The sequence below is a fragment of the Curtobacterium sp. MCPF17_002 genome (genome assembly GCF_003234115.2).
Taxonomy (GTDB): Bacteria; Actinomycetota; Actinomycetes; order Actinomycetales; family Microbacteriaceae; genus Curtobacterium.
This window is the reverse complement of the sequence record NZ_CP126251.1, coordinates 2,333,352-2,391,022: the sequence shown is the minus strand read 5'-3', so window position 1 is coordinate 2,391,022 and position 57,671 is coordinate 2,333,352. Positions and strand designations below refer to the sequence as shown.

Genomic DNA, 57,671 nt, shown 5'->3' with positions numbered 1-57,671 from the left:
TGCCGGACTCCCTCCGGACCGTCGCCGCACCGTGGACGCTCGGCCCCCTGCACCTGCCCAACCGGGTGGTGATGGGGTCGATGCACACCGGCCTCGAGGTGCAGGACGACGGCGGGGCGGGGATGGCCGCGTTCTACCGCGAGCGGGCCGCCGGGGGCGCAGCCTGCATCATCACCGGCGGCATCGCGGTGAGCGACGAGGCACGCGGCGGGCCGGACTTCGCCGTCTTCGGGACCGGGGGAGCGGACGAGCGCTTCCGCGCCGCGGTCGAGGCCGTGCACGACGAGGGATCGACGATCCTCGCGCAGCTGTTCCACGCCGGCCGGTACGCCCTGGCCTCGGGCATGACGGACCGCCACGGCGAACCCCAGCGGGTGGTGGCACCGTCCGCCCTGCCGTGGGCGGCCGCGCGCGGCGTCGTGCCGTCCGCGCTGACCGCGGCCGAGGTCGAGCGCACGATCGAGGACTTCGCGGAAGCGGCACGCACCGCGCGGGACATCGGCTTCGACGGCGTCGAGATCATGGCGTCCGAGGGCTACCTCATCAACCAGTTCCAGTCGCCGCTCACGAACCTCCGCGACGACGAGTGGGGCGGGTCGCCCGAGCGCCGCCGACGGTTCGCGATCGAGGTGGTCCGTGCCGTGCGGGCCGCCGTGCCGGAGCTCGCCGTGACGATCCGGCTGTCCGGGGCCGACCTCATGCCCGGCTCCTCGACCCCCGACGACGTCGACGCCCTCGTCACCGACCTGCTGCCGCTCGGACTCGACGGCATCTCGGTCGGGATCGGCTGGCACGAGTCCCGGACCCCGACCGTGCAGGCCTCCGTGCCGCACGGCGCCTGGGTGCACTACGTCACCCGGATCGCCGACCTCGTCCGCGCGTCGGAGCACCCGGACGTCCGGGTCATCGCGTCGAACCGGATGACGGACCTCCGCGACGCCGAGGCCGTGCTCGCGGACGGACGCATCGACGCGGTGGCCCTCGCCCGCCCGTTCCTCGCCGACCCCGAGCTGGTCAGCCGCTCCCTCGCCGGCCGGTTCACGCTCGTGAACACGTGCATCGGCTGCAACCAGGCGTGCCTCGACCGCTCGATCATCGGGCAGCCGGTGTCGTGCCTCGTCAACCCGCGTGCCGCCCGCGAGGTCGCGTTCCCGGCCCGCCCCACGACCGACCCCAAGCGTGTCGACGTCGTCGGCGGTGGCCCGGCCGGACTCGCGGCGGCCGTCGACGCCGCACGCCGCGGGCACACCGTGACCCTCTGGGAGGCCGCGGACCGGCTCGGCGGCCAGTTCGAGCTCGCCGCGCTCGTGCCGGGGAAAGAGGACTACGCCGCCACCGTCCGGGCCGCGCGCGCCGAGCTCGACGAGCGCGGGGCGACGATCCACCTCGGCCGTGCCGCGACCGCCGCCGACCTGGCCGACAGCGACGCCGTCGTGCTCGCCCCCGGCGTCGTGCCGCGTGAGGTCGACATCCCCGGGGCGTCGCTCCCGCACGTGCGCTCGTACGAGCGAGCCCTCCGCGAGGGCGTCCCCGAGGGGACCGTCGCGATCATCGGCGGCGGCGGGATCGGCGTCGACACGGCGGCGTTCCTCACCGAGTCGCCCGACGAGGCCTACCGCGCGACGGAGTTCGCCGCCCGCTGGGACCTCGACGTGTCCGAGATCGTCGTCGGGGACCTGCCGCAACGGCTCCCCGCTGCGACCCGCACGCTCCGGCCCGGCCGTGACGTGACCGTGCTCCGGCGCTCCGGCAAGTTCGGCCAGGGGATCGGCATCACGTCCCGCTGGGTGGCGATCGGCCGGCTCCGTGACGCCGGCGTGCAGATGGTCGGCGGCGTGCAGGAGTACCTCCGCATCGAGCCGGGCGTGCTCCGGATCCGCGACGAGCACGGCGAGGAGCGGGCGATCCCCGCGGACCACGTCGTGATCTGCGCCGGCCAGGAGCGTGCGATCGCCGACCACGTGCCCGTGACCGGTGCCGAGGCGGACCGCCAGCCTGCCGACGGGCTGGTGGCGGGCCTCCAGGACTCGGGTGTGCCGTTCGCCGTCGTCGGCGGCGCACGCGACGCACGGAGCGTCGATGCGGTCCGCGCGACCTCTGAAGCACTCGAGGCCGTCCGGCGACTCGCCCCGTAGCGAGTCGACTCGCATCCCGGCCGGGAATCTGTAAGAATGAACGGTCGAATCGCGCCAGCTCGACCCTCTACCCAGCTGTGCGCGACTCATTCCGAGCTTTCACCGTGTGTGCCCCCACGCCCGCGGTTCCGGTTCAACCACAACATCACGCAACAGGAGTAATTGTGGCTGTCAAGATCCGTCTCAAGCGCCTCGGCAAGATCCGTGCGCCGTACTACCGCATCGTCGTCGCCGACTCGCGCACCAAGCGCGATGGTCGTGTGATCGAGGAGATCGGCAAGTACCACCCCACCGAGGAGCCCTCGTTCATCGAGGTCAAGTCCGACCGTGCGCAGTACTGGCTCGGTGTCGGCGCGCAGCCGACCGAGCAGGTCGCGGCGCTCCTCAAGCTCACCGGCGACTGGGCCAAGTTCAAGGGCGAGAAGGACACCGAGTCCAAGGTCAAGGTCAAGCAGCCGAAGGAGCCCTTCGTCGTGGACTCGTCCAAGAAGGCCGTCCTGAAGCCGAAGTCGGAGAAGAAGGCCCCGGCTGAGAAGCCCGCCGACGACGACGCCGCCGAGACGACCGAGGCGTAATTCCTTGCTCGAATCCGCGCTGACGCACCTCGTCAAGGGGATCGTCGATCACCCTGACGACGTGCGCGTCGCCAGTTCCACCTCTCCACGCGGCGAGGTCCTCGAGGTGCGTGTGCACCCCGAGGACCTCGGTCGCGTGATCGGTCGCGCCGGACGGACCGCAAAGGCGCTGCGCACCCTCGTCTCGGCTCTCGCCGACGGCAAGCGGGTGCGTGTCGACGTGGTCGACACCGATTCCTAGGGAGACGACCCAGCTCCGGGTGGGTCGCATCACGAAGGCGCACGGGCTCAAGGGCGGCATCAAGCTCGAGCTCTACACCGACGACCCGGATCGTCGGTTCACGCCAGGAGCGGTCTTCACGCTCCAGGTCCCGGAGGAATCTCCGTGGGCCGGCAAGACCATCGCGCTCGACGAGCTGCGCTGGTACAACGGCCACCCGGTCGCCTTCTTCGAGGGCATCGGTGACCGCAGTGCCGCCGAGACCCTCGCCCGCGCGATCCTCTGGGTCGAACAGGACGCCGACGCCGAGACCGGCGAGGACGACGCCTGGTACGACCACCAGCTGGTCGGGCTCCGCGTCCTCCGCGACGGCGTCGAGGTCGGCACCGTCGCCCGGGTCGACCACCTGCCGGCGCAGGACCTCCTCGCGATCGACACCCCGTCACGCGGCGAGGTGCTCGTGCCGTTCGTCGCGGCGATCGTGCCCGCGGTCGACATCGCGGCCGGCACCGTCACGGTGACCCCGCCGACCGGCCTCTTCGAGGACCCGGAGGACACGTCGCGACCGGAGACGGTCACGCCGCCGGTCACGCCGACCGATCCGCAGGACTGATCGTGCGCATCGACATCGTCACGATCTTCCCGGAGTTCTTCTCCGTCCTCGACGTGTCCCTGCTCGGCCGTGCACGGCAGGACGGTCTGCTCGACCTGCACGTGCACGACCTCCGCTCGTGGACGACCGACCGGCACCGCACCGTCGACGACACCCCGTACGGCGGGGGAGCCGGCATGGTCATGAAGCCGGAGCCGTGGGCCGAGGCGCTGTCGTCGATCCTCCGCGAGGACGGCTCGTCCACCCTCGTGGTCCCGACGCCGGCCGGCACGCCGTTCAAGCAGTCGATCGCCCGCTCGCTCGCGTTCGAACCGCACCTCGTGTTCGCCTGCGGGCGCTACGAGGGCATCGACGCCCGCGTGTTCGAGTGGGCGGCGTCCCGGTGTTCCGTCGTCGAGCTGTCGCTGGGCGACTACGTGCTGAACGGCGGCGAGGTCGCGGCGATGGCGATGATCGAGGCCGTTGGTCGTCTCGTCCCCGGCGTCGTCGGCAACCCGGAGTCGCTCGTCGAGGAGTCCCACGAGGACGGCCTGCTCGAGTACCCCTCGTACACGAAGCCCGCTTCGTGGCGCGGCATCGACGTGCCTGAGGTCCTGCTCAGCGGGCACCACGCACGCGTCGGCGCGTGGCGGCACGAGCAGCAGCTGGAGCGGACGCGTCGCGTCCGTCCGGACCTGCTGCCCGACGCGTAGGGCGCTTCCGCCCGTCGGGGCCGTTCCGCTCGTAGGAGGCCGTTCCGCTCGTAGGAGGCCGTTCCGCTCGTAGGAAGCCGTTCCGCTCGTAGGGAGCAGTTTCTTTCGTCCTCCTACGAGCGATTCCGCTTTCCATGCCACGTGCAATGGGCGCAACCGATCGCGGACTGGAGGCGCGGTGCCAGCTGGCACCGCGCCTCCAGTCCGTCTACTGGTCGCGCTGGGCGCGACGAAGGGTCAGGACCTCGGGACCGGTCTCGGTCACCGCGACCGTGTGCTCGACGTGCGCGGCCCGGGAACCGTCGACGCTCTTGAGCGTCCAGCCGTCGTCGTCCTGGTAGAGCTCGTCGGTGCCCTGCATGAGCCACGGCTCGATCGCGACCACGAGGCCCGGCCGGAGCTTCAGCCCGCGGCCCGGACGACCGTCGTTCGGGACATGCGGATCCCCGTGCATGGTGTGCCCGACGCCGTGGCCGCCGAACTGCAGGTTCACGTCGTACCCGGCCTCGTGCGCGACGTGACCGATCGCGTACGACACGTCGCCGAGCTTGTTGCCCGGCCGGAACTGGGCGATGCCCGCAGCCAGGGCGCGTTCGACCGTGTCGATGAGCTGCTGGTCGGCCTCGCGGTGTGTCCCCACCTGGACCGTGACGGCCGAGTCCGCGACCCAGCCGTCGACGCTCGCGGCGAAGTCGAGGCTCACGAGATCGCCGTCGGCCAGGGTGTGGTCGTACGGCAGCCCGTGCAGCGCGGCGTCGTTGACCGACGTGCAGAGGTTCTTGCCGAACGGCGACTTGCCGAACGACGGGTGATAGTCGACGTAGCAACTCTCGGCGCCGCGGTCCGCGATCATCCGCGCGGCGACCCGGTCGAGGTCGAGGAGGTTCACACCGACGTCGACCGTGGCGAGCAGCTCGTCGAGGACGTCGGCCACGAACCGGCCGGCGACACGCAGTCCGTCCAGTTCGGCGGGGGTGCGGAGTTCGATCATGCGACCATCCTCGCGCGTTTTGCGACCGTGGTTCTCTGTGGCAAGATGGGTAGCCGTGCCCTGGCTGGACTCTGCCACGGGGGAGTCGCCGACACCGGGCACGCAACTCACTGACCAATTTCGATCCGCGGCGACCCGTGTGCGTCCGCAGAGAGTGACCCAACCATGAGCCAGCTCCTCGACCACGTCGACGCAGCATCGCTGCGTACCGACGTCCCGGACTTCCGTCCCGGCGACACCATCAAGGTGCACGTCAACATCATCGAAGGCACGCGCTCGCGTGTCCAGGTGTTCCAGGGCGTCGTCATCGGCCGCCAGGGTCACGGCCTCGGCGAGACCTTCAAGGTCCGCAAGGTGAGCTTCCAGGTCGGCGTCGAGCGCTGGTTCCCGGTGCACTCGCCGATCATCGACCACATCGAGATCGTCACCAAGGGTGATGTCCGTCGCGCGAAGCTCTACTACCTCCGCGAACTCCGCGGCAAGGCGGCCCGTCGCAAGATCAAGGAGAAGCGCGACAACTGATCGCCTTCACAGTGAGCGTCCGCGAGCCGGACGCCGCTCGGAGCCCCTCGCCGATGTACGGTTGTGCATCGACGGGGGGCTTTCCTTTGTGCTGGCTCCCCCCCGGGTTCGTGGTGCGGATCCGTGTGTGCGAACGAGAGCGGAAATGACGGACACGACTGACGAAACCGGGCGCCCGCCCCGTGCCGAGAAGAAGCGCAACGGGGTCCTCACGTTCCTCCGCGACCTCGTCATCATCTTCATCGCGGCGTTGCTCGTGTCGTTCCTCGTCAAGACGTTCCTGATCCGGTCGTTCTACATCCCGTCAGCGTCGATGGAGAACACGCTGCAGATCAACGACCGCGTGATCGTCAACGAACTCGTGCCGAACGTCGTCGCCCTGAAGCGCGGCGACGTGGTCGTGTTCAAGGACCCGGGCGGGTGGCTCGCCGGCTCCGAGGTGCCGAGCGTCACGCCGGACACGCAGCCCGCCAAGGCGATCGACTGGCTCCTCACGCAGGTCGGCCTCGGCACCGGGGACAGCGACGACCACCTCATCAAGCGGGTCATCGGCCTGCCCGGTGACAAGGTGTCGTGCTGCAACGACCTCGGCCAGATGTCCGTCAACGGGGTGCCGATCAAGGAGCCGTACCTGAAGCTCCCGGCCGGAGCGCCCGCGTCGGCGACCGACTTCTCCGTCACCGTGCCCAAGGGGACGATCTGGGTGATGGGCGACAACCGCAACGACTCGAAGGACTCCCGGTACAACGGCGACACCCCCTCCAAGGGCTTCGTCCCGATGTCCGACGTGACCGGTCGGGCCTTCGTGATCTCGTGGCCCTCCAGCCGCTGGACCTGGCTCGACGACCACCCCGAGGTCTTCGCGGGCGTGGAGGAGCGGGACCAGTGACCGTCGTGCGTCCCTCGCTCCGGACGGAGAAGCAGCTCCTCGGCGCGGGGCGCGTGACCGTCATCGGCATGGACGAGGTCGGTCGCGGTGCGATCGCCGGACCCGTCGCCGTCGGCGTCGCCGCCGTCACGATCGACATCGGCCGGGTCCCGCAGGGGCTCGCGGACTCGAAGCTCCTCACCGCCGCGCGGCGGGAGGCGCTCGCCCCGGTCGTCCGCAGGTGGACCAGGACCGCGGTGGGCATGGCGTCCGCCGACGTGGTCGACCAGCAGGGCATCGTCCCCGCGCTCGGGCAGGCAGGCGCCGCGGCGCTCCGGACGCTCGTCGACGAGGGGCTGTCCCTCGACGGCGCCGTGGTCGTCCTCGACGGCTCGTTCGACTGGCTCACCCGTGCCGTCCCCGACTCCCTGCGACTGCCGTCGGATCCGCTCGAGGTCGTCGTGCGGGTCAAGGCCGACCGCGACTGCGCGTCCGTGGCCGCGGCCTCGGTGGTCGCCAAGGTCGCCCGCGACGCCCTGATGACGGTGGCGCACGACGAGGCGCCGCACTACGCCTGGGCGTCGAACAAGGGCTACGGGTCGACGGCGCACTACGACGCGATCCGCTCGGTCGGAGCGCATGCGCTGCACCGGAAGAGCTGGTTGCACCAGGCGTCGAGCGTGGCGCTGGACGGCTTCGCGGAGTTGGACGCGCTGGCGGGTTGAGGGCCGCGCGCGCGGGGGCGCGGGGTGCGGGCGGGTGCGCGCGCTCGAGGGTGCTTGACGCCGGGGTTGTGTCGCGGGTGCCCGGGTCGCCGTAGACTGTGGGCGCGATGGATGACGACGAATTCGACGACTACGACCGCGAGGTCGAACTTGCCCTGTACCGCGAGTACCGCGACGTCGTGGCGCAGTTCCGCTACGTGGTGGAGACCGAGCGGCGTTTCTACCTGGCCAACGAGGTGGAACTCGCCCGCCGGGACACCGAGCACGATTTCTACTTCGAATTGACGATGAACGACGTCTGGGTCTGGGATGTCTACCGTTCCGATCGATTCGTGAAATCCGTCCGGGTGCTCACGTTCAAGGACGTGAACGTCGAGGAACTCACCTCCCGTGAACTCGAACTCCCGAAGGAACTCGCACTCGACGAGTGATCTTCAGTTCTATTGCAATCATGAGAAACACCGCCGAGCGGTAACTCGTATTGCATTCTCGCGCTAATGTGGTGGGGATTTCCGTCCCCCGACACAGGAGTACGCCATGGCACAGAAGGTCACCGTCCAGCTCGTCGACGACCTCGACGATTCGCCCATCACCCCGGGTGAAGGTCGCACGGTCGAATTCGCTTTCGACGGTTCGTCGTACGAGATCGACCTGACGGACGACAACGTGGACAAGTTCCGTGAGGCGATCTCCGACTACGTCGCAGCTGCCCGGAAGGTCTCCGGACGTCGTTCCGGCGGCGGGACCTCCGCCCCGAAGTCCGCCCCCAAGCGCGGCAACTCCGAGGAACTCGGCAAGATCCGCGAGTGGGCGAAGGAGAACGGGTACGAGGTGTCGACCCGCGGGCGCATCTCCACCCAGGTGCAGGAAGCGTACGCAGCCGCGCACTGAGTGCGGTCTTCGAGAACCCGGGCGACTTCGGTCGTCCGGGTTCTTCCGTTTTCCGACCGCGATTCGTCCTCCACAAGCCGGGTTCCGTCGCACTCATCCACACATTGCCTCGGTGCCGCTCGGCGCGGCCTGCTCGTGGGTGATCGTTGCCGCGGAGGCAACACATGGAGCAAACACCGCTGCGGAACGGCAGTCTCGGACGGTTCGGCGAAGACCGGGCCGCGGAATGGTTGGCGGACCACGGATTCCGTCTGGTCGAACGCAATTGGCGATGTGCTCGCGGTGAGGTCGACATCATCGCGTGGCAGTCGTGCACGCTGGTCTTCGTCGAGGTGAAGACGCGTGCTGGGACCTCGACCGGGCACCCCTTCGAGGCGATCACGGCGTCGAAGGTCGCCCGGTTGCGACGGCTCGTCCCGGCATGGTTCGACGACCACCCCGAGGTCTCGGCGCGGGCGATCCGGATCGATGCGGTCGCCGTGCGCGTCGACGGTGACCGGGTCGCGATCGAGCACCTCGAGGGCGTGCTGTGACCGGCATCGGGCGAGCAGCGGCGGTCGCGCTGGTCGGCGTCTCCGGGCGGCGCATCGAGGTCGAAGCCCACCTGACGAGCCAACTCCCGGCGTTCAGCATCATCGGCCTGCCGGACACGTCGCTCGGTGAAGCCCGCGAGCGCGTGCGGGCAGCGGCTGCGAACGCCGGGTGTCCGCTCCCGGCGCGTCGCATCACGGTCAACCTGACGCCCGCCGCGATCCCGAAGCGGGGCTCCGGGTTCGACCTCGCGATCGCGATGGCCGTCCTCGCCGGAGCCGACGTGGCCCCGCGGGTCAGCGAGCGGATCGTGTACATCGGCGAACTCGGTCTCGACGGTCGGGTGCGACCGGTCGCGGGCGTCATCCCGATGCTGCTCGCTGCTCGCGATGCGGGTGCCGAGCGTGTGGTGGTCCCCATCGGTAACCTCGCCGAGGCACGTGTCGTCGGGGGAGTGACCGTGCACGGTGTGGATTCGCTTCGTGCCGCCGCGATCGACGCGGGCGCCCTCCTGCCCGGCATCGACGTGGAGCCGGTCCTCCCGGTCGCCGCCCCGCCGGACCGTCGGCCCGTGGCCGAACTCGCGGACGTCGTCGGCAACCCCGTCGGCGTGCGTGCGGTCATCGCGGCTGCGGCGGGCGGCCACCACGCGTTGCTCCTCGGTCCGCCGGGGGCCGGCAAGACCATGCTCGCCGAGCGGTTGCCCGGGCTGCTGCCGGACCTCGACGAGGCCGCCGCGCTCGAGGTCGCAGCGGTCCGGTCGGTCGCCGGGCACGGGGCAGCGTCGTGGACCACACGGCCGCCCTGGGAAGCACCGCACCACTCCGCGTCCGCGGTCGCGCTGGTCGGTGGGGGCTCCGGCGTCATCCGCCCAGGTGCCGTGTCCCGCGCCACGCGGGGTGTGCTCTTCCTCGACGAGGCACCGGAGTTCCCGCGGTCGGTGCTCGATGCGCTGCGGCAGCCGCTCGAGTCCGGCCGGATCACGGTGCACCGCGCGGCCGGGGCAGCCGAGTTCCCGGCGCGCTGCCAGGTGCTCCTGGCGGCGAACCCCTGCCCGTGCGGGAACGCGGGCGATCGGTTCCAGCCGTGCGAGTGCACGCCGGCAGCCGTCCGACGGTACCTCGGACGGATGTCCGGGCCGCTCCTGGACCGCATGGACATCCGTGTCCGGGTGCCACGGGTCACGACCGGGCTCATCCGCAGCGGGGACGGCTCGACGCCCACCACCGCCCAGGCGCGAGCGATCGTCGAGAGCGCGCGCGGTCGGATGTCCGAGCGGCTCCGGGGAACCGGGTGGTCGCGGAACGCCGAGGTCGCCGGCACCTGGCTCCGCGGCGACGGCCGCTCCGAGCCCGGAGCGACGTCACCGCTCGACAAGGCACTCGACCGCGGCACCCTGACGATGCGCGGATGGGACCGCGCGATGCGGTTGGCGTGGACGCTGGCCGACCTGCACGGCGCCGGACGTCCGGCAACCCGGCACGTGCTCGAGGCCCTCGCGCTGCGGGGTGCGCTGTGAACGGCGGGAAGGACCTGCTCGCCGCGATGCGATCGGCACTCGGGCCAGCGACGTCGGAGATCGACCCCGTACAGGCTGCGGCGCGCGTGGCATGGTCCACCATCGCCGAACCGGGGGATGCCGTGGCGGGCGAGCTCGTCTCGGCGCTCGGGGCGGAACGCGCGCTCGGGCTCGTGCTGCAGGCAGTGGACGACGGCGCGACCCGTGGCGGCTTAGGCGGCGAGGCCCGCGGCGCGACCCGCGGCGCGGCCGGCGGCGCAGCCGGCGGCGAGCCCGGCGCGTTGGCCGTGCTGGCGCGGGACTGCGCCGAGGCGGGCGTGCCCGGGACGGAGGACCTGCGCGCCTTCGCGCCCGTCCTGCGCGCGGCACTCGACCGGTGGGTCCCGCGGCTGGGACGCGCCGACGTCGGCGAGGTGGTCGCCGCCGCGCGGGCGGTGGGAGCGCGGCTCCTCGTCCCCGGTGGACCGACGTGGCCCGAGCGGGTCGACGACCTCGGTGCGCATGCACCGCTCGTGCTGTGGAGCCGGTCGGCGGCGACGGAGACACTGCCGGCACTCGCGGTGGTCGGGTCCCGGGCCAACACGGTCGCCGGAGCGGAAGCAGCGGCGGAGATCACCTCCATCGCGGCAGACGCCGGATGCGCGATCGTCAGCGGGGCCGCGTACGGGATCGACGCCGTCGCACACCGAGTGGCCATCGCCGCAGGGGCGCCGACGGTGGCGGTGCTCGCCGGCGGCATCGATCAGCTGTACCCGGCCGGCAACGTCGAGCTGCTGCGGAACGTCCAGCGGCAGGGCGCCCTGCTCGCGGAGTCACCGCCCGGCACCCGGCCGACGCGCTGGCGCTTCCTCGCGCGGAACCGGCTCATCGCGGCGCTCAGCGATGCCACGGTCGTCGTCGAGGCCGGTGCCCGCTCCGGGGCGCTCAACACCGCGCACCACGCGGGGCAGCTCGGTCGGGCGGTGTTCGCCGTCCCCGGGGCGTTCTCGTCCTCGGCATCGGTCGGGTGTCACCGGTTGGTGGTGCAGGGGCGGGCGCAGCTCGTCGTGCACCCGCGGGACCCGTCCGACGCGGTGCTCGCCTCCGGGTTCCGGATCGGCCCGGGGGCGGTCGACGAACCCCTGGTCGGCGCGCGGCACGACCCCGAGGTCCTCCGTGTGCTCGACGCGCTGGGCCGACGGGCGATGAGCGAGCACGAGGTCGCCGGTCGGTCCGGGATGTCGCTCGCCGAGACCGCCGACGCCCTGGCGCTCGCGCAGCTCCAGGGACTCGTCGCGCACACGTCCGGCGGGTGGGTGCGGGCGTGACGGGGGCCGGACCTACGCTGGGGTCGTGGCGGAGCGGACGGACGGACGACTGGCGGTGGTGGTCGACGCCTTCCTCTCCCATGCGCGGTACGCCCGGGGGCTCAGCGAGCAGACGGTCCGGGCGTACGCGAACGACCTCGAGCAGCTGGTCACGTTCAGCGCAGCCCGTGGAGTCGAGTCGGTCGGTGACCTGGGGCTCGAACTCCTCCGCGACTGGCTGTGGGACGCCGACCACCGCGGACTCGCGCGGTCGACGATCGCGCGCCGATCGTCATCCGTGCGGGCGTTCACCCGCTGGGCGAGCGAGTCCGGGGTGCTGGCCGTCGATCCGGGTGTGCGGCTCCGGGCTCCGAAGGGCGCGGCGCACCTGCCGCGGGTGGTGTCGTCGGACCAGGTGCGTTCGATCCTGGACGGGCTGGCGGGACGTGCCGCGGCGGACGACCCGGTGGCGCTGCGTGACCTCGCCGTCGTGGAGCTCCTGTACGCGGCGGCCATCCGGGTGAGCGAACTCGTCGGCATCGACGTGCTCGACCTGGACCGCGAGCGCCTCACCGTCCGGGTGCTCGGCAAGGGCGGGCGCGAGCGCGTCGTGCCGTTCGGCGTGCCGGCCCGTGACGCGCTCGAGGCGTGGCTGGACCGCGGGCGGCCCGTCGTCGCGGCGCGGTCCGAGGGCTCCGACCCTCGTGCGCTGTTCCTCGGCGACCGGGGCGCGCGGCTCGGGGTCCGTGGCGCCTACCGGATCGTGGCACGGCTGCTCCAGGACCTGCCGGGCGAGGGGCCGAGCGGTCCGCACACCTTCCGGCACACGGCCGCGACGCACTTGCTCGACGGGGGAGCGGACCTCCGTGCCGTGCAGGAGTTGCTCGGTCACGCCAGCCTCGGCACCACGCAGATCTACACGCACGTCTCGTCGGCGCGACTCCGGGAGGTCTACCGGACGGCACACCCGCGCGCCTGACGCCGGCGCACGGCGCGCCGCAGCGCCCGCGCCGAAGTGCCCGCGCGCAGTGCCGCCGCATAGCGCACAGAGCGCACACCGCACACCGCACACCGCACATCGCGCACCGCCCGCCGCAGTCCCGACGCCGTCAGCCGTCCCAGGCGCTCTCGGGCAGCAGCACCGGCCACTCGGCGGCCGGCAGGTACGGCGTCGGGTTGACGTACCGACCATCGATCCGGGCACCGAGGTGCAGACACGGCACGGCAGCCGGGCAGTGGCCGACGGCAACAGCGCCGACCTCGTCGCCCTGTTCCACGACGTCTCCTGCCGCGACCTTGGGCGAGATCGAGTCGAGCGTGCTGACCAGCCCGTCGCCGTGGTCGACGGTCACCACCTGACGTCCGCCGACCGATCCGGCGAACGCCACGGTGCCGTCGTCGACCGCGACGGCCGCTGTGCCGAGCGCCGCCGGGACGTCCAGTCCCCGGTGCCCCGCCGAGTAGTCGTCCGCGGGTGCATCCCACGGCCGGACGACCACCCTCGTGCCGGTCGGCCACACCCACGGCGCGGCCGCATCCGACCCGGTGACTGGGGTCTCGTCGGAGCCGGCGTCAGCACCCGACGCCTCAGCACCCGACGCGTCAGCACCGGACGCGTCAGCGCCGGCTGCGTCAGCACCGGCAGCACCGGCAGCGTCGGCACGGACCGGGGCCGTCCCGGCGAGCACCGACCCGGCGAGCAGCGATCCGACGAGCAGCGAGCCGACGAGCAGCACGAGCCGCACGAGCGGAGCGGCGGTGCGGTGCCGCGCCACGGGGAACGCGACGGCAGAGCCGGGTCGCGGAGGTGGGCCGGATCGCATGGGACGAGCGTGCCGGTCTGGAGGCGCGGAACGCCGGGCGCGGGCCGATCTGTGAGCGGTGGGGCGCGCCTCCAGGCCTGTGGAGGAGGCGCGGGCGCACCGTGCGACGTCGACCATGTCGTTCCGAGTCGGCATCTCTGGAGTACAGTCGGGGCCGCTCCGGAACACGCAACGCCGCTCGGACGGCGAACCAGCCGACCGCCGGGGCAGCGTGCCCACAGCAGCACGGCGGCAGAACCCAGGAGCATCGTGTCGAACGCGACCACGCAGCACGGCGAAGACCGTGCCTTCAAGGGGAAGGTCACGCTGTTCGCCATCGCGGCGGCCGTCGGCGGCTTCCTCTTCGGATTCGACTCATCCGTCATCAACGGCGCGGTCGACGCCATCAAGGACGAGTTCTCCTTGTCCGAGGCCGCGAGCGGCTTCGCGGTCGCCTCGGCCCTCATCGGCTGCGCGTTCGGCGCCTACTTCGCCGGTCGCCTGGCCGACCGCTGGGGTCGCACCCGGGTGATGTTCTGGGCGGCCGTGCTGTTCCTGGTCTCCTCGATCGGGTCCGGCTTCGCGTTCGCCACGTGGGACTTCGTCCTGTGGCGCCTCGTCGGCGGTCTCGGGATCGGCACCGCGTCGGTCATCGCGCCGGCGTACATCTCCGAGGTCTCCCCGAAGGCGATCCGTGGGCGTCTGGCCTCGTTCCAGCAGCTCGCGATCACGCTCGGTATCTTCGCCGCGCTGCTCTCCGACCAGTTCTTCGCCGTCACCGCGGGCAGCGCCTCGGCCGAGGTCTTCGGACTGCCGGCCTGGCGCTGGATGTTCCTGGTCGGGGTGATCCCGTCGGTCGTCTACGGCATCCTGGCGATCACGCTGCCCGAGTCGCCGCGCTACCTGCTCACGAAGGGCCGAACGGACGACGCGCGTGAGGTGATGACGAAGATCGTCCCCCGCGACACGGTGAACACCAGCCTCGAGGAGATCCAGGACGGCATCAAGAAGGAGGCCAACGAGAAGAAGGGCTCCATCCGGGGCAACCGCTTCGGTCTCCAGCCCATCGTCTGGGTCGGCATCATCCTGGCGGTGCTGCAGCAGTTCGTCGGCATCAACGTGATCTTCTACTACTCGACGACGCTCTGGCAGGCCGTCGGGTTCAAGGAGAGCGACTCGTTCCTCATCTCGACGATCACCTCGATCGTCAACGTGGCGGTCACCTTCATCGCGATCTTCCTCGTCGACAAGGTCGGCCGGAAGCCGCTCCTCGTCGCGGGTTCGGCGGGCATGTTCATCTCGCTGACCATGGTCGCGATCGCGTTCTCGCAGTCGACGATCGTGGACGGCGCTCCGAGCCTGCCCGGCTCGTGGGGCGTCATCGCGCTCGTCTTCGCGAACCTCTTCGTCGTCTCGTTCGGCGCGACGTGGGGTCCGCTCATGTGGGTGCTGCTCGGCGAGATGTTCCCGAACCGCATCCGCGCGACCGCGCTGGGCATCGGCTCGGCGGCGAACTGGATCGCGAACTTCATCGTCACGATCTCGTTCCCGGTGCTGTCCGGCTTCAACCTCACCGTGACGTACGGCATCTACGCCCTGTTCGCCCTGCTCTCCCTCTTCTTCGTCATCGCGAAGATCCCGGAGACGAAGGGCCGCTCCCTCGAGGAGATGGGCATCTCGGCCGAGGGGGACACGGTCAGCGCCAAGGCCTGACACGCACCATCGATCTGGCCTGGAGGCCCGGATCACGTGAGCCGATCGGCGGACGTGATCCGGGCCTCCAGTCTGTTAGCATCTATCCAGCAGCGCGCTGAGCGCGCTGACTTCGCGCGTCCACAGTGCCGGCAACGGCACGTCACGCGGCCACCGGTCCCGCTCCAACGAGTGGGCGGCCGTGCGGACAGGGCGCCAGGGGCCACGACCACCGGGTCGTGACCGACACAACCGCAACCGCGCGCGCGGCTCAACAGCCGCGTGCCGAGAACCAGGAGGGACGGCATGGCCGTCGTCACCATCCGCCAGCTGCTCGACAGCGGCGTTCACTTCGGACACCAGACCCGTCGGTGGAACCCGAAGGTGAAGCGATTCATCCTCGCCGAGCGCTCCGGCATCCACATCATCGACCTGCAGCAGTCGCTGGCCTTCATCGACCGCGCGTACGACTTCGTCAAGGAGACGGTCGCGCACGGTGGGACCATCCTCTTCGTGGGCACCAAGAAGCAGGCGCAGGGCTCCATCGCCGAGCAGGCGACCCGCGTCGGCCAGCCGTACGTCAACCAGCGTTGGCTCGGCGGTCTGCTCACGAACTTCCAGACGGTCTCCAAGCGCCTCGCGCGCATGAAGGAGCTCGAGGAGATCGACTTCGACGACACGACGAAGGGCTTCACCAAGAAGGAGCTCCTCATCAAGAAGCGCGAGCTGGACAAGCTCCACAAGACCCTCGGTGGTATCCGCAACCTCACGCGGACCCCGAGCGCGCTCTGGATCGTCGACACGAAGAAGGAGCACCTCGCCGTCGACGAGGCGCAGAAGCTCGGGATCCCGATCATCGGCATCCTCGACACCAACTGCGACCCGGACGAGATCACGTACCCGATCCCGGGCAACGACGACGCGATCCGCTCCGTCGGTCTCCTCACCCGCATCGTCGCCGACGCCGCGGCCGAGGGCCTGAAGACCCGTCACAACGGTGGCGACGACGAGGCGGCCGCCGAGCCGCTCGCCGAGTGGGAGCAGGAGCTCCTCGGTGGCGAGTCCGCTCCGGCCGAGTCCGCGACGCCGTCCGCCGATGCCGCTCCTGAGGGCAGCACCGTCGAGGAGAACGACGCTGACGCGCAGGTCGCCGCGAAGGAGATCGGCGAGCCGATCGCCGACGACGCGAAGAACGCCGAGCCCACGGCCGAGGCCGAGGCCGCAGCGGAGACCACCCCCGCCGAGTGACCACCGGGGGCGTCGGGCCGATCGGCTCGGCGCCCCTTCTCTCTCCCCACAAACGCACAGTCCAGAAAGGACTCCAGTCAATGGCCAACTACAGCCTTGCTGACGTGAAGAAGCTCCGTGAGGACCTCGGGGCCGGCATGATGGACGCCAAGAACGCCCTCGTCGAGGCCGATGGTGACTACGACCGGGCCGTCGAGCTGCTCCGCATCAAGGGTGCGAAGGCCGTCGCCAAGCGCGACGACCGTGCCACCTCCGAAGGTGTCGTCGTCGCGACCACCGAGAACGGCGCCGCCACGGTCGTCGAGCTCGCGAGCGAGACCGACTTCGTCGCGAAGAACGAGCGGTTCACCTCGCTCGCCGACAAGGTCGTCGCCGCGGTCGCCGCCGTCGGTGCCGCTGACGTCGCAGCCGGCAACGCCGCGCCGCTCGACGGCAAGACCGTCGCCGAGGTCATCGACGAGAACGCCGCCGCGCTCGGTGAGAAGCTCGAGCTCCGCACGGTCACCCGTGTCGAGGGCGACGAGTTCGAGGTCTACCTGCACAAGACCAGCCAGGACCTCCCGCCGCAGATCGCCGTCGTCATCGCCTACTTGGGCTCGGACGCCGCCGAGGCGCGCTCGATCGCGCAGCACGTCGCGTTCGCCAACCCGACGTACCTCAACCGCGGCGAGGTCCCGGCCGAGGCGATCGAGAAGGAGCGCGCGACCGTCGAGGCGATCACGCGCGAGGAGGGCAAGCCGGAGGCCGCCCTGCCGAAGATCGTCGAGGGTCGTCTCAACGCCTTCATCAAGCAGGTGTCGCTGCTCGACCAGGACTACGCGAAGGACAACAAGATCTCCGTCGCGAAGGCCGCCGAGAACGCCGGCATCACGATCCAGGGCTTCGCCCGCGTCAAGGTCGGCGCGTAACGAACCCGTGACGGGGTCAGGAACCACATCGGTTCCTGGCCCCGTTTTCGCGCGCTGACACGCGCGGACCCGGCCTGGAGGCGCGACCCGCCTCCGCCGGACCGGCTGCGGCCGGGTAGATTCCCACGAGACATTTCGACGAAGGGTGCGACCACATGACGAACGAGAAGACCGGACGCCGCCGAGTTCTGCTGAAGCTGTCGGGGGAGGCGTTCGGTGCTGGTTCGCTCGGGGTGAACCCGGACGTCATCAGCGCCATCGCGAAGGAGATCGCCGTCGCGGCGCAGGAGGTCGAGGTCGCGATCGTCGTCGGCGGCGGCAACTTCTTCCGCGGCGCCGAGCTCTCGCAGCGCGGGATGGACCGAGGTCGCGCGGACTACATGGGCATGCTCGGCACGGTGATGAACGCCCTCGCCCTGCAGGACTTCCTCGAGCAGGCCGGTGCCGCCACGCGCGTGCAGTCGGCGATCAGCATGACCCAGGTCGCAGAGCCGTACATCCCGCGGCGCGCCGAGCGGCACCTCGAGAAGGGCCGCATCGTGATCTTCGGCGCGGGTGCCGGGCTGCCGTACTTCTCCACCGACACGGTCGCTGCGCAGCGTGCGCTCGAGATCGACGCGCACGAGGTCCTCGTCGCGAAGAACGGCGTCGACGGCGTCTACACCGCCGACCCCAAGAAGGACGCCACCGCCGAGAAGCTGCACCACGTCACCTACCAGGACGCGCTCCTCAAGGGCCTCAAGGTGGTCGACGCGACCGCGTTCTCGCTCTGCATGGACAACGGCATGCCGATGCACGTGTTCGGCATGGAGGGCGAGGGCAACGTCGCAGCGGCGATCCGGGGCGAACGCATCGGCACCGTGGTCAGCAACTGACCCCGGCCGCTGACTAGACTCGACGCCAGTACCGAAGGAGAACCACCGTGATCAGTGATGTCCTGACCGAAGCCACCGAGAAGATGGCGAAGGCCGTGGAGGTCGCCAAGGACGACTTCTCGACCGTCCGAACCGGCCGGATCAACGCCGCGCTCTTCCAGAAGATCCCGGTCGAGTACTACGGCACGCCGACGCCGCTGGCGCAGCTCGCGTCGCTGCAGACGCCCGAGGCCCGCACGCTCATCGTGACGCCGTACGACAAGTCGGCGCTCAAGGAGATCGAGCGCGCGATCGCGACGTTCCCGAACCTCGGCGCCAGCCCGTCGAACGACGGCGAGATCGTGCGCGTCACGATCCCCGAGCTCACGAAGGACCGCCGCAAGGAGTTCGTGAAGCTCGTGCGCAGCAAGGGTGAGGACCACAAGGTCGTCATCCGCAACATCCGCCGCCGGGCGAAGGACGACCTCGACGCGCTGAAGGGTGAGATCTCCGACGACGAGATCTCGCGTGGCGACAAGGACCTCGAGGGCCTGACGAAGAAGCACGTCGATCAGATCGACGACGCGCTGAAGAAGAAGGAAGCCGAACTCCTCGAGGTCTGATGCCCCGTCCAGACCAGGGCGGCGATGACCGCCCCACAGCACAGAAGCGTTCCGCGAAGGGGCTGCGCCAGGACTTCGATGCGCGGGCACGAGCTGCCCGCACGGACTTCGAGGCGCAGCTCCGGCAACGGAAGGCCGACTTCGGCGCGCGCAACGAGGCACTGACCGCACGGACCGGGCGCAACCTGCCCGCGGCGATCGGCATCGCGCTGGCGTTCGCCGTCGTCATGCTCGGGTCGTTGCTCATCTGGACGCCGTCGTTCATGGTCGTCGCGGCGTTCCTGCTCGGCGTCGGTGTGTACGAGCTCGCGAGCGCCATGCGCTTCGCGGGGCGCGACGTGCCGCGGATCCCGAGCGTGGCGGTGGCGGTGGCGATCGTGCCGGCCGCGTTCCTCGGCGGCCAGATCCCGGCGCTCTTCACCCTGCTCGGCGGCATCGTCCTCATCAGCCTCTGGCGGTTGGTCGAGGTCGCGTTCACGAACCCGAAGCCGCCGGCGGGCAACGTCTTCCGCGACCTGACGAACGGGCTCTTCGTCCAGGCGTACATCACGTTGCTCGGCGCCTGCGTGGTGCTGCTGTCGGCGCAGCGGGACGGTCAGCTGTGGGTGATCGCGTTCATCCTGGTGGTGGTGGCGGTCGACACCGGTGCGTACGCGACGGGGCTCAACCTCGGCAAGCACCCGATGGCGCCGCGGATCAGCCCGAAGAAGACGTGGGAGGGCTTCGCCGGCTCGGTCGCGGCGAGCATCGTCGTCGGGATCATCGTGTCGTGGCTCATGCTCGGGCTGCCGTGGTGGGCGGGCATCATCCTCGGCGTGCTCATCTCCGGCTCGGCGACGCTCGGCGACCTGACCGAGTCGATGATCAAGCGGGACCTCGGCATCAAGGACATCTCGTCGTTCCTGCCGGGTCACGGTGGGCTGCTCGACCGGATCGACAGCATCCTGCCGTCGTCCGCGGTGGCGTACGTGCTCTACCTCGTCATCAACCACTGACTGCTGCGTGACGTGCACCGCGCGTCCAGGTGGCACCAGGGTCCGGTCCTGGCAGAATGTCGCCGTGGCCACCACCTTCCCGAACGCAGACCGCTCCGCCCTCGGATACGACGTCGACGAGGTCGAGCGCTTCCTCGAGGACGCTCGTCGCGCCTACACGGCGAACGACAGCGCTCCCGGGATCGAGGCGGCGAAGATCCGCGCGACCGCGTTCTCGATGCGGAAGGGCGGGTACTCGACCGCGCACGTCGACGCGGCCCTCGAGCGGCTCGAGGACGCCTTCGCCGCCCGTGAGCGCGAGCGGGAGATGGCGGACGTCGGGCAGAAGGCCTGGTACGCCGAGGCGCGCTCGAAGGCCTCCGACGTGGTCGACCGACTGGAGCGGCCCGACGGGCAGCGGTTCAGCCGGGTCAGCTTCCTCGGCACCGGCTACCACCCGAAGGACGTCGACGCGTTCGCCAAGCGTCTCGGCGGCTACTTCCGTGAGGGCAAGCCGCTGAGCCTCACCGAGGTGCGCTCGATCGTCTTCCGGCCGAAGCACGGTGGGTACCGCGAAGCCCAGGTCGACGCCCTGCTCGACGCCGTCGTCGAGGTCATGCTCGCTGTCCGGTGACGACGCGCTGGTGTCGGGTGCTTCGCTTTCCGTGATCGTTCCGTTATCCTGGTCGAACTCATGGGCAGGCACACGTCGAACACCAGCTCCGACCGCGATACCCGCGAGCACCTCGGCCTCACGGCCGCCGGTGAGCGCCGCGCGGCACTGAACCGAACCCGCACGGCGGAGAACTCGGTCCTCCAGGCGAACCCGCAGGTGGCGACGGCATCGGTGCCGACCGCCCCGGTGAGCGCCCCCGGACCGCGCAGCGCCTCAGAACAGCGCAGCGCCCCCCGGTCGGTCGCGGCCAACCGCGTGTCCGAACCGCGGACGGGCGCCTCGGCTGCCGTTCGTGCCGCGACACCGTCCGACCCGCGCATCGTGAAGCAGCGCCGCGCCCGCGCGATCGCCGCTCCGTCGAAGCCGACCGCGATCCGTGGCGTCAACACCTTCATGCGGAAGCGCGCGACGATCCCGGCGCTGTCCTTCTTCGCCGTCTTCGGTTTCGTCGGCGGTTCGCTCTTCAACCCGATGCAGCCCGATGTCGCGCAGGCGGCGGTCTCCGCGCCCGTGCTCGTGAAGGCACCGGCTGCTCCGCAGGACTACACCGCGCACGGCACCTACGCGGCGTTCGACGTCACGCGCGACGCCTACGGGGTCACCGTGCCGAAGCCGAAGGTCGTCGCGAAGCCCAAGGTCGAGACCGACACGGACACCGACACCGCCACGGCGTCGGCCGCCCAGCCGGTCACCGCGTCGAACAGCCTGGCCGCCACCGCCGCGACGCCCGACCCGGGCAGCGCGCAGGCGATCGCGCAGCAGCTCGTCACCGCCCGCGGCTGGGGCACCGACCAGTACAACTGCCTCGTCTCCCTGTGGAACAAGGAGTCCGGCTGGCGCGTCAACGCGTACAACCCCAGCGGCGCCTACGGCATTCCGCAGGCCCTGCCCGGCAGCAAGATGGCCTCGGCCGGCGCCGACTGGCAGACGAACCCGGCGACGCAGATCACCTGGGGTCTCAACTACATCTCGGGTGTCTACGGCACGCCGTGCGGCGCATGGGGACACAGCCAGTCCTTCAACTGGTACTGATCGGCGGGACGGGTGCCGCGCAGCAACCGGCCGCGGCGTCCGCGTGGCCGCGTCTTCGGTCCTGAGGAGGAGCCAGCGGGTCTCGACCGGCTGATGAGCTCCTGGAAGCGCACCGAGGTCCGTCGCGGGCGCGAGTACCTCGTGCAGCCCGTGTCGGCGGCGTCGGCGCTGAAGGAGTACGTCTGCCCGGGTTGCGGCGGCACGGTCATGCCGGGCATCGCGCACGTGGTCGTCTGGCGTGCCGACGGCGTCCTCGGCGACGAGGCCGACCTGGCGTCCCGCCGGCACTGGCACAACCACTGCTGGAGCATCGCATGAGCCCCGACCGGACCGTGGCATGAGCGACGAGATCCGCTCGAACACGGAGCTGCCCGCGCGGCGCACCGACGTCGAGCTCGTGACCGACGACCACCTCACGCTCGTGGGCGAGCTGGCGGAGCCGCTCGACCGACCGGCGCGCGGCACGATCGTCACCCTGCACCCGCTGCCCACCGCGCACGGCTTCATGGACTCCCACGTGCTCAAGAAGGCGGCCGCGCGGCTCCCCGCCCTTGCCGACATCGCGGTCCTCCGCTTCAACTTCCGCTCGGTGACCTCACCACGTGGTACGTCCGAGGGCGTGTTCGGTGACGGCGTCTCCGAGGGATTCGACCTCCGCGCCGCGGTGACCGACGTCGTCGAGCGCGGACTCCCGACACCGTGGCTGGTCGGCTGGTCGTTCGGTACCGAGGTCGTCCTCAAGCACGCGCTCGAACACGTCGAGGCCGGCCGGGTCGCCGGCGTGGTCCTGCTGTCGCCACCGCTGCACCGCACCACCGACGAGGAACTCGCCCGCTGGGCGGACGCGTCGGTGCCGGTCGTCGCCCTGGTGCCCGAGCACGACGACTTCCTGCAGCCGGACGAGGCGGCACGCCGCTTCGCGATCGCGCCGAACGTGCGGGTGGTCCCCGTCGAGGGTGCGAAGCACCTCTGGGTGGGGGAACGGTACGTGCGGATCGTGCTCGACGCGATCGCGGACCTCGTCGTGCCGGGCAGCGCACCGCTGCCGACGCACCTGCCGCTCTAGCAGCCGACGCACCTGCCGGTCTGGCTGGCGACCCACCTGCTGTTCCGGGACCGGTCACGTCACGGACGTGAGCCGGCCTGGAGGAGCGTGGCGCGCCTCCAGGCCGGCCCGCCGTCAGCACATGGCGGCGTGCCAGCGTGCCAGCGTGCCAGCGCGTCAGCGCGTCAGCGCGTCAGCGTGTGGCGTCGGCGTCCTCGTCGGCGGCGTCCGCGGCGGCGCCCTCCGGCGCCGTCCCGAGCAGGCCCGTGGCGTGCGTCAGCACGCCGCGCAGGTTCTCGAGGTAGGCGGCCACCGCATCGCGCTCGGTGCGGATGGCGGCGAGGCGGTCCTCCGCCTCGGCGAAGACCGCGGCGGTGCGCTCCTCGGCGTCGGCGACCATCTTGTGCACACGGTCCTGCGCATCGGCGACGATCGTGCGCGCGTGCTCCTGCGCCTCGGAGGTGCTGGTGCGCTCGAGGTCGTCGGCCTCCTGCTGCAGGCGTTCCGCACGCTCACGCGCCTCGGCTGCCCGCCGCGTCGCCTCGGCCAGCTGGAGGTTCGCCTCGTCGAGGTACTTCTGCGTCTCCGTGACCGTCTCGTGGTGCTTCTGCAGGTAGTCCTGCTCGGCGTCGTCACGGCGAGCGGCCAGCTCGGACTCGAGGGTCGTCCGTGCCTCGTCGCGCTCACGGGCGATCTCGGCGCGGACCTCGTCGCGCTCCTTCGTCAGGTCGGCGCGCGCGGTGTCGATCTCCTGGCGCAGCGCGGTGCGCTCGGCCTCGAGCGTGCCGAGTTCGGCGGTGCGGCGGTCCGCGATCTCGGTGTCGACCTCGGCATGCTCGCGCTCCCGCCTGGCGGCCAGTTCGTTCTCGTGCTCGCGTGCTGCCCGTTCCGCCACGGCCTCGGCCTCGGCGCGCTCCCGCTCGATGCGTGTGGCGTGCTCGTCGAGCTCGCGGGCGATGCGGTCGGCGGTCTCCTGCGTCAGGCGTTCGTTCTCGGCGCGGGTCTGTTCCTCGTCGACGCGGAGCAGGGCGCGGGCCGCCTCGATCTCCTGCTCGAGCGCCGTGCGTGCGCCGGCGAGCTCGCGGTCCCACTCGGCACGTGCAGCAGCGAGCTCTTCGTCGAGGACGCGACGACGCTCGGCCAGTTCGGTCTCGAGCTCGGCCCGGCGACGGTCGACCTCGGCCGCGAGGTCGGCGCGCCCGGTCTCGAGCGCGAGCGCGTGCGCCTGCTGCTCCTCGTCGCGTTCACGGTGCCAGGCTGCCCGGCCCTCGGTGACCTCACGCTCGAGGGCGTCACGACGGGTGCGCTCCTCGAGGTCGAGGTCCTCGATCCGGCGGGTGTGGTCCGCCTCGAAGACACTGCGACGGTGCTCGGTCTCGCGGTCGAGGTCGGCGGACGCCTGGCGGGCGTCGGCGGACTCGCGCTGGGCGAGTTCGCGGAGCTCGGCGACCTCGTGCTCGACCTGGGCACGCTGCGCGTTGGTCTCACGGATCGCGATGGAGCGGACCTCGGCCGCCTCGGTGACGGCGGCACCGCGGAGTGCGGCGGCCTCGTTGCGGGCGTCCTGCACGAGCAGGCCGGCCTCGGCGCGGGCACGCTCGATGGTGTCGGCGGACTCGGCGCGGGCGCGGGTGAGCTCGTTGGTCGAGCGGGTTCGGGCGTCCTCGAGGGTGTCGCGCGCTTCTTCCTGGGCTTCACGGAGGGTGCGCTCCGCCTCGGCTCGGCTCGACGCGCGGAGTCGCTGGGCGTCGATGTCGGCCTGGCTGATGAGTCGCGTGGACTGCTCTTCGGCGACACGGAGGGTGGACTCGAGGCGCGTGCCGAGTCCGCTGTACGTCGGGGTGCCGGCCTCGTCGAGCTCGCCCTGCAGCTCGGAGACGCGCGACTGCAGGAGTCGGATCTCCTTCGCAGCGTCCGCGCGGTCGTTGTTCGACTTGATGAGCTCGCGGCGCAGGTCGTTCAGTGCACGGTCCACGTCGTCGCGGCGGTACCCGCGCAGCTCGCTCCCGAACTCGGCCTCGTCGTTCGCCACGTGTCGCTCCTGTGTGCTCGGCGGAGGGCCCGATCCGGCCCGGGCACGATCCTAGCGGCGAGCACGGACGGGCGGCTGTGTTCGCGGACAGCGGTGGAGGATGCGCTGCTCAGGCTCGCTCGCTATCCTGGGGCGCTGATTCGCGCGCCGTCACCCCCACCCCGGCGCGGTAGGGAGAAGATCCGTGCGATTCGTCCTGGCGATCGTCAGTTTCGTCATCGGTCTGCTGCTCGTCGCGCTCGCGGTCGGACAACGGACCGTGTTCGAGCCACCGTCGTCCCTCGTCGCGGCATCCTCCTCGAAGAGCTCGGCGCCGGTCACGGTCATCCCGGGCTCGACCCTCAACGCGAACCCCGGGTACCAGCGCATCAACGTCGCCGGATCGGGCAAGGTCTTCGCCGCCTACGGCAAGACCACCGACGTCGAGGCCTGGGTCGGTGACGCGAAGCACACCACGATGCGCTTCGACGCCGACCAGGACCGTCTCGTCGGCCGGACCACGGGCAAGGAGTCGACCGTGCCCGACCCCGCCGGCAGCGACCTCTGGTACCAGGAGTACGACAGCGCGGGACAGTTCACCGTCCGCCTGCCGAAGGACGTCTCCGTGATCATCGTCGGCGACGGCACGTCCGCGGCGCCGAGCGACGTCTCCGTCACCTGGCCGCGCGACACGGCGACCCCCACGGTCGGGCCGCTCCTCGTGGCCGGCGGCGTGTTCCTCGTCGGCGGTCTGGTCCTGCTCGTCTGGGCGTTCGTGCACCAGCGCCGTGGCCGTGGCCCCCGTCGTCGGAGTGGCGGGTCCCGTCCTCCGCGCGTGCGGGCCTCGCGTCGTGCCGCAGCGGCCGGTGCGCAGGTGCCCGTCCGCGGACGTCGTGGTCGTCGTGCGTTCGTGGCGATCCCCGTGCTCCTCGTCGGTGCGCTCGGCCTGGCCGGGTGCTCCTCGGACTACTGGCCGCAGGGCGGATCCGCCGCGTCCCCGACGCCGAGCGCCACCGCGACCGGCGCCGCCACCCAGACCGAGCCGACCGCCGCGACCAAGCAGCAGATCAGCCGGATCGTCGACCGCGTCGCCGCCGTCGCCAAGCAGGCGGACGCGACGCGCGACGCGCGGCTCGCCGGCGGTCGCTTCACCGGCGCCGCGCTCGAGCTGCGGGAAGCCAACTACACGATCCGCGCCAAGGACACCGACGTGGACGCCCCGCCGTCGATCTCCGCCGGCCAGGTCTGCGTGGCGCTGCCGCAGCAGACCGACTCGTGGCCCCGTACGGTGTTCGCCGTCGTCGCGGAGGACTGCGACGCCAAGTCCGCTCCGCAGGCCCTGACGCTCGTGCAGGACTCCGCACGCGACGACTACAAGGTCGCGTACGACGTGTCACTCGAGGCCGCCGCGAAGATCCCGAGCCTCGCACCGACGTCGATCGGTGCGTCGTTGCTCGCCCCGAACACGAAGCTGCTCTCGATCGCGCCCGACCAGATCGGCCGCGTCTACGGCGACATCCTGTCGAAGGACAAGGACAGCGCCTACGCGTCGCTGTTCCAGGCAGAGGGCGACGGTCTCCGCTCGACGATCGGCAAGGCGTACAAGGACAAGAAGTCCGAGTCGCTCCCCGACACCGCGAAGATCGAGTACTCGTCCGAGGTCCCCGCGGACAGCGCGTTGGCGATCGCGACCGACGGAGCCGGCGCGCTCGTCTCCGCCGAGCTCAACGAGATCGAGAAGGTGACCCCCACCGCAGCCGGCGCCGAGGTCAACACCGAGGGCGCCGTCAAGGCGCTGTCCGGCGTCGACTCCAGCACGAAGGGCATCACCGCCACCTACGGCGTCCAGTTGCTCTTCTCCGTGCCCCCGGTGGGCAGCGATGAGAAAGTGGTCCTGCTCGGGTTCACGCAGGGCCTGACAGCAGCGAGTGAGGTGCAATGACCAACGTCCCCCCGACCCCGTCCGGTCTCCGCGGAGCAGTCGACCTGTCATCCCTGGTCGACCGTGCGCAGCGGCCGCAACAGCCGTCCACCGCCGGTCCCGCGGGTGTGCCTGCCGGCGCCGGCCCCGGAACACCCGGTACGCCCGGCGTTCCCGGTGGTGAGACCGGCGCGGACCTGACCGTCCCGTCGCTCGTCCTCGACGTCACCGACCAGACGTTCCAGGACGTCCTCCAGCTGTCCTCGATCGTCCCGGTGATCGTCGACATCTGGGCCGAGTGGTGCGGACCGTGCAAGCAGCTGTCGCCGATCCTCGAGCAGCTGACCGCCGAGTACGACGGCCGCGTGCTGCTCGCCAAGGTCGACGCCGACACGAACCCGCAGCTCGTGCAGGCGTTCCAGGCGCAGTCGATCCCGACCGTGGCCGCGCTCATCGGCGGACGCCCCCTCGGGCTCTTCGTCGGTGCGCTGCCCGAGGCCCAGGTCCGTGACGTCTTCGAGCAGGTGCTCGCCGCCGCCGAGGAGAACGGTGTCTCCGGCCGCCTGACGGTCGACGGTGCGGCCCCGGCCGACGCCGTCGAGCAGGGCGAACCGGAACCCGAACCCCTGCCGCCGCACCACCAGGCCGCGTACGACGCGATCGAGCAGGGCGACTACGCCACGGCGATCCAGGAGTACAAGACCGCCATCGCGCAGGACCCGCACGACCAGATGGCCGTGGCGGGACTCGCACAGGTGTCGCTCCTCGACCGGCTGAACGGCCACACCGCGGACGACATCCGTGCCGCCGCGGCCGCCGGGCCGTCCGAGGTGTCGGCGCAGCTCGCCGTCGCCGACCTCGACATCTCGGGCGGACACGTCGAGGACGCCTTCGGGCGCCTGCTCGACCTCGTCCCGACGGTGTTCGGCGACGACCGTGAGGCCCTGCGCGTGCGGCTCGTCGAGTACTTCGAGCTCATCGGTGCGGAGGACCCGCGCGTCGTCGCGGCCCGCCGTCGCCTGGCGAGCGCCCTGTACTGAGCCCCCGACACGGACGGACGGGAGGCGCGGTGCCAGCTGGCACCGCGCCTCCCGTTCCGTCTGTGGCTGGTTCTGGTCCCTGCCGGCCTACGGCGCCAGCTTGAGCCAGACGGCGCCGAGCGGCGGCACGACGACGTGTGCCGAGGCCGGGCGACCCGCCCACGGGGTGTCGTCCGCCGTGACCACGCCGAGGTTCCCCACACCGGACCCGCCGTACTCCGCGGCGTCGGTGTTGAGCACCTCGTGCCACGCCCCGGCCGCGGGCAGCCCGAAGCGGCGCTCGACCGGCACACCGGAGAAGTTCACGAACACCGCGAGCCGGTCGTCCCCGTCCTTCCGCAGGAACCCGAGCGTGGAGTGCGGAGCGTCGCCGCCCTCGATCCACTCGAAGCCCTCGGCCGTGGAATCGTGCGTCCACAGCGCCGGGGTCTCGCGGTACACCCGGTTGAGCGAGGCGACGAGGTCCTGCACGCCACGGTGTCCCGGGTCGTCGAGGAGCCACCAGTCGAGCCCACGGGCCTCGGACCACTCGGAGGGCTGGGCGAACTCCTGCCCCATGAAGAGCAGCTGCTTGCCGGGATGCGCCCACATGAACGCCAGGTAGGCGCGCACGTTCGCACGCTTCTGCCACTCGTCGCCGGGCATCTTGCCGTACAGGGAGCCCTTGCCGTGCACGACCTCGTCGTGGCTGATCGGCAGCGTGAACTGCTCGCTGAACGCGTACACGAACGAGAACGTGACCTCGTCGTGGTGGTAGCTCCGGTAGAGCGGTTCGCGCTCGATGTACTGGAGCGAGTCGTGCATCCAGCCCATGTTCCACTTCTGACCGAAGCCGAGGCCGCCGGCGCTCGTGGGCTGGGTGACGCCGGGCCACGAGGTGCTCTCCTCGGCGATCATGACGATGCCCGGGTAGCGCTTGTACGCGGTGGCGTTGGTCTCCTGCAGGAACGAGATCGCCTCGAGGTTCTCGCGACCGCCGTGGATGTTGGGCAGCCACTCGGTGCGGGAGTAGTCGAGGTAGAGCATCGAGGCGACGGCGTCCACGCGGAGTCCGTCGATGTGGAACTCCTCGAACCAGTACAGGGCGTTCGCGACGAGGAAGTTCCGCACCTGCGGCTGCCCGAAGTCGAACACGTAGGTGCCCCAGTCGAGCTGCTCGCCGCGGCGCGGGTCCGGGTGCTCGAACAGGGCGTGGCCGTCGAACTTGCCGAGTGCCCACTCGTCCTTCGGGAAGTGCCCGGGGACCCAGTCCATGATCACGCCGATGCCGGCCGTGTGCAGGCGGTCGATGAGGTACCGGAGGTCGTCGGGGGAGCCGAAGCGTGCGGTCGGCGCGTAGTACCCGGTGACCTGGTAGCCCCACGAGCCGCCGAAGGGGTGCTCGGCGAGCGGCAGGAACTCGACGTGGGTGAACCCGAGGTACTGCACGTGCCCGATCAGCTGGTCGGCGGCCTCGCGGTAGGACAACCCGGGCCGCCACGAGCCGAGGTGGACCTCGTAGACGCTCATCGGGCGGTCGTGCGTGGTGGTCTTCGCCCGGTGCTCCATCCACTGCGTGTCGCCCTCGGACCACGTGTAGTCGGAGCGGGTGATGACGGACGCGGTCAGCGGCGCGATCTCGGCGCGGCGCGCGAAGGGGTCGGCCCGCTCCACCCATCCGGAGTCCGTGAGGATCTGGAACTTGTACCGCTGGCCGACCATCGCGCCGGGCCAGAAGAGCTCCCACACGCCCAGGTCGGTGAGCCGACGCATCGCGGTCGTGCGGCCTTCCCAGCCCTCGAAGTCGCCGATGACGCGGACCGCCGTGGCGCGGGGTGCCCAGACGGTGAACGCGACGCCGTCGACACCGTCGACGGTCTTGACGTGCGCGCCGAGGTGGTGCCAGAGCTGCTCGTCACGGCCTTCGCCGAAGAGGTGCAGGTCGAGCTCGCCGATGGTCGGCGGGAACCGGTACGCGTCGTCGGTCGTCCACGTGATGTCGTCGGTGTCGATCGACGGGTCGTGGTCGTAGTCGGCCTCGACCCGGTAGCGACCGAGTTCCTCTGCGGTGGCACCGGCCCAGAGACCGTCGCCCTCGTGCGTCAGTTCGATGTCGTCGCCGTCGAGCCGGACGAGGCGGACCGCGGTCGCGAGGTGCCGCACCACGCGGACGCTCGTGCCGCCGTCGACGGGGTGCGGGCCGAGTACGTCGTGCGGCTGCGACCAGCGTGCCTCGGCGACCTGCTGGCGGAGCCACTCCTCGACCGGTGCGGGACGCGGTCCGGAGGCCTGCGCAGCGCTCGTCGTCGTGCCGGTCGGTGCCAGGGGGCTCCCGCCTTCGCTGGTGGGCGCGTCCGCGCCGTCGCCGGGGCCGGTGGCGGCGGTGGCGGCGGTGCCGGAACCAGCATCAGGGCCGTCGCCGAGACTGACAGCGGGCTCGGCGGCATCGGGTGTCGCCGCCACGCCCTCGACCGCGATGTGCCGCGGGTGCTCCGCGTCGGACGCGTGGCCCGCGAGCGTCGCCGACTCGGGGACGTCACGGTCCGGCGCCTCACGACGCGACGGAGGCGCTCCGGGCAGGTCCTCGCCGGGGCCGGACGCGATCGGCTCGTACCGCGGTGCGGCCGCCTTCGGCGCCGGGACGCGGGACTCGGCACCGCCCTGCTGGTCAGCAGGGGTCCCCGGTGCGATGTGCTGCGCCGGGTGGGTCGGACGTGGCGTGTCGGCCGGCATCCGACGCGGGAGCACGGGCGGCGGAGGCGGCGGGACCGGCGGCACGCTGGGGCCCTGGCCCCGGTTCGTCGGCGCTGCCTTCGGTGCGTCGTCCTCGGGGTGGGTGTCGGTCATCGGCGGGGTCCCTCCACGACGAGCAGGTGCACGGGTTCCTGGAATGCGTCCAGGCGGACGTAGTTCGACGATCCCCAGACCCAGCGCTGGCCGGTGACGACGTCGCGGACGTCGAACGGCTGCTCGGGGTCGAGACCGAGCGCGGCCAGGTCGAGGTGGACCGTGGTCTCACGGGCCGAGTGGGGATCGACGTTGGCGACGACGATCACGGTGTCGTCACGGCCGGAGCGGATGAACCGGCCGGGCAGGTGCTTCGAGTACACGACGATCGCCGGGTCCTCGGCGTCGTGCACGTGCAGGTTCCGGAGCTGGCGGAGCGCAGGGTGCGCCTGCCGGAACCGGTTGAGCATGGTGACGTACGGCGCGAGGCTCGCGCCCTCGGCCTCGGCCAGCGCGAAGTCACGCGGCTTGTACTCGTACTTCTCGTTGTCGATGTTCTCTTCCGAGCCCGGACGCGCGACGTCCTCGAAGAGCTCGTAGCCGGAGTACATGCCCCACGTCGGAGCGCCCGTGGCAGCCAGTGCCGCACGGATCTTGTAGCCGGCACGGCCGCCGAACTGCAGGTACTCGGTGAGGATGTCCGGCGTGTTCACGAACAGGTTCGGGCGGAGGTAGGCGCTCGTCTCGTGCGACAGCTCGTCGAAGTACTCGGCGATCTCGTCCTTCGAGTTGCGCCACGTGAAGTACGAGTACGACTGCTGGAACCCGACCTCGGCGAGGGCCCGCATCATCGCCGGGCGCGTGAACGCCTCGGCCAGGAACACGGTGTCCGGGTGCTCGTCGCGGATCTCACGGATGACGCGCTCCCAGAACCAGAGCGGCTTGGTGTGCGGGTTGTCGACGCGGAAGATCCGGATGCCGAAGGCGATCCAGTGCCGGAGGACGCGGAGGACCTCGGCGACGATGCCCTCGGGGTCGGTGTCGAACTGGATCGGGTAGATGTCCTGGTACCGCTTCGGCGGGTTCTCCGCTGTCGCGATGGAGCCGTCCGCCCGCACCGTGAACCACTCCGGGTGCGCGGTGACCCACGGATGGTCGGGGGAGCACTGCAGTGCGAAGTCGAGTGCCACTTCCATCCCGGTGTTCTTCGCCGTCTCGACGAAGTCGCGGAAGTCGTCCTCGGTGCCGAGGTCGGGATGGATGGCGTCGTGCCCGCCCTCGGGACCACCGATCGCCCACGGGCTGCCGGGGTCGTTCGGCCCCGGCGTGAGGGTGTTGTTCGGTCCCTTGCGGGCGGTCGTGCCGATCGGGTGGATCGGCGGCAGGTAGATGACGTCGAAACCCATCCGGGCGACCCCGGGCAGGCGCCGTGCGGCGGTGCGGAAGTCGCCGCTCTTCCACGAACCGTCGGCGTTCTTCTTCGCCCCCTCACTGCGCGGGAAGAACTCGTACCAGGCGCCGACGCCCGCACGGGTCCGCTCGACGTCGAGCAGCACCGTCGGGGAGTGCGTGCGGAGCGAGGTCAGCGGGGCGTCCTCGACCTCGCCGGTGATCCGCGGGTCGTCGACGGCGGCCAGGCGTTCGGCCGGGTCGAGGTCGGCGTCGCGGACGCGTGCCGCTGCGCGGGTCGCGGCGGGGGAGTCGGTCTCGTCCGCGAGGCGGTCGAGGAGCAGGGCGCCGTCGAGCAGCGTCGCCTCGGTGTCGACGCCGGCCGCGATCTTGAGGCGTGCGGCGTGGAGCCACGTCGCCCAGTCGTCGGAGTACGACTCGACGTGCCACGTCCAGACGCCGACGTGGTCGACCTGCACGGTCGCCTCGTACCGGTCGGTGCCGGGGGCACCGAGCACCATCGGGACGGTGCGGGTGCCGCCGTCGGGGCGCTCGAGGACGAGGTCGGCGCCGATGATGCCGTGCCCTTCGCGGAAGACGGTCGCACCGAACGTGATCACCTCGCCGTCGAACGCCTTGCCGGGGAATCCGTTCGGGGTCGTGGGGGCGAGCTCGGTGATCGGGATGCGCCCGATCTTCGGACGGCGGGGTCGGTCTGCGGTGGCCACGGAGCCGACGCTACCCGGCGAGCGGCTCCGCGTTCCCCGGAATCCGCCCTCTGTGGAGGGCCGGGCGCGCCGTGGACCTGTGGAGGGACGGCCTGGAGGCGCGTGGCGGACCCGTCCCGCGCCTCCAGGCCCGGTGCTGGGTCGCGCGTCACCGCGAGACGCCGCGCCCGTCGCGAGACGCCGCCGGATCCGGCGGTGTCCCGCACGCCGGCCGGTGTCCCGCACGCCGGCCGGTGTCGCGACCCGACGCCCGCGCGCTACGCGATCTCGAACACGTGGATCCCCGGACCGTACGCCGTGAACACCTGCCCCGCGGGACGGAGCCGCTCGTGGTCGCGGTGCTTCTCGCTCGACCAGACGAGCCGGTACCCGAGGACGTCGTCGCGCACCGGCAGGGTGAGGTCCCGCGTCCGCCCGCTGCCGTGCACCACGACGAGCACGCGGTCGAACGGCTCGTGCTCCGGCGTGGACTCGACGAAGTACTGCAGTGCGCGGTGGATCGGACGGTCCCAGCCCTCGATCGTCATCGGGTGCCCGTCCGGGCCGTACCAGGACATCCGCGAGGCTCCGGGGGTCTCCTGCCCCTCGACGCCGAACCGTGTCGGGCGGAGCGCCGGGTGCGCGGCCCGCAGGCGGGCGAGGGTGGCGACCACGTCGGTCATCGCCTCGGCGTCCTCGTCGTCGGACCAGTTCACCGGGGTGAGGTCCTCGGAGACGACGTACGCGTTGTTGTTGCCGTGCTGGGTGCGGCTGCGCTCGTCGCCCGCGGTGAGCATCGGCACGCCCGCCGAGAGCATCAGCGTGCCGAGCAGGTTCCGCATCGACCGTCCACGCGCCGCGCGGACGCCGCGGTCGACGGTGTCGCCCTCGATGCCGTGGTTGAAGGAACGGTTGTCGTTCGAGCCGTCCCGGTTGTCCTCGCCGTTCGCCGCGTTGTGCTTGCCGTCGTACGACACCAGGTCGAGCAGGGTGAAGCCGTCGTGGGCGGTGACGAAGTTGATGCCGGCGAGCGGGCCGCGGGAGGTGTCGAACAGGTTCCGGGAGCCGGTGAGGGCCCCGGCGAGCGCGCCGATCCCGGTCGCGGGGGAGCCGTTGCGGCGCTCCTCGGCGATGTCGGTCAGCCAGAACTGCCGGACGGTGTTCCGGAAGCCGTCGTTCCACTCGCTCGTGCGCGCGCCGAACGAACCGGTCTTCCAGCCGTCGGGTCCGACGTCCCAGGGCTCGGCGATGACGAGGGTGTCCTGCAGGTCGGGGTGGTTCCGGATCCGGTCGAGCAGGGGGTGCTCCGGGTCGAACACGTGGCGGTCGTCGCGGGCCAGTGCAGCCATCAGGTCGAAGCGGAAGCCGTCGACCTGCACCTCGCGCGCCCAGTACACGAGGCTGTCGACGATCAGGTCCGCCGTCGCCTCCACCGAGGTGTCGAGGGTGTTCCCGCAGCCGGTGGTGTCGTAGTACGAGCCGCGCACGCGGGCGCGGCCACCGGCGGGGTCGCCGGCAGCGTCGCCGGCAGCGTCGCCGGCGGCGCCACCGGCGGCGCCGCCGTCGTCGGGGTCCGCCGACCACCGGTACCGGTTCGCGCCGTCGATGCCGCGCAGCGACGAGGTCGGGCCGCCGAGCCCTTCTTCCGCCGTGTGGTTGTAGACGACGTCGAGCACGACCTGGATGCCGGCCTCGTGCAGCAGCCGGACCATGCCCTTGAACTCGCGGAGGACGGCCGAGGCCCCCTCGGCCCGGGCGCCGGGGGAGGCGTACGCGGCGTGCGGGGCGAAGAACCCGAGGGTGTTGTAACCCCACGCGTTCTCGCGGCCGGCGTCCTGCAGCCAGTGCTCGGTGTCGAAGGCGTGCACGGGCAGGAGCTCGAGCGTCGTGACGCCGATGCGGTGCAGGTGCGCGATGGTGCTCTCGTGGGCGACACCGGCGTACGTGCCACGGAGGTCCTCCGGCAGGTGCGGGTTCGCGGCCGTCAGGGTCCGGACGTTCGCCTCGTACACGACGGTCCGGTCGAGGGGTGTGCGCGGCTTCACGACGCCGCCCCAGTCGAAGGAGTCGTCCACGACGACGCTCGTCCAGCGCGGGGCGGGACCCGCGCCCGTCGTGTCGTCCGCGTCGCCCGCTGCCGGTGCGATCCCGCGTGCGGCCGGGTCGAGCAGCGGCCGGGTGACGTCGAACTCGTGCCGCGGCCCGGTCGGCCCGTCGACGAGCAGATGGTACGTGTCGCCCGGTTCGACCCCCGGCACGTCCGCCGCCCAGGTGTCGCCCGTGTTCGTCAGCGGGAAGGAACCGCGCCCGTCCACCACCAGGGTGACCGAGGTCGCCGTCGCCGAGCGCACCGAGAAACGCGGGTCACCGGCCCCCAGGACGAACCCCGGGGACTCGTTCACAACCGTCTCGCGCATGCCCACAAGGGTACGAGGACCCACGGGTATCCTGGGGACGCTCGTTCAGGGGGTCCCCGATTGCTCGTTTACCTCGACCACGCCGCGACGACGCCGATCCTGCCGGAGGCGCTCGCCGCGTTCACCGCTGCGCTCGGCACGGTCGGCAACCCGTCGTCGATCCACAGCGCAGGGCAGCAGGCGAAGATGCTGCTCGAGGACGGCCGTGCCGCCGTCGCCGCGTCGCTCGACGCCGAGCCGGTCGAGGTGGTCTTCACCTCCGGCGGCACGGAGAGCATCAACCTCGCCGTGAAGGGCCTCTTCTGGGCCCGCCAGCAGGACCGTCCGCGTCCCCGCATCGTGGTGCCGGGCGGGGAACACCACGCGACCGTCGACACGGTCGAGTGGCTCGAGCGCCACGAGGGCGCGGTCGTCGACGTGGTCCCGTTGGACGCGCAGGGTCGCGTCGACCTCGCCGGCCTGGAGGCGCGACTCGCCGATGCCTCGGACGTCGCCCTGGTCACGTTCCTGTGGGCGAACAACGAGGTGGGCACCATCCAGCCCGTGTCACGGATCGTCGAGCTGGCGCACGCCGCCGGCGTGCCCGTGCACAGCGACGCGGTCGCGGCCTACGGGCAGGTACCGGTGTCCTTCCGGCAGTCCGGGCTCGACGCGATGAGTGTCTCCGCGCACAAGATCGGTGGTCCGGTCGGCATCGGCGCGCTCGTGCTCGGTCGACGCGCCACGGTCGAGCCCCTCATCCACGGCGGTGGTCAGCAGCGGCAGGTGCGGAGCGGCACGCAGGACGCCCCGGCAGCCGCGGCCTTCGGGGTCGCGGCCTCGATGCCGCACGCGGACGTCCGGGCGCTGCGGGACCGACTGGTCGCCGGGGTCCGGGCCGCGGTGCCGTCCGCGGTGCTGATGGGGGACCCGGTCGACCGGCTGCCCGGCAACGCGCACTTCACGTTCCCGGGGTGCGAGGGCGACTCGCTGCTGTTCCTGCTCGACGCCGCCGGGGTCGCGGTGTCGACCGGCTCCGCGTGCCAGGCCGGCGTCCCCGAGGCGTCGCACGTGCTCCTGGCGATGGGACTGTCCGAGCAGGACGCCCGCGGAGCGCTCCGGATCACCCTCGGGCACACCACCACCGAGGCCGAGGTCGACGCGTTCCTCGTGGCGCTGCCGGATGCAGTCGCGCGGGCCGGCGCTGCGGGGATGGCGTCGAGGGAACCGCTCCTGGGTCGGTAGGATCGACCACCATGGTCGAACTGGACTTCAACGAGCAGATCTCCGCCCTCCGCGAGACCTTCGGGAACATCCGCTCCGTGGTCGACGTCGACCGCCTGCAGCGCGAGATCGCCGACCTCAGCGAGCAGGCCGGCGCGCAGGACCTCTGGGACGACGTCGAGCACGCGCAGCAGGTGACGAGCGCGCTCTCGCACCGGCAGTCCGAGCTCAAGAAGATCACCGACACCGAGCAGCGCATCGACGACCTCGAGGTGTTGGTCGAGATGGCGAACGAGGCCGAGGACCAGGACTCCGCGGACGAAGCGGTCGCCGAGCTCAAGGCGATCCAGAAGACCATGGGCGACCTCGAGGTGCAGACGCTCCTCGACGGCGAGTACGACGACCGGCCCGCCGTGATCACGATCCGCGCCGGTGCCGGTGGTGTCGACGCGGCGGACTTCGCCGAGATGCTGATGCGCATGTACCTCCGGTACGCCGAGCAGCACGGCTACAAGACCACCGTGATGGACACCTCCTACGCGGAAGAGGCGGGCATCAAGTCCGCCACGTTCGAGGTCGACGCGCCGCACGCTTTCGGTACCCTGTCGGTCGAGGCCGGCACGCACCGCCTCGTCCGGATGTCGCCGTTCGGCGCCGCGGGCAAGCGCCAGACCTCGTTCGCCGCGGTCGAGGTCATCCCGCTCATGCCGGAGACCGCCGTCATCGACATCCCCGAGAACGACATCCGTGTCGACGTCTTCCGCTCGTCCGGCCCCGGCGGCCAGTCTGTCAACACGACGGACTCCGCCGTCCGCCTGACCCACCTGCCGACCGGCACCGTCGTCTCGATGCAGAACGAGAAGTCGCAGATCCAGAACCGCGCCGCCGCCATGCGCGTGCTGCAGTCGCGCCTCCTGCTCCTCAAGAAGGAAGAGGAGAACGCGAAGAAGAAGGAACTCGCCGGCAACATCACGGCGAGCTGGGGCGACCAGATCCGCAACTACGTCCTCGCGCCGTACCAGATGGTGAAGGACCTGCGGAGCGAGCACGAGGTGAACAACCCCACAGCCGTGTTCGACGGCGACCTGGACGGCTTCATCAACGCCGGCATCCGGTGGCGGAAGCAATCCGTCGGGTCCTGAGCCGCGCGCCTCGGTTGATTTCCGGGGCGACCGACCTACCCTGATCCGGTCATGATCAAATTCGACCAGGTCACCAAGGTGTACTCGGGCAACCCGAGTCCCGCCCTCGACGCCATCTCCCTCGAGATCCTCAAGGGGGAGTTCGTCTTCCTCGTGGGTGCATCCGGGTCCGGCAAGTCCAGCTTCCTCCGGCTCGTGCTGAAGGAGGAGAAGCCGTCGCGCGGGCAGATCCACGTGCTCGGCCAGCGGCTCGGCTCGCTGTCGTCGCGCAAGGTCCCGTACTTCCGCCGCAACCTCGGCGTCGTGTTCCAGGACTTCCGGCTGCTCCCGAACAAGAACGTCTTCGACAACGTCGCGTTCTCGCTGCAGGTGATCGGCAAGAGCAAGGGCTTCATCAGCGAGGCCGTCACCGACGTGCTGAAGCTGGTGGGTCTCGCCGGCAAGGCGACCCGCATGCCGCACGAGCTCTCCGGTGGTGAGCAGCAGCGTGTGGCCATCGCCCGCGCCGTCGTGAACAAGCCGGCGATCCTCCTCGCGGACGAGCCCACCGGAAACCTCGACCCGACGACCTCGGCCGGCATCATGGCGCTCCTCGAACGCATCAACCAGGGAGGCACCACCGTGCTCATGGCGACCCACGACGCCAGCATCGTGAACCAGATGCAGCGACGGGTCATCGAGCTCTCGAACGGCACGATCCTGCGCGATGAGCAGTCCGGCGGGTACCAGACCCAGGCCGTGCCGATCCAGCGCGGCTCCGGCGTCTCGACCACCACCGGCATCCAGACCATCCCGGGGATCATCCGATGAGGCTCGGGCTCGTCATGTCCGAGGTCGCCTCGGGCCTCCGTCGCAACGCGTCGATGGTCGTGTCCGTCGTCCTGGTGACCTTCATCTCGCTCACCTTCGTGGGCACCGCGATCCTGCTCCAGATGCAGATCAACCAGATGAAGGGGTACTGGTACGACCGGGCCCAGGTCGCCGTGTACCTCTGCACGGACACCGACACCACCGGCAACTGCACCGGGGCCAAGGCCACCGACGACCAGCGTCAGCAGGTGCAGTCGCAGCTCGACTCCTCGACCCTCAAGCCGTACATCGAGAAGACGTACTACGAGGACCAGGACCAGGCCTACGACCGCTTCAAGCAGCAGTTCAAGGACTCGCCCGCCACCGAGTTCGTGAAGCCCGCGTACCTCAACGAGACCTTCTGGGTGAACCTGAAGAACCCGTCACAGGCGGACGTCCTCGTCGAGAGTCTGTCGAAGGTCGCCGGCGTGCAGAGCGTGGTCGACCAGCGCGGGTACCTGCAACCGATCTTCAACCTGCTCAACGCGTCGTCCTACACCGCGATCGGCATCGCGTCGTTGATGCTCATCGCGGCCGTGCTGCTCATCGCCACCACCATCAGGTTGTCCGCGTTCAGTCGACGGCGAGAGCTCGGCATCATGCGACTCGTCGGGGCGTCGAACCGGTTCATCCAGACACCGTTCGTGCTCGAGGGGGTGATCGCCGCGGCCATCGGGGCGGTCCTCGCGGGTGGTGCGATCGTCGCGGTGGTGTGGTTCTTCGTCCGGAACTACCTGTCGCAACGGTTCTCCGGAACGGCGTTCATCGGCATGGGCGACGCGGCCATCGTGGTGCCGTCGGTGATCGTGATCGGTGTCGTCCTCGCGGCGCTCTCGGCGCTCATCGCGATCCGCCGCTACCTCAAGGTCTGACCCCGGCCGCCGGGCCCCGGCAGGCTCTCGACCCGCGGCGCGCCGGGAAGGTGCGCCGCGGGTCGAGTGTTGGGTACTCTGTAGGGCTGCGCAGCACGGCCGGGACGAGCAGCACCGGGCATCGAGAGGAGACACGCATGGCGAAGGAACGCGGCGAGAAGATCGTGGCGACGAACCGTCGTGCGCGTCACGACTACCTCATCGAGGACACGTACGAGGCCGGCATGGTCCTGTCCGGCACCGAGGTGAAGTCCCTCCGTGAGGGGCGTGCGTCGCTCATCGACGGGTACGCCTTCATCGACGGCGGCGAAGCCTGGCTCGACGCCGTGCACATCCCCGAGTACACCGAGGGCACGTGGAACAACCACGCGCCGCGGCGGAAGCGGAAGCTGCTCCTCCACAAGCAGCAGATCGTGAAGATCTCGCACAAGACGGCGCAGGGCGGGTACACGCTCGTGCCGCTGCAGATCTACTTCCACGACGGCCGCGCCAAGGTCGAGATCGCCGTGGCGAAGGGCAAGCGGGAGTTCGACAAGCGTCAGGCCCTCCGCGAGAAGACCGACAAGCGCGAGGCCGAGCGGGCCATGCGCACCCGGAACCGCGTCGGCGAGTGACGGTGGCGTCAGCAGCCTCCGTCAGCTAGACTAAGGGACTGCTCCGATCGGAGCATTTGCAACTCAACAGCGTGACAGCGGCTCGCACGTCCGGCCCGCATGGGGATGATCGGTTTCGACATCGCCTGTGTGCCGACGGGAAGCGGGCCGAGGACCCACGGTCATCTCGTCAACGATCCGTGGAAAACAACAAGTGCCAATTCCAAGCGCACTGACTTCGCTCTCGCTGCGTAAGCAGCCCAGCACATGAAGTCCGTCGGCCAGGTGATCGTCTTCTAACCTGAGTTCCGGCGTCATCCAGAGGACTTGCTGCACGGTTGCGCCTCAGGGCCGTGCGGGACTTGCACTGAGACTGGGCCCGTCGTCCTAGAAGCCGGTAGCAAAGGACGGGGCCGAGCAGAACGAACTATCCGGATACGCCCGTAGAAGACGTCGAATTGCAGCGATGGACGGGGGTTCGATTCCCCCCATCTCCACCATTCGTCGGTCGTCGAGCCGCTGTCACGCTGAACGCCCCGTCGTCGTCTCCAGGACGAAGGCGGGGCGTTCTCTGTCGTGCCACCTCCGAGGACTACGATCCGAAGCGGCGCGGGAAGACGCTCGTGTCGATCGGCGAAACGAGAGGTCCGCACGTGGTGCAGGAGATCGCGATCCGTGTCCGGCTGCGAGAGCAGGAGCGAGTGGGGCTCGCCGAGTACGAGCGGATCGTGGGGTCCGTCGCCACGGTCGCCGCGGTGATCGCCTGGTTGCCCACGCCGGACGCCCGGTTGGTCGTCCGCGGGCGCGGCGCCGAGCCCGTCCGCCTCGAGACGGTGTCGTACGGCTCGACGTTCGAGATGCTCGTCGTGCTCGACCAGCGGAGTGCCGCCGTCGAGCGTGCCGGCGCAGCGGTCGCCGCGCTCGTCGAGTCGGTCCGGCACGAGCACGTCGAGGACGACGTCTCCGGGATCGCCGGGGAGCTCGATCGGCTCGACCGTTCGGCGCCTCGGGGTCGTTCCGTCGTCGAACGCTCGCTCCGGGCCTTCCTCGAGGGAGCCCGCGCCGACGTGCTCGCCCGCAAGTCCTCCACCCGGCTCCGTGCGGCCCAGGCGCTGCTGCGGCTCGCCGAGGACGGTGCTGAGCTCGTCGTGGAGCGGGTCGAGGACGCGCTCGTGCCGGTCGTCGAGGAGCAGGCGGTCGACGTGCTCGCGGACACGGGCAGTGCCGTCGTGGTCGAACCCGTCGACGGGCTCTCGTTGCCCGACGACTCGGACGATGCCCCCGAGGACCCGAGCGAGAAGAAGAAGAAGTCCAAGAAGCACGACGACGGCAAGAAGAAGCAGGACGACGGCAAGAAGAAGAAGCACAAGAAGTCGTCGAAGAAGGACGACGCCAAGAAGGGCAAGAAATCCAAGAAGTAATCTGAGTGCTTGTACAGCACGATTGTTTCCATTGTGTTAAACAATCCGGCCAAGTTGCTGTCACAGTGCCAGAGTCGATGAGCGCGGCCCCCGTTCGCGGGGCCGCGCTCACTCGACAGGAGCAACAGTGGCTACAACGACACAGGCGCTGCCGGACTCCGGCCTGAAGCGCAACGTCGGCTTCATCGGACTCATCTGGGCCTCGACGGGGTCGATCATCGGTTCCGGCTGGCTCTTCGGCTCGCAAGAGGCGCTGAAGACCGCCGGACCCGCCGCGATCATCTCGTGGCTCATCGGTGGCGTGGCGATCCTCGTCCTCGCACTCGTGCACGCCGAGCTCGGCGGCATGTTCCCGATCGCGGGCGGAACGGCGCGGTTCCCCCACATCGCCTTCGGTGGCATCGCCGGGGCCTCGTTCGGCTGGTTCTCGTGGCTGCAGTCGGTCACCGTCGCCCCGATCGAGGTCGAGGCGATGATCAAGTACGCGCAGCACTGGCAGTTCGCGCACCCGTGGCTGCACACCACGACGGTCGACGGTGAGACGCAGCAGCTCCTCACCGGGTCCGGCATCGCGGTCGCCGTCCTGCTGATGGCCGTCGTCACGGTCATCAACCTGCTGAGCGTCAAGATCCTCGCGAACACGAACTCGGCGGCGACCTGGTGGAAGGTCGCCATCCCCCTGCTCGTCATCATCGTGCTGGCGTTCAGCGGCTTCCACGGCTCGAACTTCACCGCTGCGGACGGCTTCATGCCCGAGGGCGCGAAGGGCATCCTCGCCGCCGTGTCGACGTCGGGCATCATCTTCGCGTTCCTCGGCTTCGAGCAGGCGGACCAGCTCGCGGGCGAGGCGAAGAACCCGAAGCGCGACATCCCGCGCGCGGTCATCGGCTCGGTGCTCATCGGCCTCGTGATCTACCTGCTCCTGCAGGTCGTCTTCCTCGGCGTGCTGCGCTCGGACGCGATCCAGGGCTCGTGGGCGACGGCGGACTTCACGAAGTACACCGGTCCGTTCGCTGACATCGCGATGGCCGCAGGCATCACCTGGCTCGCGGTGATCATCTTCATCGACGCGATCATCTCGCCGGCCGGCACCGGCCTCATCTACGTGACGGCGACCTCGCGCATCTCGTACGGCCTCAGCCGGAACGGGTACTTCCCGAAGGCGTTCGAGTGGACGACGAAGCAGGGCGTCCCGTGGGTCGGCCTCATCACGGCGTTCGTCGTGGGCTGCGCGTGCTTCGCGCCGTTCCCGTCGTGGCAGGGACTCGTCAGCCTCATCACGAGTGCGTCGGTCCTCATGTACGCGGGGGCACCGCTCGCCCTCGGTGCGTTCCGGAAGCGCATCCCCGAGATCGAGCGCCCGTACCGGATGCCCGCCGCGAGCGCCCTGTCGCCGATCGCGTTCATCGTCGCGAACCTCATCATCCTCTGGACCGGGTGGGACACCGACTGGAAGCTCGGCGTCGCGATCCTCATCGGCGCCGTCGTGATCGTCCTCAACAACGTGTTCCGCGGGAAGACGAGCGTCCGGCCGCGGTGGGACTGGAAGGCGGCCCAGTGGCTGCTGCCCTACCTGATCGGCATGGGCCTCATCGTGTTCCTCAGCGACTTCGGTCCGCTGACGCACCCGGTGTTCCCGCTGTGGATCGACATCGTCGTGGTGGCCGTGTTCTCACTGGTCATCTACTACTGGGCGATCAACTCCGCTTCCGACCGCGAGGAGATCCTCCGCACCGCCGAGGACGTCCGTGACGTCGAGGAGTCCGGCATCGTGGAGCCCGTGCACCACTAGAAGTCGAACAGGTTCGCCCGGATGCCTCCGGCGCCGTACTCCCGACGGAGGAGTCCACGGCGCCGGAGCACCGGTACGAGGTCCCCGAACATCCGGTACACCTGCGCCGGGTGCAGGTCGCCGGAGAAGATGATGCCGTCGTTGTCCGCGTCGGCGCCGAGCTCCTCGATGAAGTCGGCGAACTCGTCGGCGGTGCCGACGAAGCCCTCGCGCGCGGACACCCGTCCCTTCCGTGCCTTCCGGGTGAGGAGCTCACGGAGCGGCGCGCGCGGCGTGTCACCGACGAGACCGCGGACGGTGCCGGCGGAGACGTGGTCCCCGAAGGTGCCGTCCGGGATCGGCGCGTCCAGGTCGAGCGCGAGCAGGTCCGTCTCGGAGTCGCTCGACCACGCGATCGCCGCGGTGCGGAGGTCGTCGTCCGACGGGTGCCGTGAGGCCTCCACGACCCGCTCGGCTTCCGCTGTGGACGTGACGATCTCGGGCTTCAGGACGAACAGGATCCGCAGGTCCTCGGCGGAACGGCCGGCCTCGGCGGCAGCGTCGAGCACCCGGCGGCGGTAGTCCGCGACCGCGGCGGCGGACAGGGGCGCCAGCGCGAGCTGCACGTCCGAGTGCGTCCCCGCGAACCCGAGCCCGCGGCCGGACCCGCCGGGGGAGACCACGATCGGGTCGGAGTCGAGCGGCAGGGCGTTGAGGGGCCCGTCGGCGGTGAAGTACTCGCCCTGGTGGTGGAACGCGTCGAGGTGCGACCCGTCGGCGAAGTGCCAGTCGTCACGCGAACCGACGTACCCGTCGGACCCCCACGAGTGCCAGAGGCGGCGGAGCAGGGTGATCCACTCCTCGGCACGGTCGTACGCCTGGTCGTGGGGGAGCGCCGGGAGTCCGGCGTGCCGGGCGCTGCCGACGTCGGTGACGACGTTGATCCCGAGACGCTCCGACGACAGGTGCGCCAGCGTGGCGAACTGCCGAGCGGCGAGGTACGGCGGCGTGACGCCGGCGTTCACCGTCGGGGCGATGCCGATGTGCGACGTCGCGGCGAACAGGTACGGCGCGAGGAGCAGCGGGTCGTGCTTCGGCCCGCCGTACGCCTGCCGGATCCGCAGGTCGAGGGTGGACGGGTTGCCGAGCGAGATCGCGTCCTCGGCGATCACCAGGTCCATGCCGGCCTGCTCGAGGGCCCGGACGGACTGCTGGTACAGGTCGGGCTTCGTCCAGTCGTGTCCCCAGTCCCAGTCCGCTCGGCCCCACGCCTGCGGGCCGAAGCCGCGCGAGAAGAAGTACCCGAAGTGCTGCAGTTCCGCCATCGTCAGAGCTCCTCGGCGATGACGTGGTCCTGCGGGACGGCGTGCGTCAGGGACGCGAGGTCCGTGGCGGGGTCGACCCGTGCCTCCAGGCCCACACCATCAGCACGACCGCGACCGCGCACCGCAGCGAGACCACGCTCGAGGTCGCGGATCAGGTCCGCGACGTCCTCGATGCCGACGGACAGCCGGATGAGACCGTCGCCGATGCCCTGCTCGGCGCGCTCCTCGGGGGTGCGGCCGGCGTGCGTCGTCGTGGCGGGGTGCAGGATGAGCGACCGGACGTCGCCCAGGTGGGTCATCCGGCTGAACAGCTGGACGGTGTCGATGAACGTCCGCGCGGCGGCTTCGCCGCCCGCGAGCGTGAACGCGAAGACGGAACCGGCACCACGCGGCAGGTAGCGCTGGGCGAGGTCGTGGTACGGACTGGAGGCGAGACCCGCGTGGTCGACGCTCGTCACCTCCGGCTGCTGGTCCAGCCATTCCGCGATGGCCAGCGCGTTCGCGCTGTGGCGTTCCACCCGCAGGCTGAGCGTCTCGATGCCCTGGCGGAGCAGGAACGCGTTGAACGGCGACGGGGTGGGGCCGATGCGCGAGGCGACGACGTCCCGTGCGAACACGATGTACGCACGGTTGCCGTAGCGCTCGACGTAGCTCTGCCCGCCGAGCGACCGCTCGGGGCTGGTGAGGTGCGCCCAGCGCTCGGGGGAGGCGGACCAGTCGAACGTGCCACCGTCGACGACCACGCCGCCGAGCCCCGCACCGTGCCCGGAGAGGAACTTCGAGGCGGAGTGCACGACGATGTCCGCGCCGTGCTCGACCGGACGGACGAGGTACGGCGTCGCCAGGGTGTTGTCGACGATGAGCGGGACCCCCGCACGGTGCGCGGTGTCCGCGACGCCGGTGATGTCGAGGACGTCGTTCTTCGGGTTCGGGATCGTCTCGGCGAAGAACGCCTTCGTGTTCGGACGGACGAGCCGTGCCCACTCGTCGAGGTCGCGCTGGTCCCCGACGAAGTCGACCTCGATGCCGAGTCGGCCGAGGTTCTGCACGAGCAGCCCCCGCGTCCCCTCGTAGATGCTCCGCGCGCTGACGACGTGGTCGCCCGCCTGCAGGATGCCGAGGAACGCGATGGTCGCCGCCGCCTGGCCGCTGCCCACGAGGATCGACTCGACGCCCCGCTCGAGCAGCGCGACACGGCGCTCGACGTCCGCGTTCGTCGGGTTGCCGAGCCGGGTGTAGGTGTAGCCGTCGTCCGTGCCGGCGAAGCGGTCCCGTGCCTGGTCGAAGTCCTCGAACAGGAAGCCCGAGGACATGTGGATCGCCGGGACCCTCGCACCGTGGCCCGCGTCGGGCTCGAACCCGCCGTGCACCTGTTCGGTCGCGAAACCGTGCTCGTCGTCCGCCATGGGACACCTCCTGCCGTCGTCGTTCCGGTACTCTCGCAGGCTTCCTCCGGCGGCTCCTGATTACGGCGTCCGGTTACGATCCGGCCGTCTGACAGCATGGGGAGCATGGTGGACGACGAAGCGACCCTGCTCATCCGCGACGTGCGACCGTGGGGAGGGGACCCGGCCGACATCGTCGTCGCAGGCTCGCGGATCGTCGCGGTGACCGCGGCGGGGGCGGGCGCTGGTGGCGCGATCGTCGTCGAGGGGCGCGGGCGCCTCGCGCTCCCCGGTCTCGTGAACACCCACGCCCACGTCGACAAGAGCTGGTGGGGACACCCGTGGGAGTCCCACGGCGGCGAGGGCGGCACCGAGGGGCGCATCGCCCACGAGCGCGCCCGGCGCGATGCGCTCGGCATCCCGAGCGAGGCCGTCGCGACCCGGGTCCTCCGCGAGTCGTTGCGGACCGGGACCACCCGGGTCCGCACGCACGTCGACGTCGACCTCGGCGTCGGACTCCGGGGCATCGAGGCCGTCCGGGCCGCTGGCGCCGCGCTCGACGACGCCATCGAGCTGTCGATCGTCGCGTTCCCACAGGACGGGGTGCTCCGCCGGCCCGGTGTGCTCGACCTCCTCCGACGGGCGGCGCTCGCCGGAGCGGACCACATCGGCGGCCTCGACCCGTCCCTCATCGACCGCGACCCGGTCGGGCAGCTCGACGGCCTGTTCGACATCGCCGCTGACACCGGCTGCGGCATCGACCTCCACCTGCACGAGCCCGCCGAGCTCGGCGCGTTCTCGTTCGACCTCGTCCTCGACCGCGTGGAGCGCCTCGGCATCGCACCGGGGAAGGTGAACATCGCCCACGGCTTCGCGATCGTCGACGTCGACCCCGTCCGGCGCCGCGACCTGCTCGCGCGGATGGCCGGGCTCGGCGTCACCATGACGACCGTCGCCCCGGTCCGGATGAAGCAGCTGCCCCTGCACGAGTTCGACGCGGCCGGGGTCCGGTTCGGCTTCGGCACGGACGGCATCCGCGACCTGTGGAGCCCCTACGGCGACGGCGACCTGCTCGGCATCGCGTGGCAGTTCGCGCGGGCCGGCGGGGTCGTCCGCGACGAGGACCTCACCCGCGTGGTGCAGCTCGCGACCCGTGACGGCGCCCGGTTCGTCACCGACGAGGAGCACGACCTCGTCACGGGGGCCCGCGCCGACGTGGTGCTGCTCGACGCCGAGAACCCGATGGACGCTCTGGTCCGCCGGGTGCCGCGGTCGCTCGTGGTCGCGGGCGGGCGGGTCTTCGACCCCGAGGAGCTGGCGCAGCGCCCCTGGGAGTGACGCGGGCGAGCGCGCGAGCCGGCTCCGCCTCGTCCGCGACATCCCACGAGTCGATCGACGCGTGGGATGTCGCACAATGCGCGTGCATCCGGTGCGCGCGCATGCGACGACGAACCGCCGGGTGATCGACGCGTGGGACGTCGCGCCATGCGCACGCACCGGCCTGGAGGCGCGTGGCGGCGCCGCCACGCGCCTCCAGGCCGTCGTCAGTCGCCGGACGCGACCGAGCGGACCACCGCTGCCAGTCGTGCCGAGAAGCCGTCGGGCACGGTGGCGGGGAGGGCGTCCAGCGGGAACCACCGGACGTCGTCGCTCTCGTCGCTGACCGTGGTGGGCGTCGCCGGGTCGACCAGGGCGACGAAGCCGACGTCCCAATGCGCGGCGCAGGCGAAGCCGCCGCGCAGGTCGTGGCGGTCGAGGTCCACGACGTGCTCGTCGAGGAGCTTGAGGTCGGCGATGCCGGACTCCTCGCGGGCCTCGCGGCGGGCGGCGTCGGCGAGGTCGCGGTCGTCGGACTCGAGGTGGCCGCCGAACTGCACCCAGAAGCGGCCCTTCCGGTGCAGGCAGAGCAGGACGTGGCCGAGGTCGGGCGAGAACACGAAGCACGATGCGGTGACGTGCTCGGGGCCGCCCTCGCGCCAGAGTGCCGCGTCGCCCTGAGCTCGCACGAAGGCGGCGAAGCGGTCCCGTTCGGGGTGGGTGGCGGTGGCGAGGGAGGCGTTCACGACGTCGGGGCGCATCCGGTCATCCTCGCAGGGGTGCGGGTGCGCGCGCCTGCAGGCGTGCGCGGGCGCGGGTGCGGGCGGGCGGAGACGCGGGCGTGGTGCGCGGGTGGCCGATGCGTGCGCATGTTCCGACGTCCCACCTGTCGATCGACTCGTGGATTGTTGATCGATGTCGACGCAGCTGATGCGTGTGCGTCATGCGACGTTCCACCTGTCGAACGACGCGTGGGAAGTCGATCGATGCGCGGGGAGGATGCGTGTACATGTTTCGACGGACGGGCGGCCCGCGCGCCCGCCCCCGCGAGAGCCCGGCGCGCGCCGGCCCCCGCGGCGCGCCCGCCAGCGTCAGAACAGCGCGCGCACGCCCGCGGCGACCGTCGCCCACACCTCGAGGAGCGGCCCGCGGGCGAGCCACACCGCCACCGCGTTCACCGCCACGAACAGCACGAACCACACCGTCGCCGGCACGCGCATCTCCGCCGCCGCGATGTGGAAGTCGGTCTGCACGCGGGCACCGGTCAGCAGCCACCGCGCGACCTGCACCACCGACCGCAGCCCGTCGACCACGAAGAGCGCTCCGACGGCCGAGACCACGAGCACGGTCGCCTCGGACGGACGCAGGGCGACCCAGAGCGCGAGGACGTCGAAGCCGAGCACGACGAGCAGGCCGAACCAGTTCCGCACGAAGGCCAGCGCCACGAGTCCGACCACGCCGAGCACCACGACGGGCAGCCACCGTGACCCGTGCAGCACCCCGGTGACGAGCAGCACGCCACCCCAGATCGGCGCGCTGTAGCCCGCGAAGAGGTTGAGGATGCGGACGGCCCAGCGGATCCCGCCCGGCACCCGGCCGAGCTGCACCCAGGCCTCACCGGAGCCGTCCGGGTGCAGCTCGATGCGTTGGATGCGGCCGCCGAAGGGCACCACGACGACGGCGTGCCCGACCTCGTGGGCGATGGTCGCGGCGATGCGCGCCACCCGGCCGACGACCGGCACGAACGGCAGGACGGCGCCGACGAGGAGCGCGACGAAGACGAGGGAGGGGGCTGCGGTGGTCAAGGGACCAGGATCGCAGCCCCGCCCGGCAACGCGCCGAGGACGCCCCGCAGACCGGCGACGCCCCGGGGACCGAGGACGCCCCGGAACCGGGCGACGCCCCGTGGGATCAGGGCATCCAGGTCGGCACGAGCGTCACCGCGATCACGACGATCGTCGCGATGATGGCGAGCGCCGTGAGGACGGCGAGGAACACCGTCAGACGGTTCATGCGCGTGTGCCTGGCTATTCGACCGTCACCGACTTGGCGAGGTTCCTCGGCTTGTCGACGTCGCAGCCGAGCTGCAGCGCGAGTTCGCGGGCGAGCATCTGCAGTGGGACGACGGCCTCGAGCGGGCCCCAGGGTGCCGTCGCCCGGCCCCACGCGAGGTCACCGGCAGCGCGTCGGCCGAGTGCCGGGATGTCCGACCCCTCGCCGCCGATCGTGATGACGAAGCCACCACGGGCACGGACCTCGGCGATGTTCGCCTGCAGCCGGGGTTCCCCGTGGTCGATGACGACGACCGGGGTGCCCTCGTCGACGAGGGCGAGCGGGCCGTGCTTGAGCTCGCCGGCCGGGTAGGCCTCGGCCCACCGGTAGCTGAGCTCCTTGAGCTTGAGGGCCCCCTCGGCGGCGTACGGCAGCCCGGCACCGCGGCCGAGGAACAGGAAGCCGGTGGCCTCCCGGACGCTCGACACCAGGAGCGGGATGCGGTCGGCGGCGATCGCGGCCGCGTGCTCGATGCGTGCCGGGAGGTCGGTGAGCTCGGCCACCAGCGCGGAGGACCGGGCGGCGTCGATCCGGCCGGAGGCGACGAGCGCGGAGATCATCGCGGCGACACCGACGACGACCTGGGCGGTGAACGTCTTCGTCGCGGCGACCCCGATCTCGGGCCCGGCGTGGCAGTCGAGCACGGCGTCGGCCCGGCGGGCGAGCGACGAGTGCACGTTGTTCGTCAGGGCGAGCACCGGGTGCCGGTCCTCGAACCGGTCGAGTGCACGGAGCACGTCGGCGGTCTCCCCGGACTGGCTGATGGCGACGACGAGGGTCCCCGGGCCGAGCACGGCCTGCTCGGCCTCGCTCGCGACGACGATGTCGGTCGGCACGCCACCGATCCCGCGGAGGGCGGTGGCGATCACCTGCCCGGCGTTGAGCGACGTGCCGCACGCGACGATCGCGAGCCGGTGGAAGCCGGGGAGGCCGAGGCCGACCCACATGCTGCCGTCGGCGGCGCGGCGTGCGACCCGGTCGAGGATCGAGGCGACCACGGCGGGCTGCTCCTCGATCTCCTTCGCCATGTGGTCGGGGTGGTCGCCGAGGTCGAGCGCGGCACCCGCGAACGGCGCCGGCGTCGGGAACGGCACGGGCACGGTGACACCGGCGGAGGACCAGGTCCACGCCTCACCGAGCTCGACGACGTCACCGTCGCGGAGCGCGACGAACGTCTCGCACCACTCGGCGATCGCACCGATGTCGCTGGCGACGAAGTCACCGCGGGCCGAGCGTGCCACGACGAGCGGGGAACGCTCGGCGGCGGCGACCATGCGGCCGTCCCGGGCGTCGAGGACGACGATCGCCCACGACCCCTCGAGCTGTGCGGTCGCGATCTGGACGGCGAGCATGAGGTCGGGGTCGACGGCGAGGGCGCGCTCGACGAGGTGCGCGATGACCTCGGAGTCGACGTCGGACGCGAACACGTGCCCCTGCCGCTCGAGGTTCGCGCGCAGCTGGTCGGCGTTCTCGATGATCCCGTTGTGCACGATGCTGATCCGCCCGGAGCAGTCGGCGTGCGGGTGGGCGTTCGTCTCGCGGACGATGCCGTGGGTCGCCCACCGGGTGTGTCCGATGCCGGTGCCGGTGAGGGCGTCGCCGGAGCGGGCGGCGACGAGCGTCCGCAGGTCACCGACGCGGGACACGGAGCGGATCGTCTCGGTGCGGCCGGTGGCGGTCCGGACGGCGACCCCGGCGGAGTCGTAGCCGCGGTACTCGAGTCGTTCGAGTCCGTCGAGCAGGTAGGGCGTCGCGTCGTCGGAGACGCGGGCCGCGATGATGCCGCACATCTGGAGTCCATTCGGGTGGGAGGAGCAGCGGGTGGTGCGGGGGAGTGGTGCGGCACCGACCGCCGTCGGGTCTGCCGTGCGTCCGGGGCCACCGGCTGCGGGCCGTCGCCCGTCCTCGGATCAGGCGAGGACGGACGACGGCGTCCGCGGCCGACGGTTCGGGTACCGGACGGGGTACCACGGGCTGTCCCCTCGGAAGGGGAACGGCGGTCGGTGCAGGAGAAGCCTCACCCGGCGCGGGTGACACGGCAACAGTCGTCGGTCGCTCTTGCGGTTCACCGCGTGCAGGGGTGCGATCCGCTGCGGGCGCGTGCGGACTCCCGCAACGCGGGTGCGGGGGTGGATGGTGACAGCAGACGGACGGGAGGCACGGTGCCAGCTGGCACCGTGCCTCCCGTCCGTCATGGAGTCGCGTTCAGGTCACGTGAGGAGCGCGACCAGGTGCGAACGCGAGCGCGCTCCCACCTTCCGGTAGATCTGCGTCAGCCGCAGTTCCACCGTCCGCTGCGACATGAACAGCGACGAGGCGATCTCGCGGTTGCGGTACCCCTCCGTCACCTTCTGCACCACGGCACGCTCCTCCGCGGTGAGCGAGGTGAGCACCGCCCCGGCGTCCGGCGCGCTCCGGGGAGTCCCCGGCATCGAGGCGGACAGGACCGGACCGGACCGGAGCGACGACTGCATCCCGAAGGACGGCATCGCCGCCGACGCGACCGGCGTGGCGAGCGGACGCCGGAGCCCCGCCGCCTCGTACGCCGCCGCGGCCGCCGCGCCCAGACGCGGACGCTCGGAGGTGCTGCCCACGGCCGCGAGGGCCGCGAAGGTGCGTGCCCGCTCGAACTGCGAGTCGTGCGGCTGGAACAGCTCCAGTGCACGACGACGAGCGGTCTCGCGGGTCGTGTCGTCGGCCACGAGCGCCAGGCTGCGGGCCAGCACGAGCGCACCCCAGCGGGACGGCCGTGCGTGGTGGTCCGCCGCCAGCCGGGCCGCGATGGTCCGCGCGTCGTCGATCCGGCCGAGGCGCGTGTACGCCTCCACCAGGTCGCCGAGGTGCCGGAGCACCGCCGGGTTCCGGAGCGACCGGCCGATGGCGTCGGCGGCCTCGAGTGACGCCGCGGCCTCGTCGAGCCGACCGTCGAGCAGCAGCACGCGACCACGGAGGGCGTGCAGCTTGGCGGTCGCACCCCAGAGCCGGTTCGTGGACCGTTGCGCGAGGCACCGGTCGACGACCTCGAGTGCCTCGGGGGAGCGCCCCTCGGCGAAGTGCCGCCAGGCGATCGCGATCGCACGGGACGGCTCACGGAGCCGCTCGATGACTGACGAACCGGCCTCCCACACGTCGATCGCGCGGAGCGCCTGCCGGAAGTTCCCGGAGCGCACCTCGTTCTCGGCGGACAGGTAGCGGGCTGCCTCGCTCCACACCGGCTGCGCCTCCTGTCCCCGAGCGAGGACGAGGGCGAAGACACGGCGGGCACTGCGGTAGCGCTCGGCGATGCTCAGCGCGTGGGCGAGGAGCAGCAGGGCGGGATCGGACATGCGGACGAGCGTCGCGGTGGACAGCCCGTCGTGCAGCGCGGAGTCGGCCGGCAGGGACCCGTCGACGGCGGCGATGAGCTCGCGTGCCGTCTCCGAGATCTCCAGCGTGTGCGCCGACGCCGAACGACGGAGCGGTTCGGCCCGGGCGAGGAGGTCCTTCGCCTGGTCCAGCTCCCACGCCTCGGCCCGGAAGCAGGCCACCATCGCGAGGAGTCCACCGACGGCGTCGGCCTCGGCCGCGTCCGTCGGGTCCACCGGCACGAGCAGTTCGTCCGCGTGCACGGCGTCCCCGCTGAGGTACTGCACCGAGTACTCCAGACGGAGCCGACGGGTCTCGTCGGCCATCGTCCGGAACGGCCGGATCGCAGCGAGGTACCGCGCGGCGAAGCCGAGCAGCCGGTTCGCCAGCAGCGCCTCGGCGACACCGAGCAACGCACCGTGCTCGTCCTCGGTGCCGCCACCGATGTGCAGCGCACGCTCGGTGAGGACGACCGCGGCCTGGGCGTTGCCGTCCACCACGTAGGACCGAGCGGCCCCGAGCAGGGCGACCACGTCGGGGACGTCGTCGACGAAGCTGCGGTGCCAGGCGGCCGCACGCGGGTCGGTCTCGGCGCTCGCCGAGGCCATCTCGGTGTGGGCGGCCCGTCGGTCACGTGCCGGCATCCGCCAGTACAGCGCGGAGCGGACGAGGGGATCGCGGACGGAGGCGGTCTGGCCCTTGACGGACGTGAGTCCGGCGTTCGCGAGGTCGTCGAGCTCGTCACGGTCCCACCCGACGGTCTTCGCCACGGGGACGAGCGCCAGTCGTGCGAGGACGTCCAGATCGCGTCCCGACACGGAGCCGAGCGCCAGGGCCGCGATGGCCTCGGTGGTCGGCGTGGGGCGGAGCGGCAGCACGAGCGGCTCGGAGCCGGTCAGCTGCTCGCGGCTGAGCACGGCGAGCTGCTCGCGCAGCGCACCGGGGTTGCCGCCGGTCTCCTCGGCGAGGACGGCGAGGACGCCGTCGTTCGCTTCTTCGGGTGCCATCGCACGGGCGAGCACGAGTGCCTCGTCCGCCGGGAGCGGTTCGATCCGGAGCATCGGCAGGGCCGCGAGCGGACCGTTCGACGGCACGGTGCGGACCGTGGCGACCACGCGGAGCGCGGTGCCGGCGAGCCGGCTCGCCAAGAACGCGATGAGCTCCTGGCTCTCCACGTCCATGCGGTCCAGGTCGTCGATGAGCACGAGCGTGGGCGGCAGGGTGAGGGCGTGCACCGCGTCGAGGAAGTCGTGCGCCGCCGCGAGTCCCGGCGTCTGCCGGTCGGCGGGCGCGTTCCCCTGGATGAGGTGCGCGATGTGGGCCGTCGCCCGTGGGTCGTCGAGTGCGGTGAAGAGCGATGCGACGCCGGCCAGGGGCCAGTGCGATTCGCTCCCGTTCACACCGACGCGGACGACGGGGAGGGAGACGCGGTTGGACACCGCGTCGAGGACGCTACTGCGTCCGGAACCAGGGTCGCCGACGACGACCATCGCGGACTCCCGAGGGAGTACGGCGAGGGTCGCGATCCGGTCGACCTCGAGACGGCGACCGGTGAGTCCCATGACTCACCGGCCTCCGGGCCCGGAAGCGGATGCGGCGAAGGAGGAGAGCCGGAACGTGGCACGGCCGTTGGGCACGTGCAGAGCCGGACGAGAAGCGGCGAGGGTACGCGCGCCAGAACGGTCAGAATGGTTTTCGGAATGCGGATGACGAGTGAGGGTGCACTCGGTTCCGCTCGGGAACGATGAAGTCATCGTCTGTATCACCCCTCGGGTTAGGGTCTTCGGACGAAGCACGACCGGTCCTGCAGTGTCCGGATCTAGGGAATCCGAGACGTCGCCTGACCTGCCGCCTGCGAGCACGATAACTCAGGTTTCGGCCCGGATGGCCGGTCTCCGCAATCCGATGTCACCCCCACCTGACCCCAGTCCGGGGGGCCACGTGCCCCCCGCGGCGGAGATCGGGGTTTCACTGCGCGGCCCCGTGGTACGGAATCGGGGTACACCGATGTCCGGACCGGGGATCGGCGGGGGCGGTGTAGCACGGTTGGTGATGTCCAGCGCCGACCCGACCGCCCAGACCGAAACCCGCCCCGACGACCGCTCGCGGTGGCGGGCCTTCGCCGTCTGCGTGGCCGTCGCGGCGCTCACGATCCTCGACCTGTCGAAGGTGAACGTCGGGCTCCCGTCGATCGAGGAGTCCCTCGGCGCGACGAGTTCGTCCCTGCAACTCATCGTGGCGGGGTACGCCCTGGCCTTCGGGCTCGCGCTCGTACCGGCCGGCCGACTGGGCGACCTGAAGAGCCGTAGGGCGCTGTTCATCGTCGGGCTCGTCGCGTTCACCGTCTCGAGCCTGCTGTGCGCGATCGCCCCGAACATCCAGGTCCTCATCGTCACGCGGATCCTGCAGGGCTTCGCCGCCGGCACGCAGATGCCGCAGGTGATCGGCCTGGTGCAGCAGCTCTTCCGCGGGCCGGAGCGGGGCCGCGCGTTCGGGCTGTTCGGCGCGATGATCGGCATCTCCACCGCGCTCGGTCCGACCATCGGTGGGGGCCTCATCGCGATCGGCGGCGAGGAGTCCGGCTGGCGGCTGCTGTTCTGGATGAACGTGCCGCTCGGCATCGCGGCGCTGCTGTTCGCGCTGCGACTCCTGCCCAAGGGGGCCCAGGGGCGTGCGGCGGACCGCGAACTCGACATCGTCGGCATCCTGCTGCTCGGCGGCGCGATCGTCACCCTCATGCTGCCGTTCGTGCTGACCACCGGTGCTGGCGGTTCCGGCGCGCGGTGGTTGTGGCTCGTCGCGTTCGCCGTGTTCGTCATGGCGTTCGTCTGGTGGGAGCGCCGCTACACGGCGAACGGCAAGTCACCGGTCGTGCACTTCGAGTTGTTCCGACTGTCGTCGTACCGCAACGGGCTGTCGATCGTCGCCGTGTACTTCGCGGCCCTGCCCGCCTCGTTCCTCATGGTGACGCTGTACCTGCAGGAGGGGCTCGGGCTCGCCCCGCTGTTCGCCGGCATGGTGAGCATCCCTTTCGCCGCCACGAGTGCGGTGGGCTCCTACATCGGCGGGCGGATCGTCGACCGGGTCGGCCGGGCGCTCGTGGTCGCGGGGCTCGTCTTCGTCGTGATCGGCTTCGTGCTGCTGATGCTCGCCGCGACGCTCACCCCGCCGTCGGTGACGCCCTGGGCCATGGCGGGGGCGTTCCTCGTCGGCGGGCTCGGCGGCGGGTTCGTGGTGTCGCCGAACCAGACCCTCACCCTCGCCGAGGTGCCGATCGAGCAGTCCGGCGTGGCGGGGTCGATGCAGCAGCTCGGGCAGCGCGTCGGGACGGCGATCGGGACGGCCGTGGCGACGAGCATCTTCTACGGGATCGTGCGCGGGGAGACGACGGGGGCCGGTGGGGAGTCTCGTCTGGACGCCTACCACGACGCTTTCCGGAGCGGGACGACGTTCACGGTGTCGCTCATGGCGCTGGCGCTCGTGCTCGCCGTCAGCGACCTGGTGGTGCGGCGGCGGGCCGCGAAGCGGTCCGGCGCCGCCGCGGCGGATGCGGACCGGACGGACGGCCTGGAGGCACGTGGGGCCGTGGACGCGCCGCCTGCGGACCGTCAGGGGCGCGGCTGAGGCGGGCCGCGCCTCCAGGCCGGTTGTGCTCGTGACCCCTGCCTGGTCGGGACCCGGTGCTCGGGACCCGGTCCTGCTCGGGACCGGGGCCTAGCGGCGGATGACCTCGACGACGGCGTCGTGCACCAGACCGTTCGTGGCGAGGGCGCTGCCGTGCCACGGGCCCGGGTCGCCGTCGAGCGAGGTGAAGCGGCCGCCGGCCTCCTCGACGATCGGGACGAGTGCGGCCATGTCCCAGGGCTTGAGGTCGGGTTCGCCGGCGACGTCGAGCACGCCCTCCGCCACCATCATGTACGGCCACATGTCCCCGTAGGCGCGGGTGCGCCAGACCTTCCGGGACAGGTCGATGAGGGGCTGGAGGCGGTCGTCGTCGTCCCACTGCTGGATGCTGTTGTAGCTCAGGCTGGCGTCGGCGAGTTCGGCGACGCCGGACACGTGCAACGGGCCGTCGAACGAGTGCGCGCCCTGCCCCTCCGCCGCCCACCAGCGCTTGCCGAGGGCCGGCGCGCTCACGACGCCGAGGACCGGACGGCCGTCGACCGCGAGGGCGATGAGCGTCGCCCAGACCGGCACGCCGCGGAGGTAGTTCGCGGTGCCGTCGATCGGGTCGACGACCCACTGACGGTGCCCCTCGCTCGTGGCCTCGGCGCCGGTGTCCGCCGTCGTCTCCTCGCCGAGGAACGCGTCGTCCGGCCGCTCGGCCGCGATCCGCTCGCGGAGCGCCCGCTCGACCGCCTGGTCGGCGTCGGTCACGTGCGTGCTGTCGGCCTTCTTCGACACGTGCAGGTCGGCCGCCCGGAACCGTTCGAGGCTGATCGCGTCGGCGGTGTCTGCGAGGGAGCGGGCGAAGTCCAGGTCGGCGCTGAGGTCCACGACCCCGAGCGTAGCGGCGTCAGGCGGCGACGACCGCCTCTTCCTCGAGGCGCGTGACCTCCCGCTCGCGGGCGATGCGGGTGCGCCGGGCGACGAGGCCGTGGACGACGACGCAGAGCAGCACCGCGGCGGCGAGCCAGAGGGCGAGCACGAGCGACGACCGGCCGAGCGATGCGCCGGGGAAGTACAGCAGCTCCTGCGCGGCCTGCAGCCAGGCCGCCCCGCTCCAGAACGTGTTGAGGCCGGCGAAGAGCCCGGGCTGGAACGCCGGCTGGAAGATGCCGCCGGACGACGTGAAGTTGAGCATCACGAAGAGCATCGTGAGCACCGGGGTCGTCCACCGGCCGAGCAGCGGGTGGAGGCCGACGCCGAGCGCGACGATGATCGCGTCGTACATCCACGCGAACAGGAAGATCTCCCACCGGTGCGTGGTGATGATCCCGTACAGCGGACCGGCGATCACGATGCCGATGCCCGCGACGACACCGGCGGTCACCAGGCCGACCGCGGCGGTCCACAGCGGCCGGAGCCGAGCGGCGAACGCGGCCACGGCGATGGCCGACGCGTAGCCGCCGACGCTCAGCGCCACGAGCAGGAAGAAGAGTCCCTGGCCGGTGGTGTCCTCGTCGCCCGTCGGCACCACGTCTTGCACCGTGAACGGCAGGTGCGCCTGGTACGCGATCGGCATGAAGACCTTCTGCGCCGCGCTGGCGGTCGTCTCGGACGCTGCCGTCGAGACGTAGAGGGTCGCGCCGGTGGTGCCCGGGGCGTAGACGGCGGCGAGGTCGCGGTCACGGATCTGCCGCTCGGCATCGGCGGTCGAGTGCACCACGTGGGCGACGAGCGCGCCGTCGGACTGGTCGGTCACGGTCTGCGCGAACACCTGGGTCGCAGCGCTCTGACCGACGATGCCGACCGGGAGGTCGTGCGGCGTCGGGGCGTGGAACGCGCCGAGGTAGGCGAGGCCCATGCCGACGGCGAGGAAGAGCGGTACGAGGATGTGCGAGCCGAAGGACAGCAGGACGCGGCCGAGCCCCTGCGGGCGGAGGACCGTGTTGCCGTTCGGCTGCCGGTCTGCTCGCGGGGTCCGGGGCGCCGCGTGGGAGTGCGGGTGGGCGGATGCGGGGGCGGTGTGCACGTGCGACGTCGTTGTCGTCATGGGGGAGGACGGGGCGTCGACGGCGGGGGTCGGCGCAAAGTTGTACTTTGCAACTTCAGACACAAAGGGCAACTGTACAACCCCGGTGCAGACCTGTCGACCCCGCCCTGTCCGCCTTGCCCGTCCG

Annotated in this window: 49 protein-coding genes and 1 other RNA gene (1 of these 50 only partly in view); 36 read left to right on the top strand and 14 right to left on the bottom strand. The window is 71.2% G+C overall.

The window, feature by feature from the left end; genetic code table 11:
* The 5 genes from DEJ28_RS11140 to trmD all read left to right on the top strand — a co-directional run.
* A protein-coding gene (locus tag DEJ28_RS11140) for an oxidoreductase (RefSeq protein ID WP_111115744.1) crosses the window boundary here: on the top strand, positions 1-2,135 show its 3' portion. Its footprint begins 28 nt before the window's first position; only the last 2,135 of its 2,163 coding nucleotides appear in the window; its start codon lies beyond the left edge, outside the window; it ends in the stop codon at positions 2,133-2,135.
* A 164-nt stretch (positions 2,136-2,299) separates the two neighbouring features.
* On the top strand, positions 2,300-2,710 hold the full coding sequence (rpsP, locus tag DEJ28_RS11135) for a 30S ribosomal protein S16 (RefSeq protein ID WP_111115745.1): 411 nt from the start codon (positions 2,300-2,302) through the stop codon (positions 2,708-2,710).
* 4 nt (positions 2,711-2,714) lie between these two features.
* On the top strand, positions 2,715-2,951 hold the full coding sequence (locus DEJ28_RS11130) for an RNA-binding protein (RefSeq protein ID WP_111086067.1): 237 nt from the start codon (positions 2,715-2,717) through the stop codon (positions 2,949-2,951).
* 19 nt (positions 2,952-2,970) lie between these two features.
* Complete coding sequence (rimM, locus tag DEJ28_RS11125) at positions 2,971-3,543, top strand: ribosome maturation factor RimM (RefSeq protein WP_181433719.1); 573 nt, start codon at positions 2,971-2,973, stop codon at positions 3,541-3,543.
* A gap of 2 nt (positions 3,544-3,545) precedes the next feature.
* Positions 3,546-4,235, top strand: coding sequence for a tRNA (guanosine(37)-N1)-methyltransferase TrmD (trmD, locus tag DEJ28_RS11120; protein WP_111115746.1), 690 nt, complete (start codon positions 3,546-3,548; stop codon positions 4,233-4,235).
* Positions 4,236-4,443: 208 nt separating this feature from the next.
* On the opposite strand, the gene map is transcribed toward trmD, so the two are convergent.
* Positions 4,444-5,226, bottom strand: coding sequence for a type I methionyl aminopeptidase (gene map, locus DEJ28_RS11115; protein WP_111115747.1), 783 nt, complete (start codon positions 5,224-5,226; stop codon positions 4,444-4,446).
* Between the two features lie 165 nt (positions 5,227-5,391).
* Between map and rplS the strand changes: the two genes are divergently transcribed.
* The 9 genes from rplS (at position 5,392) to DEJ28_RS11070 (ending at position 12,547) form a co-directional block, all read left to right on the top strand.
* The gene (gene rplS, locus DEJ28_RS11110; protein WP_071292881.1) at positions 5,392-5,748 is read left to right on the top strand and encodes a 50S ribosomal protein L19; all 357 of its coding nucleotides are present in this window, start codon (positions 5,392-5,394) and stop codon (positions 5,746-5,748) included.
* A 145-nt stretch (positions 5,749-5,893) separates the two neighbouring features.
* A complete protein-coding gene (gene lepB, locus DEJ28_RS11105; RefSeq protein WP_111115748.1) occupies positions 5,894-6,637 on the top strand; it encodes a signal peptidase I in 744 nt (247 codons plus the stop codon).
* On the top strand, positions 6,634-7,341 hold the full coding sequence (gene rnhB / locus DEJ28_RS11100) for a ribonuclease HII (protein ID WP_111115749.1): 708 nt from the start codon (positions 6,634-6,636) through the stop codon (positions 7,339-7,341). Before lepB ends, rnhB begins: the two co-directional genes overlap by 4 nt.
* Positions 7,342-7,448: 107 nt before the next feature.
* Positions 7,449-7,772 (top strand): DUF2469 family protein, encoded by a 324-nt coding sequence (locus DEJ28_RS11095; RefSeq protein WP_111115750.1) that lies wholly within the window; start codon positions 7,449-7,451, stop codon positions 7,770-7,772.
* A gap of 106 nt (positions 7,773-7,878) precedes the next feature.
* On the top strand, positions 7,879-8,232 hold the full coding sequence (locus DEJ28_RS11090) for a histone-like nucleoid-structuring protein Lsr2 (RefSeq protein ID WP_111115751.1): 354 nt from the start codon (positions 7,879-7,881) through the stop codon (positions 8,230-8,232).
* A 164-nt stretch (positions 8,233-8,396) separates the two neighbouring features.
* On the top strand, positions 8,397-8,765 hold the full coding sequence (locus DEJ28_RS11085; protein ID WP_111115752.1) for a YraN family protein: 369 nt from the start codon (positions 8,397-8,399) through the stop codon (positions 8,763-8,765).
* Positions 8,762-10,282 carry a YifB family Mg chelatase-like AAA ATPase gene (locus tag DEJ28_RS11080; protein ID WP_111115753.1) on the top strand — a complete coding sequence of 507 codons (1,521 nt, stop codon included), beginning with the start codon at positions 8,762-8,764 and terminating at the stop codon, positions 10,280-10,282. The genes DEJ28_RS11085 and DEJ28_RS11080 overlap by 4 nt, the downstream gene beginning before the upstream one ends.
* An 86-nt stretch (positions 10,283-10,368) precedes the next feature.
* Positions 10,369-11,589, top strand: coding sequence for a DNA-processing protein DprA (dprA, locus tag DEJ28_RS11075; protein ID WP_284180741.1), 1,221 nt, complete (start codon positions 10,369-10,371; stop codon positions 11,587-11,589).
* A 25-nt stretch (positions 11,590-11,614) separates the two neighbouring features.
* Positions 11,615-12,547 (top strand): tyrosine recombinase XerC, encoded by a 933-nt coding sequence (locus tag DEJ28_RS11070; protein ID WP_111115754.1) that lies wholly within the window; start codon positions 11,615-11,617, stop codon positions 12,545-12,547.
* Between the two features lie 130 nt (positions 12,548-12,677).
* Here DEJ28_RS11070 and DEJ28_RS11065 read toward each other — a convergent pair whose 3' ends face one another.
* The gene (locus DEJ28_RS11065; protein ID WP_181433720.1) at positions 12,678-13,391 is read right to left on the bottom strand and encodes a murein hydrolase activator EnvC family protein; all 714 of its coding nucleotides are present in this window, start codon (positions 13,389-13,391) and stop codon (positions 12,678-12,680) included.
* A gap of 249 nt (positions 13,392-13,640) precedes the next feature.
* Here DEJ28_RS11065 and DEJ28_RS11060 point away from each other — a divergent pair, with 249 nt between their 5' ends.
* From DEJ28_RS11060 to DEJ28_RS11015, 10 genes are all read left to right on the top strand, one after another.
* The gene (locus DEJ28_RS11060; RefSeq protein ID WP_258368074.1) at positions 13,641-15,083 is read left to right on the top strand and encodes a sugar porter family MFS transporter; all 1,443 of its coding nucleotides are present in this window, start codon (positions 13,641-13,643) and stop codon (positions 15,081-15,083) included.
* Positions 15,084-15,368: 285 nt separating this feature from the next.
* Entirely contained in the window at positions 15,369-16,310 is a 942-nt protein-coding gene (gene rpsB, locus DEJ28_RS11055) for a 30S ribosomal protein S2 (protein ID WP_111115756.1), read from the top strand.
* Between the two features lie 80 nt (positions 16,311-16,390).
* The gene (tsf, locus tag DEJ28_RS11050; RefSeq protein WP_111115757.1) at positions 16,391-17,218 is read left to right on the top strand and encodes a translation elongation factor Ts; all 828 of its coding nucleotides are present in this window, start codon (positions 16,391-16,393) and stop codon (positions 17,216-17,218) included.
* A gap of 155 nt (positions 17,219-17,373) precedes the next feature.
* Complete coding sequence (pyrH, locus tag DEJ28_RS11045) at positions 17,374-18,093, top strand: UMP kinase (protein ID WP_111115758.1); 720 nt, start codon at positions 17,374-17,376, stop codon at positions 18,091-18,093.
* Between the two features lie 47 nt (positions 18,094-18,140).
* Complete coding sequence (gene frr / locus DEJ28_RS11040) at positions 18,141-18,695, top strand: ribosome recycling factor (RefSeq protein WP_111115759.1); 555 nt, start codon at positions 18,141-18,143, stop codon at positions 18,693-18,695.
* On the top strand, positions 18,695-19,690 hold the full coding sequence (locus tag DEJ28_RS11035) for a phosphatidate cytidylyltransferase (RefSeq protein ID WP_181433721.1): 996 nt from the start codon (positions 18,695-18,697) through the stop codon (positions 19,688-19,690). Before frr ends, DEJ28_RS11035 begins: the two co-directional genes overlap by 1 nt.
* 64 nt (positions 19,691-19,754) lie before the next feature.
* On the top strand, positions 19,755-20,303 hold the full coding sequence (locus tag DEJ28_RS11030) for a DivIVA domain-containing protein (RefSeq protein WP_111115760.1): 549 nt from the start codon (positions 19,755-19,757) through the stop codon (positions 20,301-20,303).
* Positions 20,304-20,363: 60 nt separating this feature from the next.
* A complete protein-coding gene (locus tag DEJ28_RS18075) occupies positions 20,364-21,377 on the top strand; it encodes an aggregation-promoting factor C-terminal-like domain-containing protein (protein WP_502866928.1) in 1,014 nt (337 codons plus the stop codon).
* A 12-nt stretch (positions 21,378-21,389) separates the two neighbouring features.
* Entirely contained in the window at positions 21,390-21,695 is a 306-nt protein-coding gene (locus DEJ28_RS11020) for an Rv1322 family protein (protein WP_181433722.1), read from the top strand.
* A 19-nt stretch (positions 21,696-21,714) separates the two neighbouring features.
* Positions 21,715-22,443 carry an alpha/beta hydrolase gene (locus tag DEJ28_RS11015; protein ID WP_111115762.1) on the top strand — a complete coding sequence of 243 codons (729 nt, stop codon included), beginning with the start codon at positions 21,715-21,717 and terminating at the stop codon, positions 22,441-22,443.
* A gap of 172 nt (positions 22,444-22,615) precedes the next feature.
* On the opposite strand, the gene DEJ28_RS11010 is transcribed toward DEJ28_RS11015, so the two are convergent.
* On the bottom strand, positions 22,616-24,454 hold the full coding sequence (locus DEJ28_RS11010) for a coiled-coil domain-containing protein (protein ID WP_111115763.1): 1,839 nt from the start codon (positions 24,452-24,454) through the stop codon (positions 22,616-22,618).
* A gap of 184 nt (positions 24,455-24,638) precedes the next feature.
* On the opposite strand from DEJ28_RS11010, the gene DEJ28_RS11005 reads away from it, so the two are divergent.
* Together DEJ28_RS11005 and DEJ28_RS11000 are read left to right on the top strand one after the other, a co-directional pair.
* Entirely contained in the window at positions 24,639-26,375 is a 1,737-nt protein-coding gene (locus tag DEJ28_RS11005) for a DUF8094 domain-containing protein (protein ID WP_111115764.1), read from the top strand.
* Positions 26,372-27,394 carry a tetratricopeptide repeat protein gene (locus DEJ28_RS11000; protein WP_111115765.1) on the top strand — a complete coding sequence of 341 codons (1,023 nt, stop codon included), beginning with the start codon at positions 26,372-26,374 and terminating at the stop codon, positions 27,392-27,394. Before DEJ28_RS11005 ends, DEJ28_RS11000 begins: the two co-directional genes overlap by 4 nt.
* A gap of 87 nt (positions 27,395-27,481) precedes the next feature.
* Here the strand turns inward: DEJ28_RS11000 and glgB are convergent, their stop codons facing one another.
* The 3 genes from glgB to DEJ28_RS10985 form a co-directional block, all read right to left on the bottom strand.
* A complete protein-coding gene (gene glgB / locus DEJ28_RS10995) occupies positions 27,482-30,220 on the bottom strand; it encodes a 1,4-alpha-glucan branching protein GlgB (RefSeq protein WP_258368075.1) in 2,739 nt (912 codons plus the stop codon).
* Entirely contained in the window at positions 30,217-32,217 is a 2,001-nt protein-coding gene (locus DEJ28_RS10990) for an alpha-1,4-glucan--maltose-1-phosphate maltosyltransferase (RefSeq protein ID WP_181433723.1), read from the bottom strand. The genes glgB and DEJ28_RS10990 overlap by 4 nt, the downstream gene beginning before the upstream one ends.
* A gap of 257 nt (positions 32,218-32,474) precedes the next feature.
* On the bottom strand, positions 32,475-34,613 hold the full coding sequence (locus DEJ28_RS10985) for a glycogen debranching protein (protein ID WP_111115766.1): 2,139 nt from the start codon (positions 34,611-34,613) through the stop codon (positions 32,475-32,477).
* Positions 34,614-34,673: 60 nt separating this feature from the next.
* On the opposite strand from DEJ28_RS10985, the gene DEJ28_RS10980 reads away from it, so the two are divergent.
* The 8 genes from DEJ28_RS10980 (at position 34,674) to DEJ28_RS10945 (ending at position 42,485) form a co-directional block, all read left to right on the top strand.
* Positions 34,674-35,837: a cysteine desulfurase family protein gene (locus DEJ28_RS10980; protein ID WP_111115767.1), complete on the top strand. Its 1,164-nt coding sequence runs from the start codon at positions 34,674-34,676 to the stop codon at positions 35,835-35,837.
* Between the two features lie 11 nt (positions 35,838-35,848).
* Positions 35,849-36,958, top strand: coding sequence for a peptide chain release factor 2 (prfB, locus tag DEJ28_RS10975; protein ID WP_111115768.1), 1,110 nt, complete (start codon positions 35,849-35,851; stop codon positions 36,956-36,958).
* 51 nt (positions 36,959-37,009) lie between these two features.
* Positions 37,010-37,768, top strand: a complete 759-nt coding sequence (gene ftsE, locus DEJ28_RS10970) for a cell division ATP-binding protein FtsE (RefSeq protein ID WP_111115769.1) — start codon at positions 37,010-37,012, stop codon at positions 37,766-37,768.
* A complete protein-coding gene (ftsX, locus tag DEJ28_RS10965; RefSeq protein ID WP_111115770.1) occupies positions 37,765-38,679 on the top strand; it encodes a permease-like cell division protein FtsX in 915 nt (304 codons plus the stop codon). Before ftsE ends, ftsX begins: the two co-directional genes overlap by 4 nt.
* Before the next feature lie 137 nt (positions 38,680-38,816).
* The gene (smpB, locus tag DEJ28_RS10960; protein ID WP_111115771.1) at positions 38,817-39,293 is read left to right on the top strand and encodes an SsrA-binding protein SmpB; all 477 of its coding nucleotides are present in this window, start codon (positions 38,817-38,819) and stop codon (positions 39,291-39,293) included.
* A gap of 101 nt (positions 39,294-39,394) precedes the next feature.
* Positions 39,395-39,772: a transfer-messenger RNA gene (gene ssrA / locus DEJ28_RS10955) on the top strand.
* A 153-nt stretch (positions 39,773-39,925) separates the two neighbouring features.
* Entirely contained in the window at positions 39,926-40,693 is a 768-nt protein-coding gene (locus DEJ28_RS10950; RefSeq protein WP_111115772.1) for a hypothetical protein, read from the top strand.
* A gap of 127 nt (positions 40,694-40,820) precedes the next feature.
* Positions 40,821-42,485, top strand: a complete 1,665-nt coding sequence (locus tag DEJ28_RS10945) for an APC family permease (RefSeq protein ID WP_220034630.1) — start codon at positions 40,821-40,823, stop codon at positions 42,483-42,485.
* Here the strand turns inward: DEJ28_RS10945 and DEJ28_RS10940 are convergent.
* A complete protein-coding gene (locus DEJ28_RS10940; protein WP_111115773.1) occupies positions 42,482-43,789 on the bottom strand; it encodes an LLM class flavin-dependent oxidoreductase in 1,308 nt (435 codons plus the stop codon). The genes DEJ28_RS10945 and DEJ28_RS10940 overlap by 4 nt on opposite strands.
* A gap of 2 nt (positions 43,790-43,791) precedes the next feature.
* Positions 43,792-45,195, bottom strand: coding sequence for an O-acetylhomoserine aminocarboxypropyltransferase/cysteine synthase family protein (locus tag DEJ28_RS10935; RefSeq protein WP_258368076.1), 1,404 nt, complete (start codon positions 45,193-45,195; stop codon positions 43,792-43,794).
* A gap of 105 nt (positions 45,196-45,300) precedes the next feature.
* Between DEJ28_RS10935 and DEJ28_RS10930 the strand changes: the two genes are divergently transcribed.
* Positions 45,301-46,512, top strand: coding sequence for an amidohydrolase family protein (locus DEJ28_RS10930; RefSeq protein ID WP_111115774.1), 1,212 nt, complete (start codon positions 45,301-45,303; stop codon positions 46,510-46,512).
* Between the two features lie 206 nt (positions 46,513-46,718).
* Here DEJ28_RS10930 and DEJ28_RS10925 read toward each other — a convergent pair whose 3' ends face one another.
* The 4 genes from DEJ28_RS10925 to DEJ28_RS10910 all read right to left on the bottom strand — a co-directional run bounded on the left by DEJ28_RS10925 (position 46,719) and on the right by DEJ28_RS10910 (position 53,450).
* Entirely contained in the window at positions 46,719-47,252 is a 534-nt protein-coding gene (locus DEJ28_RS10925; RefSeq protein ID WP_111115775.1) for an NUDIX hydrolase, read from the bottom strand.
* A 330-nt stretch (positions 47,253-47,582) separates the two neighbouring features.
* Positions 47,583-48,296, bottom strand: a complete 714-nt coding sequence (locus DEJ28_RS10920) for a M50 family metallopeptidase (RefSeq protein WP_111115776.1) — start codon at positions 48,294-48,296, stop codon at positions 47,583-47,585.
* A 222-nt stretch (positions 48,297-48,518) separates the two neighbouring features.
* Entirely contained in the window at positions 48,519-50,333 is a 1,815-nt protein-coding gene (gene glmS, locus DEJ28_RS10915; protein ID WP_111115777.1) for a glutamine--fructose-6-phosphate transaminase (isomerizing), read from the bottom strand.
* 420 nt (positions 50,334-50,753) lie between these two features.
* Complete coding sequence (locus tag DEJ28_RS10910; protein ID WP_111115778.1) at positions 50,754-53,450, bottom strand: helix-turn-helix transcriptional regulator; 2,697 nt, start codon at positions 53,448-53,450, stop codon at positions 50,754-50,756.
* Between the two features lie 490 nt (positions 53,451-53,940).
* On the opposite strand from DEJ28_RS10910, the gene DEJ28_RS10905 reads away from it, so the two are divergent.
* A complete protein-coding gene (locus DEJ28_RS10905; protein ID WP_111115779.1) occupies positions 53,941-55,512 on the top strand; it encodes an MFS transporter in 1,572 nt (523 codons plus the stop codon).
* Positions 55,513-55,602: 90 nt separating this feature from the next.
* Here DEJ28_RS10905 and hisN read toward each other — a convergent pair whose 3' ends face one another.
* Together hisN and DEJ28_RS10895 are read right to left on the bottom strand one after the other, a co-directional pair.
* Positions 55,603-56,385, bottom strand: coding sequence for a histidinol-phosphatase (hisN, locus tag DEJ28_RS10900; RefSeq protein WP_111115780.1), 783 nt, complete (start codon positions 56,383-56,385; stop codon positions 55,603-55,605).
* A gap of 19 nt (positions 56,386-56,404) precedes the next feature.
* Positions 56,405-57,544 carry a hypothetical protein gene (locus DEJ28_RS10895; protein WP_111115781.1) on the bottom strand — a complete coding sequence of 380 codons (1,140 nt, stop codon included), beginning with the start codon at positions 57,542-57,544 and terminating at the stop codon, positions 56,405-56,407.
* Positions 57,545-57,671: the final 127 nt, after the last annotated feature.

Bases quoted from the DNA above. Each gene is read 5' to 3' on its own strand.
- map (WP_111115747.1), bottom strand. From the start codon at position 5,226: ATGATCGAACTCCGCACCCCCGCCGAACTGGACGGACTGCGTGTCGCC.
- rplS (WP_071292881.1), top strand. From the start codon at position 5,392: ATGAGCCAGCTCCTCGACCACGTCGACGCAGCATCGCTGCGTACCGAC.
- lepB (WP_111115748.1), top strand. From the start codon at position 5,894: ATGACGGACACGACTGACGAAACCGGGCGCCCGCCCCGTGCCGAGAAG.
- DEJ28_RS11095 (WP_111115750.1), top strand. From the start codon at position 7,449: ATGGATGACGACGAATTCGACGACTACGACCGCGAGGTCGAACTTGCC.
- DEJ28_RS11090 (WP_111115751.1), top strand. From the start codon at position 7,879: ATGGCACAGAAGGTCACCGTCCAGCTCGTCGACGACCTCGACGATTCG.
- DEJ28_RS11085 (WP_111115752.1), top strand. From the start codon at position 8,397: ATGGAGCAAACACCGCTGCGGAACGGCAGTCTCGGACGGTTCGGCGAA.
- DEJ28_RS11065 (WP_181433720.1), bottom strand. From the start codon at position 13,391: ATGCGATCCGGCCCACCTCCGCGACCCGGCTCTGCCGTCGCGTTCCCC.
- rpsB (WP_111115756.1), top strand. From the start codon at position 15,369: ATGGCCGTCGTCACCATCCGCCAGCTGCTCGACAGCGGCGTTCACTTC.
- tsf (WP_111115757.1), top strand. From the start codon at position 16,391: ATGGCCAACTACAGCCTTGCTGACGTGAAGAAGCTCCGTGAGGACCTC.
- pyrH (WP_111115758.1), top strand. From the start codon at position 17,374: ATGACGAACGAGAAGACCGGACGCCGCCGAGTTCTGCTGAAGCTGTCG.
- DEJ28_RS11035 (WP_181433721.1), top strand. From the start codon at position 18,695: ATGCCCCGTCCAGACCAGGGCGGCGATGACCGCCCCACAGCACAGAAG.
- DEJ28_RS18075 (WP_502866928.1), top strand. From the start codon at position 20,364: ATGGGCAGGCACACGTCGAACACCAGCTCCGACCGCGATACCCGCGAG.
- DEJ28_RS11015 (WP_111115762.1), top strand. From the start codon at position 21,715: ATGAGCGACGAGATCCGCTCGAACACGGAGCTGCCCGCGCGGCGCACC.
- DEJ28_RS11000 (WP_111115765.1), top strand. From the start codon at position 26,372: ATGACCAACGTCCCCCCGACCCCGTCCGGTCTCCGCGGAGCAGTCGAC.
- glgB (WP_258368075.1), bottom strand. From the start codon at position 30,220: ATGACCGACACCCACCCCGAGGACGACGCACCGAAGGCAGCGCCGACG.
- DEJ28_RS10985 (WP_111115766.1), bottom strand. From the start codon at position 34,613: ATGCGCGAGACGGTTGTGAACGAGTCCCCGGGGTTCGTCCTGGGGGCC.
- prfB (WP_111115768.1), top strand. From the start codon at position 35,849: ATGGTCGAACTGGACTTCAACGAGCAGATCTCCGCCCTCCGCGAGACC.
- ftsE (WP_111115769.1), top strand. From the start codon at position 37,010: ATGATCAAATTCGACCAGGTCACCAAGGTGTACTCGGGCAACCCGAGT.
- ftsX (WP_111115770.1), top strand. From the start codon at position 37,765: ATGAGGCTCGGGCTCGTCATGTCCGAGGTCGCCTCGGGCCTCCGTCGC.
- smpB (WP_111115771.1), top strand. From the start codon at position 38,817: ATGGCGAAGGAACGCGGCGAGAAGATCGTGGCGACGAACCGTCGTGCG.
- DEJ28_RS10940 (WP_111115773.1), bottom strand. From the start codon at position 43,789: ATGGCGGAACTGCAGCACTTCGGGTACTTCTTCTCGCGCGGCTTCGGC.
- DEJ28_RS10935 (WP_258368076.1), bottom strand. From the start codon at position 45,195: ATGGCGGACGACGAGCACGGTTTCGCGACCGAACAGGTGCACGGCGGG.
- DEJ28_RS10930 (WP_111115774.1), top strand. From the start codon at position 45,301: ATGGTGGACGACGAAGCGACCCTGCTCATCCGCGACGTGCGACCGTGG.
- DEJ28_RS10925 (WP_111115775.1), bottom strand. From the start codon at position 47,252: ATGCGCCCCGACGTCGTGAACGCCTCCCTCGCCACCGCCACCCACCCC.
- glmS (WP_111115777.1), bottom strand. From the start codon at position 50,333: ATGTGCGGCATCATCGCGGCCCGCGTCTCCGACGACGCGACGCCCTAC.
- DEJ28_RS10910 (WP_111115778.1), bottom strand. From the start codon at position 53,450: ATGGGACTCACCGGTCGCCGTCTCGAGGTCGACCGGATCGCGACCCTC.
- DEJ28_RS10905 (WP_111115779.1), top strand. From the start codon at position 53,941: ATGTCCAGCGCCGACCCGACCGCCCAGACCGAAACCCGCCCCGACGAC.
- DEJ28_RS10895 (WP_111115781.1), bottom strand. From the start codon at position 57,544: ATGACGACAACGACGTCGCACGTGCACACCGCCCCCGCATCCGCCCAC.